Origin of the sequence: Paenibacillus turicensis, from assembly GCF_050461185.1 — a bacterium.
GTDB classification, from domain to species: Bacteria; Bacillota; Bacilli; order Paenibacillales; family Paenibacillaceae; genus Fontibacillus; species Fontibacillus turicensis_A.
This window is the reverse complement of record NZ_JBCMOR010000011.1, coordinates 1-55,283: the sequence shown is the minus strand read 5'-3', so window position 1 is coordinate 55,283 and position 55,283 is coordinate 1. Positions and strand designations below refer to the sequence as shown.

At 40.2% G+C, this 55,283-nt stretch carries 71 protein-coding genes, 1 rRNA gene and 1 other annotated feature (1 of these 73 running past the window's edge); of the genes, 69 read left to right on the top strand and 3 right to left on the bottom strand.

Annotation, left to right across the window (positions count from 1 at the left end):
* Positions 1–325, top strand: the 3' end of a protein-coding gene (pssA, locus tag ABE099_RS16125) for a CDP-diacylglycerol--serine O-phosphatidyltransferase (RefSeq protein ID WP_430032109.1). It extends 404 nt beyond the left edge of the window; the window shows 325 of its 729 coding nt (coding positions 405–729); its start codon lies beyond the left edge, outside the window; its stop codon occupies positions 323–325.
* 87 nt (positions 326–412) lie between these two features.
* On the opposite strand, the gene ABE099_RS16120 is transcribed toward pssA, so the two are convergent.
* The gene (locus ABE099_RS16120; RefSeq protein ID WP_210091041.1) at positions 413–808 is read right to left on the bottom strand and encodes a DUF1573 domain-containing protein; all 396 of its coding nucleotides are present in this window, start codon (positions 806–808) and stop codon (positions 413–415) included.
* 173 nt (positions 809–981) lie between these two features.
* Here ABE099_RS16120 and ABE099_RS16115 point away from each other — a divergent pair, with 173 nt between their 5' ends.
* The 65 genes from ABE099_RS16115 to ABE099_RS15795 all read left to right on the top strand — a co-directional run bounded on the left by ABE099_RS16115 (position 982) and on the right by ABE099_RS15795 (position 51,523).
* Positions 982–2,064, top strand: a complete 1,083-nt coding sequence (locus ABE099_RS16115) for a PIN/TRAM domain-containing protein (RefSeq protein WP_430032108.1) — start codon at positions 982–984, stop codon at positions 2,062–2,064.
* A 96-nt stretch (positions 2,065–2,160) separates the two neighbouring features.
* Positions 2,161–2,883 (top strand): 2-C-methyl-D-erythritol 4-phosphate cytidylyltransferase, encoded by a 723-nt coding sequence (ispD, locus tag ABE099_RS16110; protein ID WP_430032107.1) that lies wholly within the window; start codon positions 2,161–2,163, stop codon positions 2,881–2,883.
* A complete protein-coding gene (ispF, locus tag ABE099_RS16105; RefSeq protein ID WP_430032106.1) occupies positions 2,876–3,349 on the top strand; it encodes a 2-C-methyl-D-erythritol 2,4-cyclodiphosphate synthase in 474 nt (157 codons plus the stop codon). The genes ispD and ispF overlap by 8 nt, the downstream gene beginning before the upstream one ends.
* Before the next feature lie 122 nt (positions 3,350–3,471).
* On the top strand, positions 3,472–4,932 hold the full coding sequence (gene gltX, locus ABE099_RS16100; RefSeq protein WP_430032105.1) for a glutamate--tRNA ligase: 1,461 nt from the start codon (positions 3,472–3,474) through the stop codon (positions 4,930–4,932).
* 477 nt (positions 4,933–5,409) lie between these two features.
* Positions 5,410–6,069 carry a serine O-acetyltransferase gene (cysE, locus tag ABE099_RS16095; RefSeq protein ID WP_430032104.1) on the top strand — a complete coding sequence of 220 codons (660 nt, stop codon included), beginning with the start codon at positions 5,410–5,412 and terminating at the stop codon, positions 6,067–6,069.
* Between the two features lie 61 nt (positions 6,070–6,130).
* Complete coding sequence (gene cysS / locus ABE099_RS16090) at positions 6,131–7,534, top strand: cysteine--tRNA ligase (protein ID WP_430032119.1); 1,404 nt, start codon at positions 6,131–6,133, stop codon at positions 7,532–7,534.
* 26 nt (positions 7,535–7,560) lie between these two features.
* Positions 7,561–8,022, top strand: coding sequence for a Mini-ribonuclease 3 (locus tag ABE099_RS16085; protein WP_430032118.1), 462 nt, complete (start codon positions 7,561–7,563; stop codon positions 8,020–8,022).
* Positions 8,023–8,096: 74 nt separating this feature from the next.
* Positions 8,097–8,852, top strand: a complete 756-nt coding sequence (rlmB, locus tag ABE099_RS16080) for a 23S rRNA (guanosine(2251)-2'-O)-methyltransferase RlmB (protein ID WP_430032117.1) — start codon at positions 8,097–8,099, stop codon at positions 8,850–8,852.
* A gap of 4 nt (positions 8,853–8,856) precedes the next feature.
* A complete protein-coding gene (locus tag ABE099_RS16075) occupies positions 8,857–9,378 on the top strand; it encodes an NYN domain-containing protein (RefSeq protein ID WP_430032103.1) in 522 nt (173 codons plus the stop codon).
* 166 nt (positions 9,379–9,544) lie between these two features.
* Positions 9,545–10,195 (top strand): RNA polymerase sporulation sigma factor SigH, encoded by a 651-nt coding sequence (sigH, locus tag ABE099_RS16070; RefSeq protein ID WP_210091032.1) that lies wholly within the window; start codon positions 9,545–9,547, stop codon positions 10,193–10,195.
* Between the two features lie 277 nt (positions 10,196–10,472).
* Positions 10,473–10,622: a 50S ribosomal protein L33 gene (gene rpmG / locus ABE099_RS16065; RefSeq protein WP_071784256.1), complete on the top strand. Its 150-nt coding sequence runs from the start codon at positions 10,473–10,475 to the stop codon at positions 10,620–10,622.
* Positions 10,623–10,643: 21 nt separating this feature from the next.
* Positions 10,644–10,835, top strand: a complete 192-nt coding sequence (secE, locus tag ABE099_RS16060; protein ID WP_210091031.1) for a preprotein translocase subunit SecE — start codon at positions 10,644–10,646, stop codon at positions 10,833–10,835.
* A 23-nt stretch (positions 10,836–10,858) separates the two neighbouring features.
* Entirely contained in the window at positions 10,859–11,392 is a 534-nt protein-coding gene (gene nusG / locus ABE099_RS16055; protein ID WP_210091030.1) for a transcription termination/antitermination protein NusG, read from the top strand.
* 68 nt (positions 11,393–11,460) lie between these two features.
* Positions 11,461–11,886, top strand: a complete 426-nt coding sequence (gene rplK, locus ABE099_RS16050) for a 50S ribosomal protein L11 (RefSeq protein WP_210091029.1) — start codon at positions 11,461–11,463, stop codon at positions 11,884–11,886.
* Positions 11,887–11,983: 97 nt separating this feature from the next.
* Positions 11,984–12,676: a 50S ribosomal protein L1 gene (rplA, locus tag ABE099_RS16045; protein WP_430032102.1), complete on the top strand. Its 693-nt coding sequence runs from the start codon at positions 11,984–11,986 to the stop codon at positions 12,674–12,676.
* Between the two features lie 81 nt (positions 12,677–12,757).
* Positions 12,758–12,907 (top strand) — a sequence feature (ribosomal protein L10 leader region).
* Between the two features lie 32 nt (positions 12,908–12,939).
* Positions 12,940–13,443, top strand: coding sequence for a 50S ribosomal protein L10 (gene rplJ, locus ABE099_RS16040; protein WP_210091027.1), 504 nt, complete (start codon positions 12,940–12,942; stop codon positions 13,441–13,443).
* A gap of 54 nt (positions 13,444–13,497) precedes the next feature.
* Positions 13,498–13,860: a 50S ribosomal protein L7/L12 gene (gene rplL / locus ABE099_RS16035; protein WP_210091026.1), complete on the top strand. Its 363-nt coding sequence runs from the start codon at positions 13,498–13,500 to the stop codon at positions 13,858–13,860.
* Positions 13,861–13,950: 90 nt separating this feature from the next.
* Positions 13,951–14,550: a class I SAM-dependent methyltransferase gene (locus ABE099_RS16030; RefSeq protein WP_430032101.1), complete on the top strand. Its 600-nt coding sequence runs from the start codon at positions 13,951–13,953 to the stop codon at positions 14,548–14,550.
* A 374-nt stretch (positions 14,551–14,924) separates the two neighbouring features.
* Positions 14,925–18,470 carry a DNA-directed RNA polymerase subunit beta gene (gene rpoB / locus ABE099_RS16025; protein ID WP_430032100.1) on the top strand — a complete coding sequence of 1,182 codons (3,546 nt, stop codon included), beginning with the start codon at positions 14,925–14,927 and terminating at the stop codon, positions 18,468–18,470.
* Between the two features lie 118 nt (positions 18,471–18,588).
* Positions 18,589–22,203 (top strand): DNA-directed RNA polymerase subunit beta', encoded by a 3,615-nt coding sequence (gene rpoC, locus ABE099_RS16020; protein WP_430032099.1) that lies wholly within the window; start codon positions 18,589–18,591, stop codon positions 22,201–22,203.
* 234 nt (positions 22,204–22,437) lie between these two features.
* The gene (locus ABE099_RS16015; RefSeq protein ID WP_210091022.1) at positions 22,438–22,689 is read left to right on the top strand and encodes a ribosomal L7Ae/L30e/S12e/Gadd45 family protein; all 252 of its coding nucleotides are present in this window, start codon (positions 22,438–22,440) and stop codon (positions 22,687–22,689) included.
* A gap of 136 nt (positions 22,690–22,825) precedes the next feature.
* Complete coding sequence (gene rpsL / locus ABE099_RS16010) at positions 22,826–23,248, top strand: 30S ribosomal protein S12 (RefSeq protein WP_210091021.1); 423 nt, start codon at positions 22,826–22,828, stop codon at positions 23,246–23,248.
* Positions 23,249–23,295: 47 nt separating this feature from the next.
* The gene (gene rpsG, locus ABE099_RS16005) at positions 23,296–23,766 is read left to right on the top strand and encodes a 30S ribosomal protein S7 (RefSeq protein ID WP_210091020.1); all 471 of its coding nucleotides are present in this window, start codon (positions 23,296–23,298) and stop codon (positions 23,764–23,766) included.
* Positions 23,767–23,813: 47 nt separating this feature from the next.
* Entirely contained in the window at positions 23,814–25,889 is a 2,076-nt protein-coding gene (gene fusA / locus ABE099_RS16000) for an elongation factor G (protein ID WP_430032098.1), read from the top strand.
* Positions 25,890–25,996: 107 nt separating this feature from the next.
* Positions 25,997–27,187, top strand: coding sequence for an elongation factor Tu (gene tuf, locus ABE099_RS15995; protein ID WP_210091018.1), 1,191 nt, complete (start codon positions 25,997–25,999; stop codon positions 27,185–27,187).
* A 271-nt stretch (positions 27,188–27,458) separates the two neighbouring features.
* A complete protein-coding gene (gene rpsJ / locus ABE099_RS15990; RefSeq protein WP_017692074.1) occupies positions 27,459–27,767 on the top strand; it encodes a 30S ribosomal protein S10 in 309 nt (102 codons plus the stop codon).
* A 42-nt stretch (positions 27,768–27,809) separates the two neighbouring features.
* Positions 27,810–28,430 carry a 50S ribosomal protein L3 gene (gene rplC, locus ABE099_RS15985; protein ID WP_430032097.1) on the top strand — a complete coding sequence of 207 codons (621 nt, stop codon included), beginning with the start codon at positions 27,810–27,812 and terminating at the stop codon, positions 28,428–28,430.
* A 29-nt stretch (positions 28,431–28,459) separates the two neighbouring features.
* Positions 28,460–29,083 (top strand): 50S ribosomal protein L4, encoded by a 624-nt coding sequence (rplD, locus tag ABE099_RS15980; RefSeq protein ID WP_210091016.1) that lies wholly within the window; start codon positions 28,460–28,462, stop codon positions 29,081–29,083.
* Complete coding sequence (gene rplW / locus ABE099_RS15975) at positions 29,083–29,373, top strand: 50S ribosomal protein L23 (RefSeq protein ID WP_210091015.1); 291 nt, start codon at positions 29,083–29,085, stop codon at positions 29,371–29,373. The genes rplD and rplW overlap by 1 nt, the downstream gene beginning before the upstream one ends.
* A gap of 26 nt (positions 29,374–29,399) precedes the next feature.
* Entirely contained in the window at positions 29,400–30,230 is an 831-nt protein-coding gene (gene rplB, locus ABE099_RS15970) for a 50S ribosomal protein L2 (protein ID WP_430032096.1), read from the top strand.
* A 74-nt stretch (positions 30,231–30,304) separates the two neighbouring features.
* Positions 30,305–30,583 (top strand): 30S ribosomal protein S19, encoded by a 279-nt coding sequence (rpsS, locus tag ABE099_RS15965; protein WP_210091013.1) that lies wholly within the window; start codon positions 30,305–30,307, stop codon positions 30,581–30,583.
* A 35-nt stretch (positions 30,584–30,618) separates the two neighbouring features.
* Positions 30,619–30,951 carry a 50S ribosomal protein L22 gene (gene rplV, locus ABE099_RS15960; protein ID WP_430032095.1) on the top strand — a complete coding sequence of 111 codons (333 nt, stop codon included), beginning with the start codon at positions 30,619–30,621 and terminating at the stop codon, positions 30,949–30,951.
* A gap of 13 nt (positions 30,952–30,964) precedes the next feature.
* Positions 30,965–31,633, top strand: coding sequence for a 30S ribosomal protein S3 (gene rpsC, locus ABE099_RS15955; RefSeq protein WP_430032094.1), 669 nt, complete (start codon positions 30,965–30,967; stop codon positions 31,631–31,633).
* Between the two features lie 2 nt (positions 31,634–31,635).
* Positions 31,636–32,070 carry a 50S ribosomal protein L16 gene (rplP, locus tag ABE099_RS15950; protein ID WP_210091010.1) on the top strand — a complete coding sequence of 145 codons (435 nt, stop codon included), beginning with the start codon at positions 31,636–31,638 and terminating at the stop codon, positions 32,068–32,070.
* The gene (gene rpmC, locus ABE099_RS15945; RefSeq protein WP_210091009.1) at positions 32,060–32,260 is read left to right on the top strand and encodes a 50S ribosomal protein L29; all 201 of its coding nucleotides are present in this window, start codon (positions 32,060–32,062) and stop codon (positions 32,258–32,260) included. The genes rplP and rpmC overlap by 11 nt, the downstream gene beginning before the upstream one ends.
* Before the next feature lie 60 nt (positions 32,261–32,320).
* Positions 32,321–32,584, top strand: a complete 264-nt coding sequence (rpsQ, locus tag ABE099_RS15940; protein WP_430032093.1) for a 30S ribosomal protein S17 — start codon at positions 32,321–32,323, stop codon at positions 32,582–32,584.
* Positions 32,585–32,623: 39 nt separating this feature from the next.
* Complete coding sequence (rplN, locus tag ABE099_RS15935) at positions 32,624–32,992, top strand: 50S ribosomal protein L14 (RefSeq protein ID WP_210091007.1); 369 nt, start codon at positions 32,624–32,626, stop codon at positions 32,990–32,992.
* Positions 32,993–33,051: 59 nt separating this feature from the next.
* Entirely contained in the window at positions 33,052–33,405 is a 354-nt protein-coding gene (gene rplX / locus ABE099_RS15930) for a 50S ribosomal protein L24 (protein WP_210091006.1), read from the top strand.
* A gap of 33 nt (positions 33,406–33,438) precedes the next feature.
* Positions 33,439–33,981 carry a 50S ribosomal protein L5 gene (rplE, locus tag ABE099_RS15925; protein WP_210091005.1) on the top strand — a complete coding sequence of 181 codons (543 nt, stop codon included), beginning with the start codon at positions 33,439–33,441 and terminating at the stop codon, positions 33,979–33,981.
* 46 nt (positions 33,982–34,027) lie between these two features.
* A complete protein-coding gene (locus ABE099_RS15920) occupies positions 34,028–34,213 on the top strand; it encodes a type Z 30S ribosomal protein S14 (RefSeq protein WP_013312154.1) in 186 nt (61 codons plus the stop codon).
* 33 nt (positions 34,214–34,246) lie between these two features.
* On the top strand, positions 34,247–34,645 hold the full coding sequence (gene rpsH, locus ABE099_RS15915) for a 30S ribosomal protein S8 (protein ID WP_430032092.1): 399 nt from the start codon (positions 34,247–34,249) through the stop codon (positions 34,643–34,645).
* Between the two features lie 29 nt (positions 34,646–34,674).
* On the top strand, positions 34,675–35,217 hold the full coding sequence (gene rplF, locus ABE099_RS15910) for a 50S ribosomal protein L6 (protein ID WP_430032091.1): 543 nt from the start codon (positions 34,675–34,677) through the stop codon (positions 35,215–35,217).
* A 77-nt stretch (positions 35,218–35,294) separates the two neighbouring features.
* Positions 35,295–35,660: a 50S ribosomal protein L18 gene (gene rplR / locus ABE099_RS15905; RefSeq protein ID WP_210091002.1), complete on the top strand. Its 366-nt coding sequence runs from the start codon at positions 35,295–35,297 to the stop codon at positions 35,658–35,660.
* 27 nt (positions 35,661–35,687) lie between these two features.
* Entirely contained in the window at positions 35,688–36,185 is a 498-nt protein-coding gene (gene rpsE, locus ABE099_RS15900; RefSeq protein ID WP_210091001.1) for a 30S ribosomal protein S5, read from the top strand.
* A gap of 12 nt (positions 36,186–36,197) precedes the next feature.
* Positions 36,198–36,383: a 50S ribosomal protein L30 gene (gene rpmD, locus ABE099_RS15895; RefSeq protein ID WP_210091000.1), complete on the top strand. Its 186-nt coding sequence runs from the start codon at positions 36,198–36,200 to the stop codon at positions 36,381–36,383.
* A 48-nt stretch (positions 36,384–36,431) separates the two neighbouring features.
* Positions 36,432–36,872 (top strand): 50S ribosomal protein L15, encoded by a 441-nt coding sequence (gene rplO / locus ABE099_RS15890; protein ID WP_210090999.1) that lies wholly within the window; start codon positions 36,432–36,434, stop codon positions 36,870–36,872.
* Positions 36,872–38,170, top strand: coding sequence for a preprotein translocase subunit SecY (gene secY, locus ABE099_RS15885; protein WP_430032090.1), 1,299 nt, complete (start codon positions 36,872–36,874; stop codon positions 38,168–38,170). Before rplO ends, secY begins: the two co-directional genes overlap by 1 nt.
* A 98-nt stretch (positions 38,171–38,268) precedes the next feature.
* Positions 38,269–38,913, top strand: coding sequence for an adenylate kinase (locus ABE099_RS15880; RefSeq protein ID WP_430032089.1), 645 nt, complete (start codon positions 38,269–38,271; stop codon positions 38,911–38,913).
* A gap of 5 nt (positions 38,914–38,918) precedes the next feature.
* Positions 38,919–39,665: a type I methionyl aminopeptidase gene (gene map / locus ABE099_RS15875; protein ID WP_210090996.1), complete on the top strand. Its 747-nt coding sequence runs from the start codon at positions 38,919–38,921 to the stop codon at positions 39,663–39,665.
* 16 nt (positions 39,666–39,681) lie between these two features.
* On the top strand, positions 39,682–40,002 hold the full coding sequence (locus tag ABE099_RS15870; RefSeq protein WP_430032116.1) for a hypothetical protein: 321 nt from the start codon (positions 39,682–39,684) through the stop codon (positions 40,000–40,002).
* Positions 39,995–40,210, top strand: coding sequence for a translation initiation factor IF-1 (gene infA / locus ABE099_RS15865; RefSeq protein WP_017692098.1), 216 nt, complete (start codon positions 39,995–39,997; stop codon positions 40,208–40,210). Before ABE099_RS15870 ends, infA begins: the two co-directional genes overlap by 8 nt.
* A 134-nt stretch (positions 40,211–40,344) precedes the next feature.
* On the top strand, positions 40,345–40,458 hold the full coding sequence (gene rpmJ / locus ABE099_RS15860; protein ID WP_003333770.1) for a 50S ribosomal protein L36: 114 nt from the start codon (positions 40,345–40,347) through the stop codon (positions 40,456–40,458).
* Between the two features lie 20 nt (positions 40,459–40,478).
* Positions 40,479–40,847, top strand: coding sequence for a 30S ribosomal protein S13 (gene rpsM / locus ABE099_RS15855; protein WP_210090994.1), 369 nt, complete (start codon positions 40,479–40,481; stop codon positions 40,845–40,847).
* Positions 40,848–40,866: 19 nt separating this feature from the next.
* Positions 40,867–41,262, top strand: coding sequence for a 30S ribosomal protein S11 (gene rpsK, locus ABE099_RS15850; RefSeq protein ID WP_210090993.1), 396 nt, complete (start codon positions 40,867–40,869; stop codon positions 41,260–41,262).
* Between the two features lie 130 nt (positions 41,263–41,392).
* Entirely contained in the window at positions 41,393–42,337 is a 945-nt protein-coding gene (locus ABE099_RS15845; RefSeq protein WP_210090992.1) for a DNA-directed RNA polymerase subunit alpha, read from the top strand.
* A 36-nt stretch (positions 42,338–42,373) separates the two neighbouring features.
* Positions 42,374–42,739 carry a 50S ribosomal protein L17 gene (gene rplQ, locus ABE099_RS15840; protein ID WP_210090991.1) on the top strand — a complete coding sequence of 122 codons (366 nt, stop codon included), beginning with the start codon at positions 42,374–42,376 and terminating at the stop codon, positions 42,737–42,739.
* Positions 42,740–42,925: 186 nt separating this feature from the next.
* Positions 42,926–43,702: a tRNA pseudouridine(38-40) synthase TruA gene (truA, locus tag ABE099_RS15835; RefSeq protein ID WP_430032088.1), complete on the top strand. Its 777-nt coding sequence runs from the start codon at positions 42,926–42,928 to the stop codon at positions 43,700–43,702.
* A gap of 160 nt (positions 43,703–43,862) precedes the next feature.
* On the top strand, positions 43,863–44,228 hold the full coding sequence (locus ABE099_RS15830; protein ID WP_430032087.1) for a zf-TFIIB domain-containing protein: 366 nt from the start codon (positions 43,863–43,865) through the stop codon (positions 44,226–44,228).
* A 342-nt stretch (positions 44,229–44,570) separates the two neighbouring features.
* The gene (gene rplM, locus ABE099_RS15825) at positions 44,571–45,005 is read left to right on the top strand and encodes a 50S ribosomal protein L13 (protein WP_430032086.1); all 435 of its coding nucleotides are present in this window, start codon (positions 44,571–44,573) and stop codon (positions 45,003–45,005) included.
* A 20-nt stretch (positions 45,006–45,025) separates the two neighbouring features.
* On the top strand, positions 45,026–45,418 hold the full coding sequence (rpsI, locus tag ABE099_RS15820) for a 30S ribosomal protein S9 (RefSeq protein ID WP_210090987.1): 393 nt from the start codon (positions 45,026–45,028) through the stop codon (positions 45,416–45,418).
* Positions 45,419–45,655: 237 nt separating this feature from the next.
* Positions 45,656–46,522 (top strand): BglG family transcription antiterminator LicT, encoded by an 867-nt coding sequence (gene licT / locus ABE099_RS15815; protein ID WP_430032115.1) that lies wholly within the window; start codon positions 45,656–45,658, stop codon positions 46,520–46,522.
* Positions 46,523–46,526: 4 nt separating this feature from the next.
* On the top strand, positions 46,527–47,891 hold the full coding sequence (locus tag ABE099_RS15810) for a PTS transporter subunit EIIC (RefSeq protein WP_430032085.1): 1,365 nt from the start codon (positions 46,527–46,529) through the stop codon (positions 47,889–47,891).
* A gap of 46 nt (positions 47,892–47,937) precedes the next feature.
* Positions 47,938–49,374: a glycoside hydrolase family 1 protein gene (locus ABE099_RS15805; RefSeq protein WP_430032084.1), complete on the top strand. Its 1,437-nt coding sequence runs from the start codon at positions 47,938–47,940 to the stop codon at positions 49,372–49,374.
* A gap of 157 nt (positions 49,375–49,531) precedes the next feature.
* Positions 49,532–50,335 carry an N-acetylmuramoyl-L-alanine amidase CwlD gene (cwlD, locus tag ABE099_RS15800; protein ID WP_430032083.1) on the top strand — a complete coding sequence of 268 codons (804 nt, stop codon included), beginning with the start codon at positions 49,532–49,534 and terminating at the stop codon, positions 50,333–50,335.
* 99 nt (positions 50,336–50,434) lie between these two features.
* The gene (locus ABE099_RS15795) at positions 50,435–51,523 is read left to right on the top strand and encodes a P-loop NTPase (protein ID WP_430032082.1); all 1,089 of its coding nucleotides are present in this window, start codon (positions 50,435–50,437) and stop codon (positions 51,521–51,523) included.
* Between the two features lie 122 nt (positions 51,524–51,645).
* Here ABE099_RS15795 and gerD read toward each other — a convergent pair whose 3' ends face one another.
* Together gerD and pdaB are read right to left on the bottom strand one after the other, a co-directional pair.
* Positions 51,646–52,422, bottom strand: coding sequence for a spore germination lipoprotein GerD (gerD, locus tag ABE099_RS15790; protein WP_430032081.1), 777 nt, complete (start codon positions 52,420–52,422; stop codon positions 51,646–51,648).
* Between the two features lie 188 nt (positions 52,423–52,610).
* Entirely contained in the window at positions 52,611–53,417 is an 807-nt protein-coding gene (gene pdaB, locus ABE099_RS15785) for a polysaccharide deacetylase family sporulation protein PdaB (RefSeq protein WP_430032080.1), read from the bottom strand.
* A 191-nt stretch (positions 53,418–53,608) separates the two neighbouring features.
* Between pdaB and ABE099_RS15780 the strand changes: the two genes are divergently transcribed.
* The 3 genes from ABE099_RS15780 to ABE099_RS15770 form a co-directional block, all read left to right on the top strand.
* Positions 53,609–54,172 (top strand): stage II sporulation protein M, encoded by a 564-nt coding sequence (locus tag ABE099_RS15780; RefSeq protein WP_430032114.1) that lies wholly within the window; start codon positions 53,609–53,611, stop codon positions 54,170–54,172.
* 241 nt (positions 54,173–54,413) lie between these two features.
* Positions 54,414–54,644, top strand: coding sequence for a hypothetical protein (locus tag ABE099_RS15775; protein WP_430032079.1), 231 nt, complete (start codon positions 54,414–54,416; stop codon positions 54,642–54,644).
* A gap of 387 nt (positions 54,645–55,031) precedes the next feature.
* Positions 55,032–55,283 (top strand): 16S ribosomal RNA (locus ABE099_RS15770); the annotation flags it as partial.

Genomic DNA, 55,283 nt, shown 5'->3' with positions numbered 1-55,283 from the left:
TACGTTATCCTTATTTCATAAAGATATTAGTTTTCCGTATTTTATGATTGCAATGCTATTATTGTCCTATCTTATGGTTAGCTCAGTGAAATATCCTAATTTTAAGAAGCATGGCTTACCTAAAAAGGCTTTAGTTTATGCTCCTTTTGTCATTATTTTTGCGATTGCAATTGCGGTAATGTTTCCAGATCAGCTCTCAAAATTGATTTTTATTCCGCTTGTTATTTATGCTTTATATGGCTTAAAGCAAAACGTTGATAAGCTTCTTCGCCGCAACAAAGGCCATGATGAGGATTCCGAGGAAAGCTTTGGATCAAGACATTAATTTTGATTGTATAAAAAAGTAAATGCACTGCACTCTTTGAATTATTCAAGAGGCAGTGCATTTTTTATTTCATAAGGTAAACCTGCATTAAGATAAATTGAATAATCCTAATGTTGAACACTTTTGCGACTCATGCTCGACAACCTTGTCCATATCAATGCCAAGTGAGTTACATAATGCAGACAAATAAAATAAATTGCGGCCAAGCTGATTCGTGATTGCATCTAAGCAATTTTCACATAACTCACCTTGGATGTGCTGAAGTGTAATTTCCTTCGCCTGCTGTAAATCGATTTCAGCATCAAAATGTTGCTTAGTGGCGTGTAGTTCTATACATCCACACTCCGTGACGGCTTTAGTGACAGAGCGAACGACAGCAGCATTAGTTTGACTTGTTTTGGATAATATATCCAATATGCTGCGGTGACGGAGCAATAATTCAGATACTTGTTCTTGAAAAGATTGAAGACTTGATGTACTCATTTTTCCATCCACCTCAATATTAGAATTGCATTCATTATATGCCAGTTATTGTCTATGAATCAACTTGGAATTTTACCGATTTTAAATAAAAACTTTATTTGACCCGATTATATAGCCAAAAACTGGACAATACTGGATAAAGAATAAATGTAAATTAGGAGGTGAAATGAGATATGAAAAGAAATATGTTCTTTTTTATTGGTTTGTGTGGTGCTTGGTTTGGCTATAGTATGGGTGGTGTTTTAACCTCTTTTCCTAATCTCCTTTCAACATGGATGGATGGGATGAGCGGGCTGCTGCAAAGTATTGTATTTGCCGTTGTGGGAGCATTGGCATTTTTATTTTTGTTCTCAATTAGTGCAGAAGCGTGCAACAAGGTTATTTCAAAATGGGTAAACATGCTCAGTTCAATCCCAATGAATGTGATGGTATTGGGGGGGATAGGACTAGCAAGTGGGATTTTAATGTCATTTATTTTTTATCCTGCATTAAGCTGGTTGGGAGAGATGTCCAGTTTCGTTAAAATGGCCACATCGTTATTGTTTGGTTATTTAGGGTTAAAAGTGTGCTTGGAGAAAAAGGAAGAGATCGCATCGTTATGGAAGTCTGGAAAATGGAACAGCGATGTCTCTGAGGAGCGCCTACTAGAGGAGCATAAAATTTTGGACACAAGTGTAATTATTGATGGTAGAATCGCAGACATTTGTAAAACTGGCTTTATTGAAGGCACAATTGTAATCCCTCAATTTGTATTAGAGGAATTACAGCATATTGCTGACTCCTCTGATCTGCTTAAGCGCAATCGTGGGCGTAGAGGTCTAGACATATTAAATCGGATTCAGAAGGAATTGGATATTCAAGTTTTAATCTATGAAGGGGATTTCGAAGAAATCTCTGAGGTGGACAGCAAGCTAGTGAAGTTAGCAAAATTACTACAAGGTAAAGTTGTCACCAATGACTTTAATCTTAATAAAGTATGTGAGCTTCAAGGTGTTTCTGTGCTCAATATTAATGATTTAGCTAATGCAGTTAAACCAGTAGTACTGCCTGGAGAAGAAATTTTAGTTCAGGTCATCAAGGATGGGAAAGAAAATGGACAAGGTGTAGCCTATTTAGATGATGGGACTATGATTGTTGTTGAAGGTGGCAGAGATTACATCGGTATGTTTACTGAAGTATTAGTGACAAGTGTATTACAGACTTCTGCAGGTAGAATGATCTTTGCCAAACCAAAACTGTTGGAAAAAGCCCAGTAAATTAGGTATGATGAATATAACTCGTACCTTGATCACACTAAATATTATGTAGGAGCTAAGATCAAGGAACTAATTTTACGTAGGCAAGGCAGGGATATGAAAGTGACGGATGGAAATCAAGAGGTTGGTGTCATTATCGTTGCAGCTGGACGAGGGACTCGTATGGGAACTAAGGAAAGCAAGCAATATTTGATGCTTAAATCTAAGCCAATCATTGTGCATACGTTAGAAAAATTTCATCAGCATCCTTTAATTTCACAAATCGTGTTAGTGACAGGTAAGGCAGATATAGCGCGATGTGAAAGCTGGATTAAACAATATGGATTACAGGACAACGTTCAAGTTGTTGAGGGCGGTAATGAACGTCAGCATTCGGTATACCAAGGCTTGCGAGCAATTAGCACGCCTTGGGTATTAGTGCATGATGGAGTCCGCCCTTTTGTTGCGGATGAACATATAACATCCTGTTTCGTCACTGCGAAGGAATATGGTGCGGCTGTGCTTGCTGTTCCAGTTAAAGATACGATTAAACAAGTGAACGAGCACGGCGAGGTCATTGGCACACCTAAGCGAGAGAGCTTATGGGCGATTCAGACCCCTCAGGCATTTAGAGCTAGTGATTTAGCCAGGGCACATGAGAAAGCAAGCTTAGAAGGCTTTGTAGGCACGGATGATGCGATGCTGATTGAGAGGTTAGGGATGCAGGTGAAGGTGGTGGAGGGTGATTATAGTAATGTGAAGATCACGACACCAGATGATTTGATTTATGCGGAGTTTATCACATCGAGAAATAATAAGGGGGAGCTTACGAATGATTAGAGTGGGACAAGGTTTTGATGTCCATCAGCTTGTGGAAGATAGGCCATGTATTGTTGGGGGAGTAACCATTCCATTTGAAAAAGGTTTACTTGGACATTCGGATGCAGATGTTTTGTTACATACGATTTCAGATGCGATTTTAGGTGCACTAGGTCTGGGGGATATTGGTCGTCATTTTCCAGATACCGATCCTGAATTTAAGGATGCAGACAGCCTGGAACTGCTTAAGCAGGTGTGGAATATGGCGAAGGCGAAAGAGATGTCTTTAGGGAATTTAGATGCAACAATTATTGCACAGCGTCCAAAGATGGCGCCCTACATTCCACAAATGGTTACGATTATAGCGACTGCATTAGAGGCAGAGGAATCCCAAATTAATATCAAAGCTACCACAACTGAGAAGCTAGGTTTTACAGGTAGAGAAGAAGGTATTGCAGCTCAATGTGTCGTATTGCTTCAAAGTTAATTACTTTATTTCGTGTTATTAATTACGGTTATCTTGAAATTTTAATATGAATTTACGCATGGATTTGTAATGGCACTTGTTTTAATATATAAGAATATAACCTTTTTTGGGAGGCAATCGTTATGTCAGAAGTCAGAGTTCGTTACGCTCCGAGTCCAACAGGACATTTACATATCGGTAACGCAAGAACTGCTTTATTTAACTATTTATTTGCAAAACATCATGGTGGAAAATTTATCGTCCGTATTGAAGATACAGATGTGAAGCGTAATGTTGCTGGCGGGGAAGAAAGTCAATTCAAATATATGAAATGGCTAGGTATTGAATGGGATGAGAGTGTGGATGTGGGTGGAGACTATGGACCTTATCGCCAGACAGAACGTCTAGATATTTACAAGGAATATTGGCAGGATTTATTGGATCGAGGCTTAGCCTACCGTTGTTATTGTACAGAGCAGGAATTGGAACAGGAGCGCGAGGAGCAGATGGCTCGTGGTGAAACGCCACGTTATTCTGGCAAGCATCGTGACCTTACGCCAGAGCAATGTGCTGCTTTTGAAGCAGAAGGACGTGTACCAAGTATTCGATTCCGCGTACCTGATTCACGTACCTACACCTTTGATGATCTTGTAAAGGGACAAATTTCTTTTGAATCCGAAGTCAGTGGCGATTTTGTTATCGTTAAAAAGGATGGAATTCCAACGTATAACTTCGCTGTAGCCTTGGATGACCATTTGATGAAAATTTCTCATGTGCTTCGTGGAGAAGATCACATTTCCAATACGCCACGTCAGCTAATGATTTATGAAGCCTTTGGCTGGGAGCCGCCAATTTTTGGACATATGACCTTGATTGTAGGCGAAAATCACAAAAAGTTAAGTAAACGTGATGAGACGGTAATTCAGTTTATCGAGCAATATGACGAACTGGGTTATTTACCAGAAGCATTATTTAACTTTATTGCATTGCTAGGTTGGTCTCCTACTGGTGAAGAGGAGTTCTTTACGAAAGAGGAGCTAATTTCTATTTTTGATGCAAATCGTTTGTCAAAAAGCCCAGCATTATTTGATAAAAATAAGCTTGCTCATATTAACAATCATTATATTAAATCAGCGGATACAGAACGGGTGGCAAAGCTGGCTGTTCCTCATTTACAAAAAGCAGGGAAAATTTCATCAGAGCTTACAGAGACTCAATTTGCTTGGGTTAAAGAATTAGTAGCTTTATATCAAGAGCAATTAACGGCTGCCTCCGATATTGTAGCTTTATCAGAAAGCTTTTTCCAGACAGAGGTAACTGTAGATGAAGAGGGAGCGGCAGTGCTTGCTGAGCCACAAGTGGCAACAGTACTAGAAGCCTTTTTAAACAAGCTAGTCGCGCTTGAATCATTCACACCTGAGCTTATTGCAGCAGCAATTAAAGAAGTGCAAAAAGAAACGGGTGTAAAAGGAAAAGGCTTATTTATGCCAATTCGTGTAGCGATTACAGGTGAAATGCATGGACGTGATTTGAATCGTACAATTTATTTGATTGGACAAGAAGCTGTAATTGCAAGATTAAAAGAACGAATCGCTGCGAATTAATCAGCCACAGAATTGACATTTAACCTTGTCAGTATAGCGTCATTCGGTTAAGATTAGATCACGATTATTACACGTTAAATATAGCTAGAAATATATTATTCAAAATGCAGGGATCGAAAGAAGTAAGCTTTAACTTTTCATAAACCAGAGAGGATAAACGAAAGCAAAATAATTTGCTTGGGGTGGAAGTTATCCATATGGAAGCAGGCTGAAATGCATTCGGGAGCAGCGGGATTGAGCGTATGTTATAAATACGGGTAGATCTCGACGTAGAATGTCCACGTTACGGCATGTAAGATGGGATGATGGGTACGGTATTAGATGATTAGATCTAATGATCGTCATTATCCAAGCAGAGTGGAACCGCGTAACTACGTCTCTGCAGCCAAAAGCTGCAGGGGCGTTTTTTTATACTCATCACTATAGATAGTTAAAGGTTGACAACAACGAAATGGCAAGCGATGGAGGAGGGGCAATATGTTTGATACAATCAAATCGGACGTTAGGGCGGTGTTTGACAATGATCCTGCGGCAAGAAGTCGGTTTGAGGTTATCTTTACTTATTCAGGCCTACATGCCATATGGAGTCACCGTATCGCTCATACTTTTTATAATCGAGGCTGGTTTACACTAGCACGTATCATTTCGCAAATGAACCGTTTTTTTACGGGAATTGAAATTCATCCTGGGGCGCGAATCGGAAAGAGGCTCTTTATCGATCACGGTATGGGGGTTGTTATCGGGGAAACCTGTGAAATTGGTGACGATGTCGTTATTTATCAAGGGGTTACATTAGGCGGAAGTGGCAAAGAAAAAGGAAAACGTCACCCGACAATTGGTAATAATGTAGTTATCGGCTCTGGTGCAAAAATTTTAGGCTCCTTCAAGGTGGGGGATCAATGTAATATTGGTGCTAATTCAGTAGTGCTTAGAGAAGTTCCAGATGGAAGTACAGTGGTTGGCATTCCAGGCAAGGTAGTACGTTTAGGTGGAAAACGGTTAGATCGCTTAAACCATCAGCTCCCTGACCCTGTTGTTGATGTGATGCAAATGATGGAGCAGGAAATTAAGGAGTTAAAGCAAGAGGTCTCTACCCTAAAAGAAAAGCTAGATACTGAAAATAAATCTGATGAGTAAGCTTGAGTTGAGAAAATTCAACACTGGATTTAATGATTTAATTCAAGAAAGGATTGTGGATATGAGTATATCTATTTATAACACATTAACAAGGAAAAAAGAGGAGTTTGTGAGTCAACAGCCAGGTAAGGTGAAAATGTACGTTTGCGGACCTACCGTTTATGGTTATTTGCATATTGGGAATGCAAGACCAATGATTTTCTTTGATATCGTTCGTAACTATTTGGAGAACCAAAATTATGAGGTTAATTATGTTGTAAATTTTACAGATGTAGACGACAAGCTAATTCGTAAAGCAAATGAGATGGGAACAACCGTGAATGAAGTGGCTGAAACGTTTATTCAAGCTTACTTTGACGATTTAGCTGGTCTAGGCATCCCGATGGCGTCATCTAATCCGCGTGTTACACAGTACATGCCGCTTATTATTGACTTTATTGCTGAGCTAGAACAAAAGGGATATGCCTATGAAAACGGTGGCGATGTATTTTTTAGAACAAGCAAATATGAGCAATACGGACAGTTGTCAGGTCAAAAGATGGATGAACTTCAATTTGGTATTCGAGTAGAAGTAGATGAGCGCAAGGAAAACCCAGAGGATTTTGTATTATGGAAAGCAGCGAAGCCGGAAGAAATTGCTTGGGAAAGTCCATGGGGAGCAGGTCGCCCTGGCTGGCATATTGAATGCTCTGCTATGTCTAGACACTTATTAGGTGATACGATTGATATTCATGGAGGAGGCCAGGATTTAAAGTTCCCACACCATGAATGTGAATGCGCCCAATCTACCGCTTTAACCAACAAGCCATTAGCGAACTATTGGATGCACAATGGATTTATAAACTTTGATGGCGAAAAAATGTCGAAATCACTCGGAAACGGGGTATTAATTAAAAATTTAAGAGCGAATTATTCGCGTGAAGCAATACGTTATTTTATGTTATCTACCTATTATCGCAATGCCTCTAACTTCTCCGATGAGGTGATGGAGCAAGCAGAACGTAGTGTAGAACGTTTAAATCTAGCGATCACTAACCTACGTCACCGTATTGGTATGACGGAGTCAAATGTAGCTGAGGTTACACCTAGCTGGCAAGAGAAGTTGAATGCGATTCACCATAACTTTCATGAGAAAATGCAGGATGATTTCAACACTCCAGATGCAATCACAGTGATGTTTGAATGGGTTGGCGAGGTTAATGTATTGCTACAGCAAAACGAAGTAAGCTTGGCTGATTTACAGGCAGCGGAGACATTGTTTAATGAAATGAACAGTGTACTACGTATTGCTGATGCTAAGGAGCAAGGGATTTTAGATGAGGAAATTGAGGCGCTTATTGCTGAACGAGTAGAAGCTAGAACATCTAAAAACTGGGCACGAGCAGATGAAATCCGTGACTTATTGGCAGCACAAGGAATTGTGCTCGAGGATACAGCCCAAGGAATGAGATGGCGCAGGAAATGAGTAATGAACAGGGTGAAAATGTAGATATGCCACAAAATCAAGAAACGCAAGGTGAGCAGACTTCTGAGAAGAGTAAGCTCTGGTTCCCTCAGTTGCCTGCTAAAAAACCTAATCTTATGCCGCCATTAGCTTTGGCGTATATTGGAGATGCTGTGTATGAGGTGGCAGTTCGACAATATGTGTTGTCTAAGCCGAACCTACGTCCACATCATATGCATTTGCAATCCACTAAGTATGTGTCAGCCAAGGCACAAGCGCAGGTGTTAGTTAGCATTGAACAAGATTTAGTTGATGATGAAAAAAATATCGTTAGACAGGGGCGTAATGCGAAGTCGGGTACAATCCCCAAAAATGCGAATGTTTCTGATTACCGCTATGCCACTGCGTTAGAAAGCTTAATAGGGTATTTGTATTTTATGGGCCGGCATGATCGCATGAGAGCATTGATAGCGCTTGGCCTTGAACGGATAGATCAAAAGGAAAACTAAAGACAATTAGCGTTACAACTAAAAAGTAGGAGAGGAACATCGTAAGCGTAGGTTACGGTGAATAGGTGAACGTGATGGATGAACAAGAATGGATTGGTGGCAAGCATTCAGTGCTTGAAGCGTTAAGAGCAGGGCGAACGATTAATAAAATTTGGGTAGCTGAGGGAGCACAAAAGCATTTAACAGCCCCTATTTTGGCGGAGTCTAAAAAACAAGGCATTGTCATACAGACAGTAGACAAACGTAAACTTGATCAACTTGTACCTGGTCTTCAGCATCAAGGTATTGTTGCCCAAGCGGCACCCTATGCGTATGTGGAGGTGGATGAGTTACTCGGCAGAGCCAAGGAAAAAAATGAACCGCCTTTTCTCCTTATTTTAGATGAGATCGAGGATCCTCATAATTTAGGTTCTATTCTTCGAACCGCAGAATGTACAGGTGTTCATGGAGTAATTATTCCCAAGCGTAGGTCTGCAAGTATTACTGCAACAGTGTCCAAAACCTCTGCAGGTGCGGTAGAATATGTTCCCGTGGCTAGAGTGACAAATTTGGCTCAGTGTATCGATGACCTGAAGGAAGCGGGGGTATGGATTGTAGGTACAGACGTTGCAGCTAAAGGGGAAATCTACGATCGTGAGGCTGACGTTTTAAATGGAGCAGTGGGGATCGTTATTGGTAATGAAAATAAAGGCATGGGTCGTTTGATTTCGCAAAAATGTGATGTGCTGCTTAAGTTACCAATGGCGGGGAAACTCAATTCGTTAAATGCTTCTGTTGCGGCTGGTGTAGTGATGTATGAAGTGCTTCGCAGACGCAGTATAGAAGGATAATTACATGCGCCAGAAGCGCGATGTGCTGCTCGTAGATGGCTACAATATGATCGGTGGTTGGGCTGAGCTATCCGAATTATCAAAAATTAGCCTGCAGGAAGCACGTGATAAGCTCCTAGAACGTTTAGCAGATTATCAGGCCTATGCAGGTCTGCGAATTATTGTGGTGTTTGATGCTTACCGTGTCCCTGGATTAGGAAAAGCATTTTTGCAAAATCAAGTTGAGGTATACTTTACAAAAGAGAAAGAAACCGCAGATGAATGCATTGAACGTTTAGTAGGTGATCTAGCTGTAAGAGGTAGACAAATCTATGTTGCAACGAGTGATTTGGTAGAGCAACATGTCATATTTGGCCAAGGCGCCTTAAGATTGTCCGCGCGAGAATTGCTAATAAATGTCGAGAACAGTGAGAAAGAAGTGCAAAAAAAAATTACTAATCGAAGCTTGGAATCTAAGCGTAATACACTTGATAATAAGCTTAGTCCTGAAGTTAGAGAACGCTTTGAGCGTTGGAGAAGGGAATAAAAGTATAAACCGTCGATATCCTCCCAATTGCCCTTGACAAAGTTCGACTTTACATCTTTTGGTACTTTTGTTGTTGACGCTAGTATGCCTAGTCATATATACTGTTCGTATTACTTTACTTGATCTAGGTGACGGGCACTGTGCGTTGCAACCGGAGGGATTTGTAGTGAGTGTCAACCTCGAAAAATGGATATGTTATGATTATGAGGTTCGAAGTGATGAAGAGATTGTCGAAGCGGTTCGAGCTGGGGATAGCGAGGCTTTAGAATACTTAATTAATAAGTATCGAAGTTTTGTGCGTGCCAAGGCTAGATCTTATTTCCTAATTGGTGCTGATCGTGAAGATATTATCCAAGAAGGAATGATTGGGCTATATAAATCGATTCGTGACTTTCGTGGAGACAAGTTTTCTTCATTTAAAGGGTTTGCGGAACTATGTATAACACGTCAGATCATCACTGCGATTAAAACCGCAACAAGACAAAAACATATTCCTCTGAATTCTTATGTGTCTCTTGATAAACCAATTTATGATGAAGATTCAGATCGCACGTTGTTAGATATCATTTGTGGCTCTCAAGTATGTGATCCTGAAGAGTTGATCATTAATCAGGAAGAGTTCTCAGGATTAGAATATAAAATGACTGAGATTTTAAGTGATCTAGAACGTAAGGTGTTAATGTTATATCTGGACGGTCGTTCCTATCAAGAAATCGCTGTAGATCTCAAACGTCATGTGAAGTCAATCGATAATGCTCTACAACGAGTAAAACGGAAATTAGAGCGTTACTTAGAAGTGCGCGATATGGGAATTTAAGTAAAATATTATTATGAAACCGAAGGAGCTATTTTCCTTCGGTTTTGTTATTCCCTAGAGGCTGTAAGAGGAAGCATACTCGAAGGATGAAAGAATAAGGTTTATCCTGTAATTAAATGTGTTATACTGATGTATAGCGAATCTGGCAAAGCATCAAGTCTCGTTGACACAATGTATGCCGTTATGATAAAGTGTTTTAGGTAGGCCTAATTTATAGTTAATTAGGTCAATATAGAGACATCTCTAATGTGTAGAATGTCTTCGGGAGGTGCACATCATGCGGGTAATCATTACGTTGGCTTGTACGAACTGCAAACAAAGAAACTACACGACAACTAAAAACAAGCGTAACCACCCCGACCGCATGGAGATGAAGAAATTTTGCAAGTTCTGTAACGAGCAAGTTCCTCATCGCGAAACCAGATAGTCTTTGGAGGTGTAAGTGCGCATGAAACGAGGTTTCAAGTCGTTGTTTTCTTTTTTCTCCGAAAGCTGGGCTGAGCTTAAAAAGGTTCGCTGGCCTAATCGTAAAGAATTGACGAATTACACTTTAGTTGTAGTTGGTACTATTCTGGTTGTTACCATTTACTTTTGGGTTCTTGACATCGGTATTTCCGCTGTAATCGAACGGATAATTTAAGAAGGGTCCTTAGGTGGCTTGATATGGAAAAAAGATGGTACGTCGTTCATACCTACTCAGGGTATGAGAACAAGGTCAAAGCCAATTTGGAGAAACGCGTTGAGTCTATGGGCATGGAAGACAAGATATTCCGCGTTCTTGTTCCTATGGAAGAAGAAGTGGTAAACAAAGACGGCAAGAAGAAAACTGTTATGCGCAAAGTTTACCCTGGATATGTCTTGGTGGAAATGGTTCAGACTGATGATTCTTGGTATGTTGTACGCAATACACCAGGAGTTACGGGTTTTGTTGGCTCTACAGGGGCAGGTTCTAAACCTACTGCATTGTTGCCAGAAGAAGTGGAACAAATTCTTCAGCACATGGGTATGGATGAGCCGAAGCCGGTTGTTGAGTTTGAAATTAACGAATCCGTGCGTATCAAAGTTGGTCCGTTTGCTAATTTTGTAGGCGCAATAGAAGAAATATTGGTCGACAAAAGTAAGCTAAGAGTTATCGTTAATATGTTTGGACGAGAAACCCCAGTTGAGTTGGATTACAACCAAGTGGAGAAAATTTAGGTTTCTTGGGTTTTAAAGTGGGAGGATTTCGGTCCGTTAACCACTACTAGTGCAAGGAGGTGTCTTACATGGCGAAGAAAGTAATTAAAGTTGTTAAATTGCAAATTCCTGCAGGTAAAGCAAACCCTGCGCCTCCGGTAGGTCCAGCATTGGGTCAAGCAGGTGTCAACATCATGGCATTCTGTAAAGAGTTTAATGCGCGTACTGCCGATCAGGCTGGTTTAATCATTCCGGTTGAAATTTCAGTATTTGAAGATCGTTCTTTTACCTTCATTACTAAAACTCCTCCGGCTGCCGTTCTCCTTCGTGTTGCTGCGAAGATCGAGAAAGGATCTGGTGAACCAAACAAGAAAAAAGTTGCTACAGTTAATCGCGACGTTGTTCGTCAAATCGCTGAGCAAAAAATGCCTGACCTAAACGCAGCTTCTGTTGAAGCAGCTATGCGTATGGTTGAAGGTACTGCTCGTAGCATGGGCATTACAATCCAAGACTAATCTTGGGACTGGCTGGTTGGAACTTGCTGGTTGTCAGTTAAACAATCAGGCCTTAGGTGGGAGGATTTTCCGCTAAGACCACACAGGAGGAAATAACATGGCTAAACATGGTAAAAAATATCTTGAAGCTTCTAAGCTGATTGATAGCGAAGCAACATATGAGCCTTCAGAAGCTGTTGAGCTTGTGAAGAAAGCTGCGACTGCAAAGTTCGACGAAACCGTTGAAGCTGCAGTTCGTTTGGGTGTAGACCCTCGTAAACAAGACCAAGCTGTTCGTGGCGTAGTAGTATTGCCACACGGTACTGGTAAAACACAACGTGTATTGGTATTTGCTAAAGGTGAGAAGATCAAAGAAGCGGAAGCTGCTGGTGCAGATTACGTTGGCGACCAAGACATGATTAACAAAATCCAACAAGGCTGGTTCGAATTCGATGTCTGCGTAGCAACACCGGATATGATGAGCGAAGTTGGTAAATTGGGACGTTTGCTTGGTGGTAAAGGTTTAATGCCTAACCCTAAAGCAGGCACAGTAACGTTTGACGTTGCTAAAGCTGTCCAAGAAATTAAAGCGGGTAAAATTGAGTACCGTCTTGACAAAGCTGGTCAAATTCATGCGCCAATCGGTAAAGTTTCCTTTACTGCTGAGCAATTGAACGATAACCTTAAAGCTCTTATTGATGCTTTAAATCGTGCTAAACCAGCTGCTGCTAAGGGTGTTTACTTGAAAAACATCGCAATTTCTTCGACGATGGGACCAAGTGCTCGTGTTAACACTGCTTCTTACAGATAATTAATCTTTTATATATAATAGATTGCTTGACAATAATATTGTTTATTGTTATTCTGTAATAGTTGTTTTTAACGTGGGATATAAATTTGAATATGCTTACCGTAGACAGTAGGTGCCATCATAGGCTTAATTTCCTGCCGAGGTGTTATGATAGAATCTTTCATGCAGGACTTCTGCACATGATGATCATCAAGCCTTCGTACATTCTGCGGAGGCTTTTTTAATGGAAATGGCCCGGAAAATCTATCAGGAGGTGTACAAGTTTGGCAAACGCAAAAGTAATTCAAGCGAAACAAGAAGCGGTTGATGTAGTTACAGCTAAATTACGCGAAAGTGTAACCACTGTTGTTGCTGATTATCGTGGACTTAACGTTGCTCAAGTAACGGAATTGCGTAAACAGCTTCGTGAAGCTGGAATCGAATTCCAAGTATTGAAAAACTCACTCGTTCGTCGTGCTACAGCGGCTGCAGAACTTTCTGAATTGGATTCAGTTTTAACTGGTCCTACAGCAATTGCATTCAGTAAAGAAGATGCAGTAGCACCTGCTAAAATTCTTAGTGACTTCGCTAAGAAAAACGACGCACTTGAAATTAAAGGTGGCGTGGTTGAAGGCCAAGTAGTTGGCGTAGACCAAATCAATGCACTTGCTGCATTGCCATCACGCGAAGGTTTGCTATCCATGCTACTCAGCGTACTTCAAGCTCCAGTTCGCAACTTCGCTTTGGCAGTCAAAGCTGTTGCAGACAAAGAAGAAGCAAGCGCGTAAAACTTTACGCAGTGTAATTTAAACTAATAAACTAATATATATGGAGGTTCAACCATGAGTAAAGAATCTATCTTAGAAGAAATTAAAGGCATGACAGTTCTTGAATTAAACGATCTTGTAAAAGCAATCGAAGAGGAATTTGGCGTTACTGCAGCAGCTCCAGTAGTTGTAGCAGGTGGCGGTGCTGGTGAAGCAGCTGCTGAGCAATCCGAATTCGACGTAATCTTGACTAACGCTGGTGCTTCCAAAATCAACGTTATCAAAGTGGTTCGCGAAATCACTGGTCTTGGCTTGAAAGAAGCAAAAGACTTGGTAGACAACGCTCCAAAACCATTGAAAGAAAAAGTAAGCAAAGAAGATGCAGAAGCTGTAAAAGCAAAATTAGAAGAAGCAGGCGCAACTGTAGAAGTGAAGTAATTTCACTTTCTAATTTTTCAGATAAACCCCTTGAACTTGTTTCAAGGGGTTTGTTGTATAATGATGCTTTTTAGGAGAAAGGAGAGGAAAATGTCAGATCATTATTATACTTCTAATCCCAGTACGCCTCATCAGCGTAAATCATTAGCTGTTACCATAGGTGGTCATACTTTAACTTTAAATAGTGATGCAGGAGTTTTTTCAAAAAATGGTGTGGACTATGGTAGTAAGGTTTTAATTGAAGCTATGCAAATTCAAGATCAGGATGAAGTGCTTGATGTTGGCTGTGGATATGGTCCCATTGGATTGATTGCTGCGAAGAAGGCTACCAACGGACATGTGACGATGATTGATGTAAACGGTAGAGCGATTGAACTAGCCAAGGAAAATGCTATTGCTAATGGAATAAGTAATGTAACTATTTTGGAAAGTGATTTATTTGCTGCTTTAACAGAGGGGCCAAAATTTGATGTGGTATTAACTAATCCACCTATACGTGCAGGAAAAGCAGTTGTACATGCTATATTTGAAGGAGCATATGATAGATTAAAGCAAGGTGGGGCATTGTGGATTGTTATCCAGAAGAAACAAGGTGCACCATCAGCAAAAGCAAAGCTTGAGGAATTGTTTGGGGTTGTTGAAGAAATTACGAAGGACAAAGGGTATCGAATTTTTAAAGCAATAAAATAAAGTGTTAGTTATACAAGATGTAATTGATTATAAATAATAGAAATAAATATTGACTATTGTTAATGAATATGATATTCTTATAAAATGTCAGTATTAGGATGGCCTTCGTAGCTTTAGTTGACTGAAATGTCAAGAGTTTACGTAGATGATGGATAAAATTGTATCGTTTGACGTATAATAAAAACATTTTGGGTAAATCTAGTGAATACGAAGACATCAGGCAGGAAAACACAGATAATGGTGCTCTTTTTTCGATCGTATTCGATAAGGGCTTTTCTTTATTTGTGGAAGCAACCGTCTTGAACCTATTATATAGGTACAAACACGAGTTCGCAATAAATTTTTAGTGAGTAGACATGAGGGGTGAGTTAAAGTTGGCAGGACATCTTGTTCAATATGGTCGACGCACTCGGCGAAGTTATGCGCGAATTAACGAGGTACTCGAAATTCCAAACCTGATTGAAATCCAACAGAAATCATATGAGTGGTTTTTGGATGAAGGACTTCGGGAGATGTTTCAGGACATTTCGCCGATTCAGGACTTTACAGGTAACTTAATTTTGGAATTTATCGATTACAGCCTAGGCGAACCAAAGTATACAGTGGACGACGCGAAAGAACGCGACGTAACTTATGCAGCACCGCTTCGGGTCAAAGTCCGGCTCATTAATAAAGAAACCGGCGAAGTTAAAGAGCAAGAAGTATTTATGGGAGATTTCCCGTTGATGACGGAAACCGGCACCTTCATTATTAATGGTGCGGAGCGAGTTATTGTCAGCCAGTTGGTGCGCTCTCCTAGCGTCTATTTCAGTACCAAGGTCGATAAGAATGCTAAAAAAACGTACACTGCTACTGTAATTCCAAACCGTGGAGCATGGTTGGAGCTTGAAACTGATGCGAAGGACATTGTATATGTTCGTATTGATCGCACTCGTAAAATTCCAGTAACTGTGTTGCTGCGTGCACTTGGATTTGGTACAGATGCAGAAATTCTGGACTTGCTCGGAAACGATGAATATATTCGCAACACCTTAGATAAGGATAACACGGATTCAACAGAGAAGGCTTTGATTGAAATCTATGAACGTCTTCGTCCTGGTGAGCCGCCAACACTTGATAATGCGAAGAGCTTGCTAGTTGCAAGATTCTTTGATCCTAAGCGTTATGACTTAGCGAATGTTGGACGTTACAAAGTAAACAAAAAGCTTCATATTAAAAATCGTTTGTTCAATCAACGTCTTGCAGAAAGCTTGATTGATACAACGACAGGTGAAATTATTGCTGAAGCAGGCCAAATGGTAGACCGTCGTTTGTTGGATGAGATTTTACCTTATTTGGAAAATGGCGTAGGCTTTAAAAACTATCACGTTGCTAACGGTGTATTGGATGTTGCTGATGTGCCTTTGCAAACTGTTGATGTGTTCTCACCAATTGAGGATGGTAAAGTAGTTAAGGTCATTGCAAACTGCAACATTGATAAAGCGGTGAAGCATATTACCCCTGCTGATATCATTTCCTCGATCAGTTACTTCTTGAACTTGCTACATGGTATTGGTAGCACAGACGATATTGACCACTTAGGTAACCGTCGTTTGCGTTCAGTTGGTGAATTGCTACAAAACCAATTTAGAATTGGTTTGTCTCGTATGGAACGTGTTGTTCGTGAAAGAATGTCAATTCAAGATGCTAATATTATTACGCCACAAGCGTTGATTAATATTCGTCCTGTAATTGCATCCATTAAAGAGTTCTTTGGTAGCTCTCAGTTGTCTCAGTTTATGGATCAGACAAACCCTCTTGCAGAGCTTACGCACAAACGTCGTTTATCTGCATTGGGACCTGGTGGTTTGACGCGGGAGCGTGCGGGCTTTGAAGTTCGTGACGTTCACCACTCTCACTATGGTCGTATGTGTCCAATCGAGACGCCGGAAGGTCCGAACATCGGTTTGATTAACTCCTTGTCTACATTTGCTCGTATTAACGAATATGGATTTATTGAAGCGCCATATCGTTGGGTAGATCCGAAGACAGCGAAAGTAACTGACCAAATCTCTTATGTAACTGCGGATGAAGAAGATAACTACATCATCGCTCAGGCGAACGCAATTCTTAATGAAGATGGTTCTTTCCAAGACGAGAACGTTATCGTTCGTTACAACAAACAATCTGATAACATTTTGACGATGCCTAGTGATCGTGTGGATTATATGGACGTATCGCCAAAACAGGTTGTGTCTGTTGCAACAGCGCTTATCCCGTTCTTGGAAAACGATGACTCTAACCGTGCGCTCATGGGATCCAACATGCAACGTCAGGCTGTTCCATTGCTTATTCCGAAGGCACCACTTGTTGGTACTGGGATGGAGCATAAAGCAGCAAAAGACTCAGGTGTATGTATTGTATCCAAATATGATGGAATTATTGAACGTTCAGCAGCTAATGAAATTTGGTTGCGTCGTGTAGAAGTTATTGATGGCAAGGAAGTTAAAGGCGACCTTGTTAAACATAAATTGCATAAATTCATGCGTTCTAACCAAGGAACATGCATCAACCAACGCCCAATTGTTAAACGTGGTCAAGTCATTAAAAAAGGTGATATTTTGGCTGACGGTCCTTCCACTGAAATGGGAGAATTAGCACTTGGACGTAACGTGGTTGTAGCCTTTATGACTTGGGAAGGTTATAACTATGAGGATGCGATTCTTCTTAGTGAAAAGCTAGTGAAGGAAGATGTGTATACATCTATTCACATTGAAGAATATGAATCCGAAGCTCGTGACACGAAGCTTGGACCTGAGGAAATTACTCGTGATATTCCTAACGTTGGTGAAGAGGCGCTTCGCAACTTGGATGAGCGTGGTATTATCCGTATCGGTGCTGAGATTGCGGCTGGTGACATCTTAGTAGGTAAAGTAACACCTAAGGGTGTAACTGAATTAACTGCTGAAGAACGTCTACTTCATGCGATTTTTGGTGAAAAAGCTCGTGAAGTACGTGATACTTCATTACGTGTGCCACATGGTACAGATGGTATCGTTGTTGATGTTAAGGTATTTACACGTGAAAATGGCGATGAACTGCCACCAGGCGTTAACCAATTGGTACGTGTATATATCGCTCAAAAACGTAAAATCTCCGAAGGGGATAAAATGGCAGGACGTCACGGTAATAAAGGGGTAGTTGCTCGTATTTTACCTGAAGAAGACATGCCATTTATGCCAGATGGTACACCTGTACAGGTTGTACTTAACCCACTAGGGGTTCCATCACGTATGAACATCGGTCAGGTATTGGAAGTCCACCTTGGTATGGCTGCTCTTCGTCTTGGTATTCATGTAGCAACACCTGTATTTGATGGTGCGAATGAATACGACGTATTTGACACGATGGAAGAAGCAGGTATGCAACGTAACGGTAAAACGATTCTTTACGATGGCCGTACAGGTGATGCGTTTGAACGTGAAGTTACCGTTGGTGTCATGCACATGATCAAGTTGGCGCACATGGTTGATGATAAAATCCATGCTCGTTCCACTGGTCCTTACTCACTCGTTACGCAACAGCCACTTGGAGGTAAAGCTCAATTTGGTGGTCAGCGCTTTGGGGAGATGGAAGTGTGGGCACTTGAAGCTTATGGTGCAGCTTATACTCTACAAGAAATCCTTACTGTTAAATCCGATGACGTTGTTGGTCGGGTGAAAACGTATGAATCGATTGTGAAGGGTGAAAATGTACCAGAGCCTGGTGTGCCTGAATCCTTTAAGGTATTAATCAAAGAACTTCAAAGCTTAGGACTTGATGTTAAAATCTTGAGCGAAGATGAGCAAGAGATCGAGATGAAGGAAATTGATGATGAGGATGACGTGGCTGGAGATAAGCTTAGTCTAAACCTTGAAGGTGCAGAGGTTGGCGCGGAATAACATATTTAGGAAGCTTTCTATCGTATAGAAGGCTTCCTGATATTGTTCATAGATTAGAGTTTTTTAATGCTTTGTATAAATGTTTTAATATCAGGACTTGGTTAAGGAGGGGTGCTCCTTGTTGGACGTCAACAACTTCGAGTTTATGAAAATTGGGCTTGCTTCCCCAGATAAGATTCGTTCGTGGTCCCGCGGAGAGGTTAAAAAGCCAGAAACGATTAACTATCGTACGCTTAAACCCGAAAAAGAAGGTTTATTCTGCGAGAAAATTTTTGGACCAACAAAAGACTGGGAATGTCATTGCGGTAAATACAAACGTGTTCGTTACAAAGGTGTAGTCTGTGACCGATGCGGAGTAGAAGTTACAAGAGCAAAAGTTCGTCGTGAACGTATGGGGCATATTGAGCTTGCAGCTCCTGTGTCACATATTTGGTATTTCAAAGGTATTCCTAGCCGGATGGGGTTGGCACTTGACATGTCACCACGTTCGCTCGAAGAGATCATTTACTTTGCTTCTTATGTAGTAACTGATCCAGGTGAAACTCCGCTTGAGAAGAAGCAACTTCTTTCTGAGAAAGAATACCGTAGCTACCGTGAAAAATATGGTTATGGATTCCAAGCAGGCATGGGTGCGGAAGCAGTGAAAAAATTGCTTCAAGATATCGATGTTGAAAAAGAATTGGAATTCTTAAAGGAAGAACTGCGCACAGCTCAAGGGCAACGTCGTAATCGCGCAATTAAGAGATTGGAAGTTATTGAGGCATTCCGCAACTCAGGTAATGAGCCTGAATGGATGATTCTTGATGTACTCCCAGTCATTCCGCCAGAGCTTCGTCCGATGGTTCAATTGGATGGTGGTCGTTTTGCAACCTCTGACTTAAATGATCTATACCGTCGTGTTATTAACCGTAATAACCGTCTGAAAAGATTGCTTGATCTAGGTGCACCTGACATTATCGTTCAAAACGAAAAACGTATGCTTCAAGAAGCAGTGGATGCTTTGATTGATAACGGTCGTCGTGGTCGTCCTGTAACAGGGCCGGGTAACCGTCCGTTAAAATCACTTAGCCACATGCTAAAAGGTAAACAAGGTCGTTTCCGTCAGAACTTACTAGGTAAACGTGTTGACTATTCTGGTCGTTCCGTTATCGTTGTAGGTCCTTACTTGAAAATGTACCAATGTGGTTTGCCAAAGGATATGGCACTAGAATTGTTTAAGCCTTTCGTTATGAAAGAGCTTGTAAATAAAGGTTTAGCACACAACATTAAGAGTGCAAAACGTAAAGTTGAACGTGTTAGCCCAGAAGTATGGGATGTACTGGAAGAAGTAATTAAGGAACACCCAGTATTGCTTAACCGTGCACCTACACTTCACCGTTTGGGTATTCAAGCGTTCGAACCTATTCTTGTTGAAGGAAAAGCGATTCGTCTTCACCCATTAGTATGTACAGCGTATAACGCTGACTTTGATGGTGACCAAATGGCGGTTCACGTACCTTTATCTGCGGAAGCACAAGCTGAAGCACGTATTTTGATGTTGGCATCAGGTAACATTCTTAACCCTAAGGATGGTAAACCGGTTGTTACGCCTTCACAGGATATGGTCCTTGGTTCTTACTACTTGACGATGGACAATAAAGAAGCTAAAGGTTCTGGTTTGATTTTGCGTACAGTTCATGAAGCATTTTCTGCATACCAACGTGGCGTAGCATCTCTTCATGCACGTGTAGCAATTCCTGCTAAAGCTGTGAACAAAACAGGCTTTACACCTGAACAACAAGAATCAATGTTAGTAACAACAATCGGTAAATTGATCTTTAATGATATTTTCCCTGAAACATTCCCATACATTAATGAACCTACAAGAGCAAACTTGTTCTATGGTACACCAGATCATTATTTCATCCATGAAAAGGGTGCGAATATTGCTGAACGTATGGACGCTGTTCCACAAATGGGCGGTGTAGGGAAAGAGTATTTAGGTGAAATTATCGGACGTTGCTTTGAAATTTATCATACAACTGAAACTTCAGTTATCCTTGATAGAATCAAACAAACCGGCTTCACTTATTCCACACGTGCTGGTGTAAGTATTGCGGTATCTGATGTTATCGTACCAGACGAAAAACAAGGTATTCTTCATGAGTCTGATGAGAAGGTTAGAGTGGTTACGAACCAATATCGTCGTGGTTTGATTACTAATGAAGAACGTTATGACCGTGTTATCGCAATCTGGTCTAAGACAAAGGATCAAATTACTGATGTTTTGATGAAATCCATGGATCGCTACAACTCCATCATGCTGATGGTAGACTCCAAAGCACGGGGTAACAAATCTCAGATTACTCAGCTTGGTGGTATGCGTGGATTGATGGCGAACCCATCAGGTCGTATCATTGAGTTGCCGATCAAGTCTAACTTCCGTGAAGGTCTGACTGTATTGGAATACTTCTTATCTACGCACGGTGCGCGTAAAGGTTTGGCGGATACTGCACTTCGTACCGCTGACTCAGGTTACTTGACTCGTCGTCTCGTAGACGTAGCGCAAGATGTAATTGTGCGTGAAGAGGATTGCGGAACAGATAAAGGCTTTACAGTTGAGGTTATTCAAGACGGTAAGGAAGTAATCGAGGGCTTGTACGATCGTATTGAAGGACGTTATTCATTCGAAAGAGTGAAGCATCCTGAAACAGGTGAAATTATCGTTCAACGTAATGAGCTGATTGATTCTGATAAGGCTCATGCTATCGTGAATGCTGGCGTAGCCAAATTGCAAATTCGTTCCGTACTTAGCTGCCGTGCTCGTCATGGTGTCTGCAAAAAATGTTACGGTCGTAACCTTGCAACAGGTAAACATGTTGAGATTGGGGAAGCAGTTGGGATTATCGCTGCACAATCTATCGGTGAACCAGGAACACAGCTTACAATGCGTACGTTCCATACCGGTGGTGTTGCGGGTGACGATATTACCCAAGGTTTGCCGCGTATCGTCGAAATGTTTGAAGCTCGTAACCCGAAAGGTCAAGCGACTATCTCTGAAATCGATGGTGTCGTAAAAGAAATTCGCGAAGCAAAAGATCGTCGTGAGGTTGAAGTACAAGGTGAAGCTGAAACTAAGGTTTACTCTGTTACTTATGGTTCACGTCTACGTGTTAGCGAAGGCCAAGAGATTGAAGCTGGGGACGAACTAACAGACGGTTCAATTGATCCAAAAGAAATTTTGCGTATCAAAGGGATTCGTGGAGTACAAAACTATATTCTTCAAGAGGTTCAACGTGTATATCGTAACCAAGGTGTAGAAATTAATGATAAACACATTGAAGTTATGGTAAGACAAATGTTGCGTAAAATCCGTATTGTTGATGCGGGCGATACTACTCTCTTGCCAGGTTCATTTGTTGACCTATACGAATATGAAAGAGCAAATAAAGAAGCAATTCTTTCAGATCGCGAACCAGCAGTTGCTAAACCTGTATTGCTTGGTATTACGAAAGCTTCCTTGGAAACAGACTCATTCTTGTCTGCAGCATCATTCCAAGAAACAACTCGTGTCCTTACAGATGCAGCAATTAAAGGTAAAGTCGATAAGTTGCTCGGCTTGAAAGAAAATGTTATTATCGGTAAGCTGATTCCTGCCGGAACAGGTATGAATCGTTATCGTAGCATTCAGTTTGAAGAGCCAGAACAAGATGAGACAACTGAAGAAGGTTTAGAGCCAGTTTCAGTTGATTAATAGATAATAATGCGGCAGCATCCTCCTTGGAATAGGGAAATGCTGCCGTTTATTATTACTTATTGTGGCTTGTTCCCTCACTCCTTTTAAAGAGCATATTACAGCTTGGGTATTTTTCGGAAAATTTGTTCCTTTATAAAGGAAAATTTGCTTGACATGCCTAAGTTAAAAGTGATACTATGTCATAGTGCGTGAGAAGGTAGAGAAATCCCTGTACTTTGGAGGACGTATCGTATGTCTAATGAAAAAGCTTTACAGGATGCTCATGTCAAAGTCGGTGCTAAACAAACGCTACGTGCGATTGCTTTAGGACAGGCGAAAGAAGTTTATATAGCTGAAGATGCAGATCCGCGAATTACATCCAAGATCATTGCACTGTGTCATGAGAAATCGATAAAGATTACTTATGTAGATACAATGGCTAATCTCGGTAAAGCTTGCGGGATACAAGTAGGCGCTGCGATGGTTAGTATTGTAACACCGTAGAGAAAAATGTTTTTATTAAAGGTGAGCCTTTGATAAAGACTTTTCATTTGTTCTTTTATGAACCGCCTGGGTCTGTGGGCTTGAAGTAAAGAACGTAAAATAAGTTTTAACTATTGAGGAAGGGGGTGGCAACAACATGCCAACTATTAACCAATTAGTGCGCAAGGGACGCCAGGATAAAGTGTACAAATCCAAATCACCAGCTTTGCAAAGAGGGTTTAACGCTCTTAAACGTGAAGCAACTGAATTGAAATCTCCGCAAAAACGTGGAGTATGTACACGTGTAGGTACTATGACTCCTAAGAAACCGAACTCAGCACTTCGTAAATATGCTCGTGTTCGTTTGACGAACCGTGTAGAGGTGACTGCTTACATTCCAGGTATCGGTCATAACCTTCAAGAGCACAGTGTTGTATTGATTCGCGGAGGTCGTGTAAAGGACCTTCCAGGGGTACGTTACCATATCGTACGCGGAGCTTTAGATACTGCTGGAGTTAACAACCGTATGCAAGCTCGTTCTAAATACGGTGCTAAACGTCCAAAAGCTAAAAAATCATAAGATATAAAATCTTAACAAAATGAACTATTACTGAAAGGGGGATAACAATGCCACGCAAAGGTCCTGTTACAAAAAGAGACGTATTGCCTGATCCGGTGTATAACAGCAAACTTGTTACTCGCTTGATCAACCGCATTATGCTTGATGGTAAACGCGGTGTTGCACAAAGCATCCTTTATAATGCATTTAAATTGATTCAAGAACGTACGGGTAATGATCCGATGGAAGTGTTTGAAACTGCAATCAAGAACATTATGCCTGTATTGGAAGTTAAAGCACGTCGTGTTGGTGGTGCGAACTACCAAGTGCCGATCGAAGTTAAACCTGAAAGACGTACAGCACTAGGCTTACGTTGGTTGGTTAACTATTCACGTTCTCGTGGAGAGAAAACAATGGAAGAACGTTTGGCTGCTGAGATTATCGATGCATCCAATAACACTGGTGCTTCTGTTAAGAAACGTGAAGATACGCACAAAATGGCTGAAGCAAACAAAGCGTTTGCACACTATCGTTGGTAGGATTCAGCTTAATTCCATAAGAATTATTTCGAAGGGAGACTTTATTTATGGCTAGAGAGTTTTCCTTGAATAATACACGTAACATCGGTATCATGGCGCACATTGATGCTGGTAAGACTACTACCACAGAACGTATTTTGTTCTATACAGGTCGTACGCACAAAATCGGTGAGGTTCACGAGGGTGCTGCTACAATGGACTGGATGGAGCAAGAGCAAGAGCGCGGAATCACAATTACATCCGCTGCTACTACGGCTGCTTGGAAGGGTCACCGCGTTAATATCATTGATACCCCAGGGCACGTTGACTTCACTGTTGAAGTTGAACGTTCCTTGCGTGTGTTGGACGGGGCAGTAGGCGTATTTAGTGCAAAAGAGGGCGTTGAACCTCAGTCTGAAACTGTATGGAGACAGGCTGATAAGTATCATGTACCTCGTATTGCATACGTCAACAAAATGGATATTATCGGTGCTGACTACCTAAACGTTGTAAAAGATATGCGTGAGCGTCTACAAGCAAATGCTGTAGCGATTCAATTGCCAATCGGTGCTGAAAATGATTTCTTAGGAATCATTGACATCGTTGAACAAAAAGCATATATGTACAAAGATGATTTAGGACAAAACATCGAAGAAACAGAAGTGCCTGCTGAATTTGCTGCGCAAGTTGAAGAACTTCGTAATGAATTAGTAGAAAAGGTTGCAGAACTTGATGAAGAATTGACAATGAAATATCTCGAAGGAGAAGAAATCACTGTCGCTGAACTAAAAGCAGCACTTCGTAAAGGTGTTGTTGAAGTTAAGATCTTCCCTGTAATCTGTGGATCTTCTTACCGTAACAAAGGGGTTCAACTTATGTTGGACGCGGTTATTGATTACTTGCCAGCTCCTACAGACGTAGCAAGCATCCAAGGTCACTTGGAAGATGGTACTGAAGTAGAGAAGCACTCTTCTGATGAAGAGCCATTCGCTGCTTTGGCATTTAAAATCATGACAGACCCTTATGTTGGTAAACTAACATTCTTCCGCGTATATTCCGGTGTTCTTCAATCCGGTTCTTACGTATTGAATGCTACAAAAAACAAACGCGAACGTATCGGTCGTATCCTTCAAATGCATGCGAACAGCCGTCAAGAAATCACTGAAGTTTACGCTGGTGATATTGCGGCAGCAGTAGGTTTGAAAGATACAGGAACAGGTGATACACTATGTGATGAGAAGGCTCCAGTTATTCTTGAATCCATGAACTTCCCTGATCCAGTTATCGAGATCGCTGTTGAACCTAAAACTAAAGCGGACCAAGACAAAATGTCTGTTGCGCTTGGTAAATTAACAGAAGAAGACCCTACACTTCGTGCTCATACTGACGAAGAAACTGGACAAACTATTTTGGCTGGTATGGGTGAACTTCACCTTGATATCATCATCGACCGTATGCGTCGTGAATTCAAGGTAGACACTAACGTGGGTAAACCACAAGTTGCTTACCGTGAAACATTCAAGGTGCCTGCACGCGTTGAAGGTAAATTTGTTCGCCAATCTGGTGGTCGTGGTCAATATGGTCACGTTTGGGTTGAATTTGAACCTCTTGAACCAGGTACTGGTAACCAATTCGATAGCAAAATTGTCGGTGGTTCTGTTCCTAGAGAATATATTGGGCCAGCACAACAAGGTATCGAAGAAGCAATGAAAAATGGTGTTCTTGCAGGATTCCCACTCGTGGACGTTAAAGCTACCATCGTTGATGGTTCTTACCATGATGTTGACTCCAGTGAAATGGCGTTTAAAATTGCTGGTTCCATGGCGCTCAAAGCTGCTAAGGACAAATGTGGAGCTTGCCTTCTTGAGCCAATCATGAAGGTAGAAGTTACTGCACCTGAAGAGTACATGGGTGATATCATGGGTATGTTGAACTCCCGTCGTGGACGTATTGAAGGTATGGATTCTCGTGGTGGTGCTCAAATCATCCGTGCTAAAGTACCTCTCTCTGAAATGTTCGGTTATTCAACTACACTTCGTTCTGGTACACAAGGTCGCGGTGTGTTCTCAATGGAACTTTCTCATTATGAAGAAGTACCAAGAAGCATCTCCGAAGAAATTGTTTCCAAAATCAAAGGTGAGTAATTAATTAAGTAAGTGTTTAATTGCTAGTTAGAAGACTTCTATATATTATAGTTGCTCTTCTAATTGGCTTAAATATTATTTCCTAATTTAAGGAGGAATTGTTTAAAATGGCAAAGGCTAAATACGAACGTACAAAACCGCATGTTAACATCGGTACAATCGGTCACGTTGACCATGGTAAAACTACATTGACTGCAGCAATCACTACTGTATTGTCTAAAACTTATGGCGGTGCTGCTATCGCATTCGATCAAATCGATAAAGCGCCAGAAGAAAGAGAACGTGGTATCACTATCTCTACTTCTCACGTAGAATATGAAACTCCTAACCGTCACTATGCACACGTTGACTGCCCAGGACACGCCGACTATGTTAAAAACATGATCACTGGTGCTGCTCAAATGGACGGAGCTATCTTGGTAGTATCCGCTGCTGACGGCCCAATGCCACAAACTCGTGAGCACATCTTGTTGTCTCGTAACGTAGGTGTTCCTTACATCGTAGTATTCTTGAACAAATGTGATATGGTTGAAGACGAAGAGTTGTTGGAATTGGTTGAAATGGAAGTTCGCGACCTTCTTAACGAATATGAATTCCCTGGTGATGACACTCCAATCACTCGTGGTTCTGCTCGTGAAGCTCTTCAAAACCCTGATGGCGAATGGGCTAAGAGAATCGTTGAAATGTTCGAAACTATCGACGAGTACATCCCTCTTCCAGAACGTCCAACTGACAAACCTTTCTTGATGCCAGTTGAGGATGTATTCTCAATCACTGGTCGTGGTACAGTTGCTACTGGTCGTGTAGAGCGTGGTACAGTTAAAGTCGGAGACGAAGTTGAAATCGTGGGTATCCATGAAGAAACTAAGAAATCCGTTGTAACTGGCGTTGAAATGTTCCGTAAGTTGTTGGATTCCGCTGAAGCTGGAGACAACATTGGTGCATTGCTTCGTGGTGTTGACCGTACTCAAATTGAACGTGGTCAAGTATTGGCTAAACCAGCTTCTGTTAATCCGCACACTGAGTTCACTGCTCAAGTATACGTATTGACTAAAGAAGAAGGCGGACGTCACAAACCTTTCTTCACTGGTTACCGTCCACAATTCTATTTCCGTACAACTGACGTTACTGGTATCATTAACTTGCCAGAAGGTACTGAAATGGTTATGCCTGGTGATAACATCGCAGTTACAATTCAATTGATTGCTCCAATCGCGATCGAAGAGGGAACTCGTTTCTCTATTCGTGAAGGTGGACGTACAGTTGGATCAGGTGCGGTTGTTAGCATCGAAAAATAAGATAAGACTTCTCTTAAGTCTTCTTATAATAAGAAGCGGATTAGCTCCATTTGGAGCAATATCCGCTTCTTTTCATTTATTTCAAAAATATTTTCATATTTTAGTTGCAATTATTCCGCCTATTCATTATAATAATTAATGTTGTTCTGTGACGTTGCGATGATGTGAGAGGTTACCGACACACCCGGCCCCTTTGCCATGGGAGAGTGGTTGGAAAATTTTCACGGAGTATGTCCGATAATAAATTGGGCGATAGAAGGAGGGAATAAAAATGGCAAAGCAAAAAATTCGTATTCGTTTGAAAGCTTACGACCACAGAATTCTTGATCAATCCGCAGAGAAAATTGTTGAAACGGCAAAACGTTCTGGTGCAGGTGTATCCGGACCAATTCCGTTACCAACTGAGAAACAAATTATTACAATTCTTCGTGCGGTACACAAGTACAAGGACTCTCGGGAACAATTCGAACAACGGACGCACAAACGTCTAATCGACATTGTTAATCCGACTCCACAAACTGTGGATGCCTTGATGCGCTTGGACCTACCGTCCGGTGTAGATATTGAAATTAAACTGTAATATTTTAAATGCAAGTATCAGCAAAGGAAAAGAGGTGTCAACATGAAAGGTATCTTAGGGAAAAAACTAGGAATGACTCAAGTCTTCACTCCAGAAGGCATTGTAATTCCTGTTACTGTAATTGAAGCTGGTTCCAACGTTGTTCTTCAAAAGAAAGATGTCGAAAACGATGGTTACGAAGCGATTCAAATTGGTTACTCTGAGAAGAAAGAAAAAAGAGCAACTAAAGCTGAAGTTGGTCATGCTAAAAAAGCTAACACCACACCTAAGCGCTACGTTCGCGAAATTCGTGGTATTGATTTGGCAGGATATGAAGTTGGCCAAGAGGTCAAAGTAGATGTTTTTGCTGAAGGCGAATTTGTTGACGTAACTGGAGTTTCTAAAGGTAAAGGGTTCCAAGGTAATATTAAACGTTGGGGTCAAAGTCGTGGACCAATGTCTCATGGTTCTCGTTATCACCGTAGACCTGGTTCAATGGGTTCTATCCAAGCGAACCGTGTACCAAAAGGTAAACACCTTCCAGGACACATGGGTCATGAAACGGTAACTGTACAACGTCTTGAAGTTATCCGTGTAGATGCTGAACGTAATGTTTTATTAGTTAAAGGTGCAATTCCTGGACCTAAAAACAGCTTCGTTACAGTAAAAGAAACGGTAAAATAATTATTTCTTAAAGAAAGGAGGAACAATAAATGCCAAAAGTAGCACTTTTTAATGTTAGCGGTAGCCAAGTAGGTGAAGTAGAATTGAATGATGCGGTATTCGGTATCGAACCTAATACTCACGTTCTACATGATGCAGTATTATTACAACGCGCTTCATTGCGTGCTGGTACCCATAAAGTAAAAGGACGCTCCGAAGTTCGTGGTGGTGGACGTAAACCTTGGAAACAAAAAGGCACAGGTCGTGCTCGTCAAGGTTCCATTCGTTCTCCGCAATGGGTAGGTGGCGGTACAGTATTTGGACCGACTCCTCGTAGCTATTCTTTCAAATTGCCTAAAAAAGTTCGTCGTTTAGCAATCAAATCAGCGCTTTCTGCTAAAGTGATCGATCAAGACATCATCGTTCTTGATGCTTTGACTTTGAATGCGCCTAAGACGAAAGAATTTGCAGCAGTATTGAATAACTTGAAAGCAGATCGCAAGGCTTTGATCGTAGCTTCTAGCTATGATGACAACATTGCATTGTCTGCTCGTAATATTCCAGGTGTGACGTTTGTAGCGGCTGAAGGCATCAATGTTCTTGACGTGCTATCACACGACAAACTGATCATTACGAAAGAAGCAGTTCAGAAGGTAGAGGAGGTGCTCGCGTAATGAAGGATCCTCGTGATATTATCAAACGCCCGGTGATTACGGAACGTACAGCTGAATATATGAACGAACTTAAGTATGTGTTCGAAGTAGAAATTCGTGCTAACAAAACCGAAATCAAACAAGCTATAGAAGCGATCTTCAACGTGAAAGTGAGCAATGTGAATACACTACGTGTTCCTGGAAAACCAAAACGTTACGGACGCCACTTCGGATATACGCCGGAATGGAAAAAAGCATTCGTTACTTTGACTCCAGATAGCAAGCCACTTGAATTTTTTGAATCAGTATAAATTTTTAAAGTAAGGAGGGAAACATAGTGCCAATTAAAAAGTATAAACCGACTTCCCCAGCTAGACGTAATATGTCAGTATCTACTTTTGAAGAAATCACCACTGACACACCAGAGAAATCTTTGCTTGCTCCTTTAAGCAAAACTGCTGGTCGTAACAACCAAGGTAAAATTACGGTTCGTCACCATGGTGGTGGACACAAACGTAAATATCGTATTATCGACTTCAAACGCAACAAAGATGGAATTCCAGGCCGCGTTGCTACAATCGAGTATGATCCGAACCGTACTTCTAACATTGCGTTAATTCATTACGCAGATGGAGAAAAACGTTACATCATTGCTCCTAAAGGACTTAAAGTTAATGATGTTATCGAATCTGGTGTAGGTTCTGATATCAAAATCGGAAACTGCTTGCCAATGGAAAACATTCCAGTTGGTACAGTTATCCACAACATTGAACTTCAACCAGGTAAAGGTGGACAACTTGTTCGCGCTGCGGGTACTGAAGCTCAATTGCTTGGTAAAGAAGAAAAATACGTAACTGTTCGTTTGTCTTCAGGCGAAGTTCGTAAAATGTTGAAAGTTTGCCGTGCAACAATTGGTTCCGTAGGTAACGGAGACCACGAGTTGATCAAAATCGGTAAAGCAGGTCGTAACCGTTGGTTAGGCCAACGTCCTGAAGTTCGTGGTGTTGTTATGAACCCTAACGATCACCCTCACGGTGGTGGTGAAGGTAAAGCTCCAATCGGACGTAAATCTCCATTGTCTCCTTGGGGTAAACCAACCCTTGGTTACAAAACTCGTAAAAAAGGTAAAGCATCTGATAAATATATCGTTCGTGGCCGCACGAAGTAATCCGCCTAGCGGATCACTTCTTGGCTGTGAAGATGGTTATCTAATCGCAGTGTAATGAAGGGAGGATATCAGAAATGAGTCGTAGTCTTAAAAAAGGGCCATTTATTGACGCCTATTTGCTCAAGAAAGTGGAAGAAGTTAGCGCTTCGAACAAAAAAGTTGTAATTAAAACTTGGTCTCGTCGCTCTACTATTTTCCCACAATTCATTGGTCAAACGTTTGGTGTGTATGACGGACGTAAACATGTACCTGTGTATGTAACAGAGGACATGGTCGGACACAAACTAGGCGAATTTGCTCCAACCCGTACGTACAAAGGTCATACGGATGATGATAAGAAAACAAGACGTTAATTTACAGTTCTTTGTCTGAAAGGAGGTAACATCACATGGAAGCTAAAGCACATGCTAGATCGATCCGAATTGCTCCTCGTAAAGCGAAATTGGTTGTTGATTTGATCCGTGGTAAGCAAGTTGGAGATGCAATTGCAATCCTTCGCCACACTCCTAAAGCAGCTTCCCCAATCGTTGAGAAGTTGTTGAATTCTGCGATTGCTAACGCTGAACATAACTATTCTTTGGATGTAAATAAATTAGTGGTTACTGAGGTTTTCGTAAACCAAGGTCCTACTATGAAACGTTTCCGTCCACGTGCTATGGGACGTGCAAGCCGGATTAATAAGCGCACTAGCCACATTACTTTAGTGGTATCTGAAAAATAAGGAGGGATAACGTGTGGGTCAAAAGGTAAATCCAATCGGATTACGTGTAGGTATTATCCGTGATTGGGAATCTAAATGGTACGCAGGTAAAGATTTTGGAGATCTTTTGCTAGAAGACGTTAAAATTCGTGAATACCTAAAGAAAAAACTTAAAGATTCTGCTGTATCTCGCATTGAGATCGAACGTGCAGCTAATCGTGTGAATGTAACTATCCACACCAACAAACCAGGTATGGTTATTGGTAAAGGTGGTTCTGAGGTTGAAAACCTGCGCAATCAAATTACTAAAATTGCAGGTGGCAAGAAAGTACACATCAACATTGCCGAAATTAAACATCCTGACTTGGATGCAATTCTTGTAGCAGAGAGCATTGCTCAACAATTGGAACGTCGTGTTTCTTTCCGTCGTGCGTTGAAACAAGCGATTCAAAGAACTATGCGTTCTGGTGCTAAAGGAATTAAAACACAAGTTAGCGGACGTGTCGGTGGTGCTGAAATTGCTCGTACAGAAGGCTATAGCGAAGGAACTGTTCCGCTTCATACACTTCGTGCTGATATTGACTATGGTACAGCTGAAGCTCATACTACCTATGGTATTATCGGTATAAAAGTATGGATTTATCGTGGAGAGATTCTTCCGACGGCTAAGAAACAACAAGCTGCTAAGGAAGGAGGCAACTAATCATGTTGGTACCAAAACGTGTAAAACACCGTAAGCAACAACGCGGTAGTTTGAGAGGTCAAGCTAAAGGCGGCACTGAACTAAACTTCGGTGAATATGGTCTTCAAGCGCTTGAACCAACTTGGATTACTAACCGCCAAATTGAGGCAGCGCGTATTGCAATGACGCGTTACATCAAACGTGGTGGTAAAGTATGGATTAAGATTTTCCCTGACAAACCAATTACTCAAAAGCCTCTTGAAGTTCGGATGGGTAGTGGTAAAGGTAACGTAGAAAAATGGGTTGCAGTTGTGAAGCCTGGTAAGATTATGTTTGAACTCGCTGGTGTTCCTGAAGAGATCGCTCGCGAAGCAATGCGTCTTGCAGCTCACAAATTGCCAATCAAAACTAAGTTTGTGAAACGTGAAGGATTGGGTGGTGAAGCAAATGAAAGCTAATGAACTTCGCAACTTGACCACTGCTGAAATTGAGCAAAAAGTGGCAGGATTCAAAGAAGAACTCTTTAACCTTCGTTTTCAATTGGCTACTGGTCAGCTTGATAACCCGACTCGAATCCGTAATGTGCGGAAGGATATAGCTCGTGCTAAAACCATTTTACATGAGAGAGAACTTGGGATTACTAGCTAATTAGTGATAAAGTATATGGCATCTAGATGATGCTTTCTAACTTGAGGAAGGAGGCTAACCATGAGCGAACGTAATAGCCGTAAAGTGCAAATTGGTAAAGTCGTCAGTGACAAAATGGATAAAACCATCGTAGTTGCTGTTGAAACCTACAAAAAGCATGACTTGTATCACAAGCGTATTAAATACACTAAGAAATTTAAAGCGCATGATGAAAACAACACTGCAAAAATTGGTGACGTCGTGAAAATTGCTGAAACTCGTCCTTTGTCTAAAGACAAACGTTGGAGACTTGTTGAAGTGGTAGAAAAAGCGGTAGTTATCTAATATTGCTTCGTAAGCTTAGCTTGAAAGGAGGAAATTTCCATGATTCAACCATTTACACGTTTGCATGTAGCTGACAACTCTGGCGCGAAGGAATTGATGTGTATCCGCGTTTTGGGTGGCACTGGTCGTCGTACAGCTCAAATCGGTGATTTAATCGTATGTTCTGTTAAACAAGCAACACCAGGCGGCGTTGTCAAAAAAGGTGATGTAGTTAAAGCAGTTGTGGTTCGTACGAAACGCTCTGTACGTCGTAAAGACGGTTCTTATATCGCATTTGATGAAAATGCAGCAGTTGTTGTTAAAGAAGACAAGAGTCCACGTGGTACACGTATTTTCGGACCTGTTGCTCGCGAACTTCGCGACAAGGACTTCATGAAAATCGTTTCCTTGGCTCCGGAAGTTATCTAATCTATGACTAGTCCTAAATGATAGGACGTCAAGCATCGTTGAAACAGGAGGTGTAAAGAATGCCAAGATTAAAAAAGATTCTTGAATCCCACAGCAATAAGCTGCACGTGAAAAAAGATGATACAGTAATCGTGATCTCCGGTAAGGACAAAGGTAAAAAGGGTCGCGTAATTGCTGCTTATCCTCGAGAAAATCGTGTGCTTGTGGAAGGTGTTAACATGATTAAAAAGCACCAAAAGCCTAATCAGCTTAACCCACAAGGCGGCATTATTGAAAAGGAAGCTCCGATTCATGTCTCGAACGTAATGCATGTTGATCCTAAGAGCGGAAAAGTAACCCGTATCGGTTACAAAGTATTGGACAACGGTAAAAAGGTTCGTGTTGCTAAAAAATCCGGAGAAATTATCGACTAATTAAGAACCGTTGAGAAAGGAGGTCCATGATTCATGGCAGCAAGAATGAAAGAACGTTATTTGAACGAAGTAACACCTGCTTTGATTCAAAAATTCAATTACACAACTGTGATGCAAGTTCCTAAACTTGAAAAAGTTGTTATCAATATGGGTGTTGGTGACGCTGTTGCTAACTCCAAAGTACTTGATTCAGCTGTAAACGACATGCAGTTAATCGCAGGTCAAAAACCAGTGATTACTCGTGCTAAAAAATCTATCGCGGGCTTTAAGCTTCGTGAAAATATGCCAATCGGTGTGAAGGTGACATTACGTGGTGAGCGTATGTACCACTTCCTTGACAAGTTGTTAAACGTAACACTTCCACGTGTACGTGACTTCCAAGGTGTATCCACTAAATCTTTTGATGGCCGTGGTAACTATACTTTGGGTCTTAAAGATCAATTGATCTTCCCTGAAATTGAGTACGATAAAGTAGAAAAAACTCGTGGTATGGATATCGTATTGGTAACTACTGCGAAAACAGATGAAGAGTCTCGCGAATTGCTTGCAGGACTTGGAATGCCTTTTGCAAAGTAATATGAGTTCATTATTCTCCGAAACTATTTAGGAGGTGTCAGGCTAAGTGGCAAAAACTTCGATGAAGGTTAAACAACAACGTACACCAAAGTTTAAAGTGCGGGCATATACTCGCTGTGAACGTTGTGGTCGTCCACATTCGGTACTGCAAAAATTTAAAATATGCAGAATTTGTTTCCGTGAATTAGCTTATAAAGGTCAGATTCCTGGCGTTAAAAAAGCAAGCTGGTAATTAATCAACAACGGGAAGGAGGGTATACAAAACATGACTATGTCAGATCCAATTGCAGATATGCTTACACGCATTCGTAATGCGAACACTGTTCGTCACGAAACTGTAGAGCTACCTGCTTCTACGATTAAAAAACAAATCGCAGAAATCTTGAAGCGTGAAGGTTTTATCCGCGATGCAGAATATATCGAAGATAACAAACAAGGGATCATTCGTATTTTCTTGAAATACGGTGCGAACAATGAACGTGTTATCACAGGTTTGAAAAGAATCAGTAAACCAGGCCTTCGCGTCTACACAAAGAGCAATGAGGTTCCTCGTGTTCTAGGCGGTTTGGGTATTGCGATTATCTCCACATCTAAAGGAGTTATGACCGATAAAGAAGCTCGTCAAGCGAAAGCTGGCGGCGAAGTAGTTTGCTACATCTGGTAATAATGTCACAAAACAAGGAGGTGCACTAAATGTCTCGTATTGGTCGTAAACCAATTGAAATACCAAGCGGTGTTGATGTAACACTTAATAACAGCGAAATTACAGTTAAAGGACCTAAAGGAACTTTGACTCGTGAACTTCATAAAGAGATGAAGGTTACTGTTGATGGGAATACAATTCTTGTTGAACGTCCTTCTGATCACAAAACACACCGTTCACTTCATGGTACTACTCGTACTGTTGTTAGTAACATGGTGGATGGCGTAACTAATGGTTATTCCAAAACGCTCGAATTGGTTGGGGTTGGATACCGCGCAAGCAAATCCGGCGAAAAACTCGTACTTAATGTAGGGTACTCCCATCCAGTGGAAATCACTCCAGAGCCAGGCATCGTTTTTGAAGTGCCTTCAAATACAAAGATCATCGTTAACGGAATTAACAAAGAGCGTGTTGGTGAATATGCTGCTAAAATTCGTTCCGTTCGTGAACCTGAACCGTACAAAGGTAAAGGGATTAAGTATGAAGGCGAACGTATTATTCGTAAAGAAGGTAAAGCAGGGAAGAAGAAATAAACCTCTTCTTCATAAGCTTGTCCTTTTGGCGTCTTAAAAGACGTGTATGGTAAACCGAAAGGAGTGAAAATTAAATCATGATTACTAAACCGGATAAAAATAAAGCTCGTCTGAAAAGACACTTGCGTGTACGTAAAAAAATCGAAGGTACGGCTGCTCGTCCAAGATTGAACGTATATCGTTCGGCTAAACATATCTATGCACAATTGATTGATGATGTTGCTGGTGTAACATTGGCATCTGCATCAACAGTTGATAAGGAACTTAGCGAAATTACTAACGGAAGTAACGTTGAAGCTGCTCGTAAAGTTGGCGAATTAATCGCTAAACGTGCTGAGAGCAAAGGCGTGAAAAATGTTGTATTTGACCGCGGAGGATACCTTTATCATGGTCGAGTTCAGGCACTTGCTGATGCTGCTCGCGAAGCAGGTCTTGAATTTTAAAAATATTGTTAAAAGGAGGTAAACGACTTGCGTATAGATCCTAACACTCTTGAACTAACTGAAAGAGTTGTAAATATTAACCGCGTTGCTAAAGTAGTAAAAGGCGGACGCCGTTTCAGCTTTAGTGCTCTTGTTGTTGTCGGAGACGGCAAAGGCTGGGTTGGCGCTGGAATCGGTAAAGCAGGCGAAGTTCCTGATGCAATTCGCAAAGGAATTGACGATGCTAAGAAAAATCTTGTGTACGTGCCTCTTGTTGGAACTACAATTCCTCACCAAGTGGTAGGACATTTTGGCGCTGGACGTGTTCTTTTGAAACCAGCATCAGAAGGTACTGGAGTTATCGCTGGCGGCCCAGTTCGTGCTGTACTTGAATTGGCTGGTGTCGGCGACATCTTGACAAAATCTTTAGGTTCTTCGAATTCCATCAACATGGTCAACGCAACTTTAGAGGGCTTATCCCGTCTAAAACGTGCTGAAGATGTTGCGAAATTACGCGGTAAATCCGTCGAAGAACTTCTCGGTTAAGGAGGGAATCTCATGGCAAAATTACAAATTACCCTCAAACGTAGTTTGATTGGCCGTCCGGAGAACCAACGCGCTACCGTGAAGAGTTTGGGACTTCGCAAAATTAATCAATCTGTAGTTCAAAGCGACAACGCAGCGATCCGTGGAATGATTAACACTGTAAGTCATTTGGTTTCGGTTCAAGAAATCCAAGAATAATCTAACTTCTCTGTAAGTCAAACAACAAATAAGGAGGTGCAACGAACGATGAAATTACATGAGCTTTCTCCAGCACCTGGTTCACGCAAAGAACGCAAACGCGTAGGTCGTGGTACAGGTAGTGGAACTGGTAAAACATCTGGTCGAGGCCATAAAGGTCAAAACGCTCGTTCCGGTGGTGGTGTTCGTCCGGGATTTGAGGGTGGACAAAACCCATTGTATCGTCGCTTGCCAAAACGCGGATTTACAAATCCTACGCGTAAAGAGTATGCGATTGTCAACATTGAGGAACTTAACAGCTTTGCGGCGGATACGGAAGTAACTCCTGAACTGTTGTCAGCACAAGGAATCATCAAAAATGCTAAAAGCGGCATCAAGATTCTCGGCAATGGCGATGTGACTGTCAAATTGACAGTGAAAGCAAATAAGTTCTCCCAATCCGCGGTAGAGAAAATCGAGGCTGCCGGCGGTAAAACCGAGGTGATCTAATGTTTAAAACCATTAAGAACATATGGCATGTCCAAGATTTAAGAAACCGTATAATGTTCACATTGTTTATCTTTATTATTTACCGGATCGGTTCATTTGTACCGGTTCCGGGCGTTAATAAAGATGTATTTACGCTTTCAAACAATGCTGGCAATGACTTGCTAGGATTTTTGAATACTTTCTCGGGCGGCGCATTGAAGAACTTCTCAATCTTCGCCCTAAGTATTTTTCCTTATATTACAGCTTCCATTATAGTGCAGTTGTTGTCGATGGATGTAATTCCGAAGTTTGCGGAATGGGCAAAACAAGGTGAGTATGGTAAGAAAAAAATGGCTCAAATTACTCGTTATGGAACAGTGATTTTAGCTATTGTTCAAGCTTTTGCTACATCTATTGGTTTTAACCGTCTGTATGGTACGGAAATGGTTCCGAATGCAACCTTTGCTGATTATGCATTAATCGCACTTGTGTTGACTGCGGGTACTTCATTCTTGATGTGGCTTGGTGAGCAAATTACCGATAAAGGTATTGGTAACGGGATCTCTCTCATTATCTTTGCAGGTATCGTAGCTGCGATTCCAGGTCATATTCAAACAATCACAACATCTGAGTTTATGGTGGAAGGCCAAACCTTCATGAACGTAATGAAATGGTTAGCCATTGTTGTTGTCGTAGTTCTTATTGTTGTTGGTGTTATCTATGTTCAGCAAGCGATTCGGAAAATTCCGGTTCAATATGCGAAACGTGTTGTAGGTAACAAAATGTATGGTGGACAAAATACACATATTCCGCTCAAAATTAATGCGGCAGGTGTTATTCCAGTCATCTTTGCAGTTTCCCTTTTACAATTCCCAATCGTGCTTGCGAACTTCTGGTCCACACATGACTGGGCGAAATGGGTTACGAAAAATTTAGCACATGATCAGCCACTTGGTATGGTACTTTATATTTTAATGATCATCGGTTTTACATTCTTCTATACTTTCGTACAGATGAATCCACAACAGATGGCAGACAATATGAAGAAAAATGGCGGCTATATTCCGGGCATTCGTCCAGGTAAAGCTACTCAAACCTACCTAACTCGGGTATTAACTCGTTTAACAATGACAGGTGCAATTTTCCTTGCTTTCATTTCGATTTTACCTATTGGTCTGGGTGCGTTGGCTAAATTGCCAAACAGTGTTCAAATCGGTGGTACATCTATCCTGATTGTAATTGGGGTTGCCCTTGATACAATGAAGACGATCGAAGGACAATTAATTAAACGCCACTATAAAGGCTTTATTAATAAGTAATGCATAAGTTCCAGGTTGGAGACTATTTTAAGTCTGCACCTGGTGCTTATTGTTATCCTAGAGTTTGGCAGCTAGTCATCTTGAAGGGAGAGATATTCATGAACATTTTATTCATGGGACCTCCCGGAGCAGGAAAAGGAACACAAGCTGAGGTCATCGTCAATGAATTTGGCATTCCCCATATTTCTACTGGAGATGCTTTTCGTTTGGCGATTAAAGAAGGAACTCCAGTTGGAATTAAAGCCAAGGAGTTTATAGATCAAGGCAAACTGGTGCCTGATGATGTTACGATCGGCATCGTTCGTGAGCGCCTACAGCAGTCCGATTGCGAAAAAGGTTTTCTGTTGGATGGTTTTCCAAGAACTCTTTCGCAAGCGGAAGCGCTGGAGGAACTGCTTAGCGGAATGAACCGCAAGTTGGAGCATGTCATAAACCTGAAGGTGGATCGCGACAGATTACTTGCTCGTCTTACGGGACGTCGTATTTGTAAATCTTGTGGTGCCACTTATCATGTGATCTTTAATCCTCCGGGTCAAGAAGGTGTCTGTGATAAATGCGGCGGTGAATTATATCAACGTTCTGATGATAATGAAGAGAGCGTTGGCATTCGCTTAGACGAATATATCAACAAAACAGCACCACTTCTCAAGTTCTACGAAGAAAAACAACTGTTGCGTCAGGTAGATGGCGAACAGGAAATCGGTACGGTATCCAAAGAAATCGTATCCTTACTGCGAGGTTAGATGTAATGATCATTTGTAAATCCGAAACGGAACTAGGCTTTATGAGAGAAGCAGGGCGGATTGTAGCGGAAACGCACAGGCTCATGGCACAATCCATTGAGCCCGGAATTACGACGGGTGAGCTGGATCGCATCGCCGATAAATACATCCGTAGTCAAGGGGCAATTCCTTCTTTTAAAGACTACAACGGTTTTCCTTACAGCATTTGTGCTTCAGTTAATGAAGAATTGGTACATGGATTCCCAAGTAAACGCAAACTGAATGAAGGCGATATTATTAGCCTTGATATTGGTGCTCAATATCGTGGGTTTCATGGTGATTCCGCTTGGACGTACCCTGTTGGTGAAATCTCTGAGGAAGCGAAGAAGCTACTAGAGGTGACTGAAGGCTCGTTGTTTGCAGGATTAGAACTTGTAAAACCCGATGTTCGTTTGTATACGATCTCGCACGCTATTCAGCAACACATTGAAAATGCAGGGTTCTCTGTTGTACGTGAATATGTTGGTCATGGTGTAGGGGCCGATCTACATGAGGAACCACAAATTCCTAATTACGGTACACCAGATCGTGGACCACGTTTAAAACCGGGCATGGTGCTTGCCATCGAGCCAATGGTTAATGTAGGGAAGCGGTACGTTAGAACACTTGAGGATAATTGGACTGTTGTTACGGTGGATGGCTCACTTTGTGCTCATTTTGAGCATACTGTAGCTGTGACACCGGATGGCATGGAAATACTCACAAAACTTTGATGCGTAGGTGAGAAATTTGAAACACCGATCCAAAGCGCAGCTTGGTCAAATTGTGAAGGTTTTAAAAGGTCGAGATGCAGATACGTATTGCGTTGTCACAGAATTAATTGATGATCGTTATGTACTTGTTGCTGATGGTCAGAAGCATAAATTCGACGCACCTAAACGTAAAAATGTACAGCATCTTGAGTTTATTCCTTTTATCAGCAATGAAGTTGTGCATAGCTTGCAAGATAGTGGCCGTGTAACTAACGCTAAGCTGCGATATGCAGTAGAGGCTTATGTTAAATCCATAAATATAAATGCTGAAGAGAAAGGAGACTGCACTAGTGGCTAAAGAGGATGTCATTGAGGTAGAAGGTACGGTTCTTGAACCATTGCCAAATGCAACATTTAAGGTTGAGCTTGAGAATGGTCACCAAATTTTGGCTCACGTATCAGGTAAATTACGGATGCACTTTATTCGTATCCTGACTGGAGACAAAGTGGTTGTCCAACTATCCCCTTACGATTTAACTAAGGGTCGTATTACTTACCGTAAATAGGAGTTGTACCATTTTAAAAATATGTGGTATGATATTCAGGTTGAGTAAATTGCAAGATATTTGTCACTGTTGTAAAGTTTAGTTTTCCTTATGAAGTGAGTTTTGCTTGGCAAAACTTTAAGGAGGTAATCAGCATGAAGGTAAGACCTTCTGTAAAGCCAATTTGCGAGAAATGCAAAGTCATTCGTCGTAAAGGCAATGTCATGGTGATTTGTGAAAATCCGAAACACAAACAAAAACAAGGTTAAAGAAGGGGGTGTAGCGTAAAATGGCACGTATAGCTGGTGTGGATTTGCCACGTGATAAACGCGTTGAGATCGCCTTAACTTACATTTTCGGAATCGGTAAAACGACTTCCCAGAAAATCCTGAGCACTACAGGCATCAGTCCGAACACTCGTGTTCGTGATTTGACGGAAGATGAGGTTAGCAAATTACGCGAAACGATCGATAAAGAGGTTAAGGTAGAAGGTGACCTTCGTCGTGAAATTTCTTTAAATATTAAACGTTTGATTGAGATTGGCTGTTACCGTGGTGTTCGTCACCGTCGCGGTTTGCCTGTTCGTGGACAACGTACTAAAACGAATGCCCGTACTCGTAAGGGTCCTCGTCGTACTGTAGCGAACAAGAAGAAATAAGAAGGGGGGATAAACGACAATGGCTAAACCGAAAAAAGTCGTACGTACTAAACGTCGCGACCGTAAAAATATTGAGTCGGGTGTGGCACATATTCGCTCCACCTTCAACAACACAATTGTTACAATTACCGATCCACATGGTAATGCTATTTCTTGGGCAAGCTCTGGCGGTCAAGGATTTAAGGGTTCCCGTAAATCCACTCCATACGCAGCACAAATGGCAGCAGAAACTGCAGCTAAAGCAGCAATGGAGCATGGCATGAAAACCGTAGAAGTTATGGTTAAAGGTCCAGGCGCTGGCCGCGAAGCGGCTATCCGCTCTTTGCAAGCAGCTGGTCTTGAAGTTAACGTAATTAAAGACGTAACTCCAATTCCTCATAACGGCTGCCGTCCTCCAAAACGCCGTCGTGTGTAATGAATCTGCTTTTAGAGTGTGGTATAACAACAATGTAAATGGTAATAATGGTTGTTTAGGCATACTTATGGATAGACTTCAGTAAACATGACAGTTTCGAAGGAAAGACGTTTTGAAGGAGGGGTACTTCGTGATAGAAATCGAAAAGCCAAAAATTGAGACCGTAGAAGTTAACGAAAATGGCACCTATGGGAAATTTGTAGTAGAACCACTTGAGCGTGGATATGGCACCACTCTGGGCAACTCGCTTCGCCGGATTTTGCTCTCTTCTCTGCCTGGTGCAGCGGTAACCTCGGTCCAAATCGATGGTGTTTTGCATGAATTCGCAACCATCCCGGGCGTAATGGAAGATGTTACGGAGATTATTCTAAACCTCAAAGCGCTCTCGCTAAAAATCCACTCCGATGAAGAGAAAACTCTTGAAATCGATGCGGAAGGCGAAGGAAAAATTACGGCTGGTGATATTCGCGCTGATAGCGATGTAGAGATTTTGAATCCTGACTTGCATATTGCAACGTTAGAACCAGGTTCTAGACTCCACATGAGAATTTTCTCAGGTCGTGGTCGTGGTTATGTTCAGGCAGATAAGAATAAACGGGATGATCAACCAATTGGTGTAATTCCTGTTGATTCCATCTATACCCCAATTACGCGTGTAAACTACGTAGTAGAAAATACGCGTGTTGGTCAAGTGACTAACTACGATAAACTTACGCTTGAAGTATGGACTGATGGTAGCATCAGACCAGAAGAGGCAGTTAGTCTCGGTGCTAAGATTTTGACAGAGCATCTCTTCTTATTCGTGGGTCTTACGGATGAAGCGAAAGACGCTGAGATTATGGTTGAGAAGGAAGAAGACAAGAAAGAGAAAGTGCTTGAAATGACGATTGAAGAGCTGGACCTTTCAGTTCGTTCCTATAACTGTCTCAAACGTGCTGGTATTAACACAGTACAAGAGCTTACTACGAAAACGGAAGAAGATATGATGAAGGTGCGTAACCTTGGTCGTAAATCTTTGGAAGAAGTACAAGAAAAGCTTGAAGAGCTTGGTTTAGGATTACGTACAGAAGAATAGAAGTCTTGAATCGTTTTAGCAGAGGAGGGAAAACTCATGGCATATCAAAAGTTGGGACGCGATTCTAGTGCACGTAAAGCTTTGTTTCGTGATCTTGTAACGGATTTGTTCTTGTATGAACGTATCCAAACAACTGAAGCTAAAGCGAAGGAAGTTCGCTCTATCGCTGAAAAGTTGATCACAAAAGCAAAACGTGGAGATTTGCACGCTCGTCGTCAGGTAGCAGCATATGTTCGTCGTGAATCTATCGACGGTCAAACAGATGCAATCCAGAAGCTATTCTCGGATATCGCACCTCGTTACAACGAACGTCCAGGTGGATACACTCGTATCTTGAAACTAGGTCCTCGCCGCGGTGACGCAGCACCTATGGTTTACTTGGAATTGGTAGATCGTGCTTAATGAATAAATAACCTTATGGTTGTTCGGAATTTAAACTCTCTGTTAGCGAACCTTAATGGCTACGCTCGGGGAGTTTTTCCATGTTGTTTACTTTAACTCTAACATTGTAATGTTATTTAATTATTTTGTTACACGCTTTATTCATCGTTGCTTTAGATTGACATCGTGATTGGAGGAGAGCTCGTTTTGCGTAATTTACTTATGACGGTTTGTTATGAAGGCACAGCTTATTATGGCTTTCAGACTCAGCCGAATGGGAATACGATTCAAGACCACCTTGAGGCGGCGATTTATACCATTACTCGTGAGGAAGATGTTAAAATTCATGCTTCTGGACGTACAGATGCTGGCGTCCACGCACGAGCTCAGCCCTTTCACTATGTCACAGCAACAGATATTCCAATAGAACGATGGGCTTATGCCATTAATGGTCGGCTTCCTAAAGATATTAGAATTACAAATGTGCAGGAAGTTCCACTTAGTTTTCACTCTCGACGCTCTGCTAAACGTAAGACCTATCGTTATTCCATTAATGCCAATCGTGTTCCTGATGTTTTTCAGCGCAACTTTCAATTTCATCATCCAGGAAAACTGAATATCAATGATATGATAGAGGCTTGTCCTTATCTCATTGGAACTTATGACTTTACTTCCTTTGCTTCTCGTTATTCAACAAAAGCAAATCATGTTCGTACCATATATGATGCACATATTGTACATGATACAACCAGTGAATTTTTGGGAACACGAGAGCAAGGAATCATTCATTTTTATATTACTGGAAACGGATTTCTTCAGCATATGGTGAGAATCATCGTGGGAACCTTGCTAGAAATTGGGGAAGGTAAAAGATCACCCGATTCATTGAAAATCGCATTAGATGCTAAAGACCGTGCTGCAGCTGGTCCAACAGCAGAGAGCCACGGCTTAATGTTGTGGAGTGTAGAATACGATGAAGTTTAGTTGATAAATGAGGCTTATGTGTAATGGATTCATTTTCTGAAACCTAGTGTTAATATATACGTAATAACTTAAAAATTAAGTAATCAAATTTAATGTCTTACTAGTGAATGAGGATTAAAGTTGATTGAATTCGTATTTTTAACTTTAGGAGGAATGGAATATGAGATGTCCAGTATGTAATGACGTGAAAATGAGAGAAGTAGAAAAAGATGGTGTATTGATTGATATTTGTCCTGAATGTAAAGGGGTCTGGTTAGATCGTGGTGAGCTAGACAAGCTATTACAGGAAGTTCGTGAGATTAGACCTGCTTTTAATGATTGGTATGAGCATCATGAGCAAGACTATTCTAACAAAGACAAGTATCAAGAAAGAAATCATGACAGAAGCCATGAAAGAAACTATGATAAGTCTCATTCACCAAACAATTACGATGATTCCTATTCCAGACATGGAAATGATAAATCCTACTACAAGCGAAAAAAGAAGAAATCAGTCCTAGATGTGTTTGGGGATTTATTTGACTGATTTTTTTCTTTTTAGCTGCTATAACTAAAGGTAGTTTTTATCCTTCTAAATTCTATTTCTTTTCCATTTATTTACCTCTATATTTATGTTATACACAAAGCAAAAAAAGCTTGCTTATTAGCCCTGTTTCCTGTAAAATAAAGTTTGTGTTTTCTTAATGGCTATCCCACAGCCCCCAATTAAGAAAACCATACAGTAACAACTTAAAATAATGTTTTTTCATGTTTTTCATATGCAAATGACAACGATAAGATAAATGTGCTGAATTGCTTTACAATCTCAATTGTTGATCATATTCGGCATGAATGAACAATTTTCAATCGATTGAAGGAGGATCTTTACATGCGTACCTATATGGCAAAGCCAGCAGAAGTTGAACGCAAGTGGCACATCATTGATGCTGAAGGTAAAACTTTAGGCCGCTTGGCTAGTGAAGCTGCTGCATTGATTCGTGGCAAACACAAACCTCAATTTACTCCACACGTTGATGGCGGTGACTTCGTTATCGTAATTAACGCTGAGAAAATTCATTTGACTGGTAAGAAATTAGAAAATAAAAAGTACTACCGTCACTCAATGCACCCAGGTGGTTTGAAAGTAACTGTAGCTCAAGACTTACTTAACACTAAACCTGAACGTGTAATTGAATCTGCCATTCATGGCATGCTTCCTAAAACTCGTCAAGGCGAAAAAATGAAATTAAGATTAAAAGCTTATGCGGGTACTGAGCATCCACATGCAGCACAAAAACCTGAAGTTTACGAACTTCGCGGATAATAAAAAAGGAGGACAGTTTCATGGCACAAGTACAATACTATGGGACAGGTCGTCGTAAACATTCGGTAGCTCGTGTTCGTCTCGTACCGGGTGAAGGACGCATTGTCATTAATAAACGTGATATCAACGAATATTTTGGTTTGGAAACATTGAAATTAATTGTTAAGCAACCACTTAACTTAACTGAAACATTGAATAGCTATGATGTATTAGTTATCGCACATGGTGGTGGTACTTCAGGTCAAGCAGGAGCAATCCGTCACGGTATCTCTCGTGCGTTGCTTAAAGCAGATCCTGAGTTCCGTCCAGCTCTTAAAAAAGCAGGATTCTTGACTCGTGACCCACGTATGAAAGAACGTAAAAAATACGGACTTAAAGCTGCACGTCGTGCACCTCAGTTCTCAAAACGTTAATATCCCTTGTTTATCAAGGATTACAAGCCCTTGGCCATTATTGGTCAGGGGTTTTGTTTTGAAATTTGTAATGGATATATATCCCATCATGGAAACGCTTGCATATATAAAAGTTAAATGATATTATATTGATGTAAAAAATAATATGATTATTGGCCCAGAATGTTAGTTTCGTACGCATGACTAGGCATATTCTAAAACTTTGTTTTTGGATATGTTCTAGTCTTTTTTTATTTTATAAAGGAGGGAGGTTTTATTATCTATAAATTTTATAAAAGATTAAATAATAACACTGTGAGTGCTGTTGATGAAAATGGCAGTGAAGTGATTCTAAAAGGCAAGGGTATTGCATTTCTTGATGACAATGGGAATATTGATGACTCAAAAATTGAAAAAATCTTTGAATTTAAGAATAAAAAGGACTTTCACTATTTCTATTCCCTAATAGATAAAATTCCTTATGAATATATGGAAACGGCGGAGTTGATTATTTCTTTCTCGCAAAAAATGCTCAATAGACCATTAAATGAACACATTTATATTACGATGACAGATCATTTGAATTATGCATTACAAAGAATGAAAGAAAATATTTTTATAACAAACCCATTAGTTTGGGAGATCAAAAGGTTTTACCCGACTGAGTATCAAATTGGACTAGCCTCATTAGACATTATAGAAGAAAAGTTAGGAGTAAGATTTGATAATAGTGAAGCAGCATCAATTGCATTACATATTATTGATGCTGAATTGAATGTAGATATTAACCAATCGATGAAGATGACACAACTTATGCAAGATATATTAGATATTATTAAAAATAATTTTGATTTTACTTTTGATGAAAATAGTATAGTTTACAATCGTTTAACTACTCATTTGAAGTACTTTGTAGAAAGAGCAATGAAATCAGATTATGTTGGAGAGAGTGATATTGAAATATTTGAGTTTATTAGAAATAAATATCCGGAAGTTTATCATTGTACTCTAAAGATTGCGCATTATGTAGAAGATGAACTTAGATATAAAGTAAGTGACAGCGAAAAAATGTATCTTACCGTTCACATAGAAACGCTATTAAAAGAAGTCAGAAAAAAGGGGTAACATTATGGATTTCAAAAAATTTGCTAAAGATATTATTGATAATGTTGGTGGAGTTGAAAACATTCAAAGTTTGACACATTGTATAACTAGATTAAGATTTCAATTGAAGGATGAAAAAAAAGCCAATGATAATATAATAAAAAACATGGAGGGAGTTGCTACTGTTGTTCATAGTGCTGGACAATACCAAGTAGTTATTGGGAAAAATGTAATCAAGGTTTATGATACCATTGTCGAAAATTATAATATCGGAGAAACTGAACCTTCTGAAGCAACAAGTGATAATGAAAATAAAGGTTCTTTCATGAAGCAGTTTATTAAACTTGTAACAGGTATTATGATGCCTTCGTTGTCTATTTTATGTGCTTGCGGGATGTTAAAAGGACTGAATTCTGTTGCTACATTTTTTGGCTTATATTCTAATGATTCAGGTATTTATACCTTATTAAATGCAATCGGTGATTCAATCTTCTTTTTCTTCCCTATTGTGATTGGCTACAATATGGCTAAGACCATTAATATAAAAAATCCTTACTTAGGTTTAATTATTGGTGCGGCAATATGTTATCCCACTATTAACGGGGTTGATGTCGAGTTATTTGGGAACGTAATTAATGCTACGTATACTTCTACTATATTCCCTGTTATTTTAATGGTTGCTTTAGCAAAACCGCTAGAAAAATTGTTTAATAAGATGATTCCTAGTATAGTAAGTAACTTCCTTACTCCGATGTTTGTCATGATGATTACAGTGACATTAGGATATATCATTCTAGGTCCAATTGCGAATGCAGTAAGTTTAGGCTTATCTAACAGTATTTTAGCTATAAATGACTTTAGTCCGATCCTTACCGGTTTTATTGCAGGAGCTTTGTGGCAAGTAATGGTTGTTTTTGGAGTACAGATTTTATTAGTAGTTGTTGCTATAAATAATATAACAGCAGGTATCCCCGATCCTATATTACCTTTTACAACATTTGTGGCTTTTTCTACAACGGGATCAATTATTGCAATTTGGTTGAAGACCAGAAATAAGCAATTGAGAAGTGCAGCTTTACCTGCTTGGATCTCAGGTCTTTTTGGAATTACAGAACCAGCTATTTATGGAATCTTAGTTCAGCGACCTAGACAATTTGTCTTAACTTGCATTAATGGAGGGATTACCGGCATATTAGTTGCATATTTTGGTATGAAATATTACACCATGGCGGGTATGGGGATTTTTGAAATTCCAGCAATTCTAAATCCTAGTGATCCCAAAGGCTCATTTATACATGCTGTTATTACTACAGCAGTTTCATTTACATTAGGATTTGTTTTATCGTATCTAACTTTTAAAGATGAAAAGCAAGATGGAGCAAAAATTTAAAAAGGTATACTAAAAAATATCGTGTTGGGGAGAAAGGTAGATAAATATGTTTCCAGATGGTTTTTTATGGGGAGGCGCTACTGCTGCTAACCAAATTGAAGGTGGGTATAAGGAAGGTAATAAAGGGGATTGTATATCAGATCATATTACTGGAGGTTCTTTAGATACAAAAAGAAAATTCACTCCAGTAATTGATGAAAATAATTATTATCCAAGCAAAGTTGGAGTGGACTTTTACCATCACTTTAAAGATGATATCAAATTATTCGCACAGATGGGTTTTAAGGTATTTAGAATGTCAATGAACTGGGCTCGTATTTATCCTACTGGACTTGAAGACATACCTAATGAAGCCGGCTTACAATTTTATGATGATGTATTTGATGAATGTATCAAGTACGGGATAGAGCCATTAGTTACTTTGCATCATTTTGATATGCCTTACACCTTAGTAGAAAAATATCAAGGGTTTCTAAGTAGAGAAGTAGTTGATTTATTTGTTAAATATGCTTCAACCGTATTTAAAAGGTACAAAAATAAAGTAAAATACTGGTTAACCTTTAATGAAATAAATTTTGCAACAATCCCTATGGGGTCTTTAGAGTTATTAGGAATCTATAACAAACAAACTACAGATTATACTGAACCAGATGATGATGTAAATCAAAGATATCAAGCTCTACATCATGTCTTTGTTGCTAGTGCAATGGCAGTTATTGAAGGACATAAGGTCAATCCGGATAGTAAGATTGGATGTATGGTAGCGCATGTACCCATGTATCCGTTCAGTTGTCACCCTCAGGATATGCTTTTAGTTCAAGCAACAGACCATAGCTTTAATGATTTTTGCGGAGATGTCCAGGTTAAAGGTGAATACCCATATTACATTCATAAATTTTTAAAAGATCATAATATCAATATTATAAAAGAGATTAACGATGATCAGTTATTAAAATTAGGTGTAGTTGATTATTATTCATTTTCTTACTACATGTCTAACTGTGTAAATTCACAAGAAAGCGAAGATATTAATACTACGAGTGGCAACTTAGTAGGAGGGGTCAAAAATCCTTACCTGAGATCCAGTGACTGGGGTTGGCAAATAGATCCAGAAGGATTAAGATTTACTCTTCATAAACTATACGATCGATATCATATCCCATTAATGATAGTTGAAAATGGCCTTGGTGCTGTAGATATTAAGGAACCAGATAACACGATTCATGATGATTATCGAATTGATTTTATGAAACAACATATTGTTCAAATTGGACAAGCTATAGAAGAAGGTGTAGATGTTTTAGGCTACACGATGTGGTCTGCAATTGATAGTATTTCTTCTAGTACAGGAGAAATGAAAAAGCGCTATGGTTTGATTTATGTTGATCGAGATGATGATGGAAACGGGGATTTCGCAAGGTACCCAAAAGATTCATTCCATTGGTACAAAAATGTTATTAAATCTAATGGTGAAATTATCTAAAAATGGATGCCCTTGGTCATTATTGGTCAGGGGTTTTATTTTTATGATTCGAAGTGTGTCAGTCTACAAGTTGCCTCCTCTATTTCTGTTTTAGTAATATTTGTTTGCCTTGTCCCATATGATGAGTAATGTCATTAGGGGATGGAGGTAGATTAATATGCTTTTCAAAAATACTATCAATCGTGACCGTTTGAAATATCCGCAAGCCAAACAGGGACCATTTGTATGGATTCATTTAAAATGGATCAAGTGGTCTGGGATCTTTTTGGTTTTTTTAACTGTGCTAAGCTTGCTAATGCTGTACAACCCTTCAGTCTCAACAGTTTGGAATTATTGGAGTTTGCCATTGTCGGGAGTTACCGTTGCGTTAGATGCAGGACATGGTGGTCCTGATGGTGGTGCAGTGAGCAAGGAGGGAATCATTGAAAAGGATATTAATTTAGCTGTAAGCCTTTATTTACGTGATTATCTTCAGCAAGCAGGTGCGATTGTGGTGATGACACGTGAGGATGATCGTGATTTAGCTAATCCTGAGACAAAGGGATATAAAAAGCGGAAAACAGAAGATCTTCATTATAGAGCCAGATTTATTGAAGAGAAACAAGCAGATTTATTTGTAAGTATTCATATGAATAGTATTCCTTCATCGCGCTGGAATGGGGCACAAACCTTTTATGGTGTAAAGAATCAGGATAGTGTAAAGTTAGCTAACTATGTCCAAAAGATGCTTGTGCATCAGTTAGAGAATACAAATCGTGTTGCTAAAACCTCTGATAAAACAGTTTATTTATTAGACACCGTAGATACCCCGGCTATTTTAGTGGAGGTAGGTTTTTTATCCAACCCCAAAGAGGCACTACAATTAGGAAATCCTGAATATCAAAGAAAAGTAGCTGCTTCTATTTATGAAGGGATACTACAATTTAAAGCAGAGAAGCAAACGAACAGCTCAGCAGATTAAAAGTAAAAATGCTATAATAGATATCATACTTAGCTAAATATATTTAACTAAACATACTTAGCTAAGTTGTTGATCACATAGAAGTAGAGGTGCTGTTCATTGCTATCTCAGGAAAATATACTTGCAATTTTAAGACCAATCGCTGAACCGATTACAGGACAAAGCCTAGTGGATTTAAAATGGATTCGTGATGTTATGCTCAGAGATCAGAAGATTGCTCTTACTGTAGTTTTATTACATAAAGATGATGTTTTACAGGAAGAGCTTGGGGATGAAATTCGCTTCCGTCTGTTAGAAGCTGGAATAGAGGATGTTCATCTTAGATTTCGACAAGCATCAATGCACGAACAACAGCAGGCAGGAATTACAGTAAATCAAGATGAAGAGACAGAACAAAATGACTCTAAACGGACTTTAAAGGGGCATGGAATTGGATTAGAAGCTTCATCCATTCTAGATGAGTCAGCTGGAGTCAAGTTTATTGCTGTTGCAAGTGGAAAAGGTGGCGTAGGCAAATCTACGGTTACAGTACAACTGGCTAAGGCGTTGTCTAGATTAGGCTACCAAGTTGGTATCGTTGACGCTGATATCTATGGATTTAGTATTCCTACCATTATGGAAATTGATGAGTTGCCGATTATTGAGGATGGACTAATATTGCCTGTAGAACATAACGGTGTAAAAGTGATGTCTATGAGCTTTTTTATTAAGGACAATAATCCGGTTATTTGGCGTGGACCGATGTTGGGGAAAATGCTAAGACAATTTATAGAGGAAGTCCAGTGGGGAGAGGTTGACTATGTGTTAATTGATATGCCTCCTGGAACAGGAGATGTTGCACTAGATGTTCACCAGATGTTTCCGCAATGTCGAGAAATCATTGTCACTACTCCACACACAGCTGCCTCTCATGTTGCAGTACGTGCTGGCATAATGGCCTTACAGACAGATCAACAAGTTATTGGCGTTATCGAAAATATGTCCTATTATCAATGTGTAGGCTGTGAAGATAAAGTATATCTGTTTGGTAAAGGCGGGGGACAAGCTTTAGCTGACAAATTAAGTACAACCTTGTTAGCACAAATACCAATCGTACCTGATGAGCCTCATGTAGATAATCGTCATAAAGTAGAGTTGGAAATAGAAAAAATCTATAATCAACTTGCAGAAAGTATTACAGCAACTTAGTGACTTTAATGTAAGTAAAAAATAAAAAATATATAAAAAATGGCTGCCCACAGAGGACATGCCATTTTTTTGTTTACTGTTCAATTTAATTATTAATTCATTCTTCTCATTTACTTATTTTTTTATTGTCCGCCTTCTCCACCAGAGTCTTTGCTTTCACCGCCACCACCTTCTCCCCCGCCTTTGCCACCTTCACCAGATCCAGGTGCTTTCTCGATGGTGGGTTGAAGTTGCTGCTGTACAACTGTTTTTAACAACTCCATGACTTGTAGCTTAAATAAGGGGCTTTGCATAGCTTCTTGCATCACTGTCATCGATTGCTTACGATAATCTGGCGTCTTTGTAAGCTCAAGGAACATTTTCATGACATCGGGGGATTTCATAATATCCCCAACCGATTTCTGATACGTAGGATCTTTAATAAGCTGTAAATGCATTTCCTTACTTTGCGCACTTATTGCTTTAGCAAAGTCTCCTGCAAACTGAGGGTCAGTCATGATTTTCTCAATTTCTTTTTTATATTCTGGAGAGGTAATTGTTTCTTTTACTGCCATACGAACATCTTCAGAGGTTTGGGAAGGTAATAACATCTTAATCCCCATTGAGCCACCTCCGCCGCCATTCCCTCCGCCACTACCGCCACCTTGTCCACCTTCAGATTCTGAATCTCCAGATTGTGAGCTGCTTGATGGGCTACTGCTTTGAGATGGGCCCGCTGTTAACGCCTCATAAATTGCCTTTTTACCTTCATCACTTTTTAATACGTCAATAATCATTGATTTTGATTCTTTATATCCACCAGTGCTTTGGGCCGATGATGAGCCTTGATCGGAGCCACAGGCAGTTAGCAGAGAAGTGAGCATACAAATGACTAACCATGCACACATCTGTTTTTTCATATTAGATATCCTCCTTACTAAAATTAGTGCTGTACTTATTATGGTGTATAGAAAAGGGAATTATCCAAATGAAATAACAGATTATAAAATTATTCAGTTAAATAAACATATAAAAAACGGGGAACATTCAGGACGTATGCCTTCAAGAAATTTGAAGTACAATTACCCTATATTCCACCGTCTTTATTTTAATTTGCTGCGTGGTCCATCTTTTGTTCTGTCCAAGTTTGATCATGAACTTCTTTACCTTCTGTATTTGCTTGCTGAACTAGATCCGTGACTGTAACAAACTCAAAGCCTTTTTGTCTAAGCTGTTCAATAATTTGTGGAAGCGCTTCGTGGGTTTGATTAACAGAATCGCTAGCATGAAGGAGGATGATGTCCCCTGCATGTGCTTTACTAACTACACGATCTACAATGGTTTGTACCCCTTTGTTCATCCAATCCTGTGAATCCGTATCCCACTGAATAACCTTATAACCTTGGTTTTGCGCAATATTTAAAACACGTTTGTCGAAATCCCCATTAGGAAGGCGGATTAATTTTGGCTCTGCACCAGTAACTTCTGTTAAAATAGTATGAGCAGTTTTAATTTGTTCTGTAATCTCCTCATCACTTAATGAGCTGTAGTTTACATGCTTATGACCATGACTGCCAATTTCAAATCCTTGCTGTTGTATTTTTTTTACAATGTCTGGGTGTGTTTTGCTCCAAGGAGAGGAGAGGAAGAAGGTAGCCTTTTGTACGTTTTTGTCCTTTAACACTTGAAGTATGGGCTCGGCACGTTTATCTCCCCAACTAATATCAAAAGTAAGTGCAACGATTTTCTTATCTGTGGATACGCTATAAATAGCTGAGGGACTACTCTCATCTGAAAATACCGTAACATTTCCCTGCTCCACATAAATGATACCTGCTGTAAACAATGCCGCCGCAAAAATTAGAAAATACCTTTTGATTTTTCTCCCATTCAGGACATAGAAGAAATTATTCATGGAATATAAGCCCCTCTCAATAGAAAATGATTTGTCCACTGCTATAATGTATGCTCGTACATTTGATTTATAACTTTTTAGGGATAAGCTTTTCGCTAGAAGGTAAGCATTGTATAGTTAAAACATAGAAAGGTTGTGTTACTGTGTCGTTATTTCAATTTTTTAAGGATATTCATAGTTTTAAGAAGGCAATGCTGGTTGCTGTTTCACTTTTTATAGTGGGAATTATACTAGGAACGGTGAACTCACAATTTATCGATCAAATCATTCAGCCTAGTATCGCGCAGCTCCAATCAATTAGTTCAGATTTATCTTCTTCAAATAATCCGGAATGGAGCTTCTTCAAATTTATTTTCATTAATAATGTTACAAAAAGTTTAGCTGTGTTGGCGTTGGGAGGGTTTTTTGGATTAATTCCTGCCTTTTTTCTAGTTATGAATGGAATGATGTTGGGCTATATTCTTGCTGTTGCTGCTGCAAGTGGCCAGGCATGGGGGGTTATTTTGCTTCGCGGAATTTTACCTCATGGTATTATCGAACTGCCAGTAATTATTATTGCGGCGGCTTATGGGTTACAATTTGGTTACTTCGTACTTAGATCATTAGGTGAAATGGGTGGAGCAGGTAAAGGCGAAAAAAGTGTGAATTGGCGTAATTTCTTTCAAAAGGTAATGCGAGCAGTGGTATGGATCACATTATTACTGTGTATTGCAGCCGTCATTGAAAGTACGATTACATTTTATCTGGTGAAATAAAAATTTGTTTCAAAGAGGTATCATAATTTTCTCCAAATGTGTGCATAACAGTAAAGCAAACCAAAATTAGAGTTTACATTACGATAAAAAGGGTTAATCCTCATTAAAGGGTTGGTGCTTATGTACCAATCCAATTTTATAATAACTCGACAACATCATTGAGTATAAAGACATAGGTTGATCTGTCAGTTTATTAGATAGCGGGGGTTTTACTGCACTGTAGACAAAGGAGAGATGCATGATGTTAGGAATGTTATTTAGTGAAAAGGAATGTTGTGAGCTTGATTATGTGCTTCGTAAAGAGTTAGATGAAATGTTATTTGATTTAAGCGACCATCGACTTGATTTAGATATTAGACAAGCGATTGCAAAAAGATATAAGACCGTGTTTCGTATGTATGCTAGATTTGCACCTTCAAAGGAATTATCTAAGTATGCTCGTAAAGCGAAAATCCCACAAATGAAGCAATGATATTACTATTGGTTGGTGATTAACAAAAAGGTTTGAAAAAAGTGTTGACTCTTATTTGAAATATGTGATATAGTATTAATCGTTCCGCTTTTGAGGAAAAAAGTTGAACAAGCAAGAAAAAATTAAAAGCTGAAAAAAGTTTTTAAAAAAACTCTTGCAAAGAAGATATCAAATATGTTATATTATAAGAGTTGCTGCTGAGAACGCAGTTAACACTGAAACAAAGCTTTTAACTAAGCAAATCAACAAAAAGTAACAAAGTTGATCTTTGAAAACTAAACAACGAGTGAGTGAATTTCACGAAAGTGGAATTCAAAAATAAGTAGATTAATTTCAACGAATTAATCTCGTCAGATTCAAAATGAGCTTATCGCTCTTTTCAATACTTTATTGGAGAGTTTGATCCTGGCTCAGGACGAACGCTGGCGGCGTGCCTAATACATGCAAGTCGAGCGGACTTGATGAGAAGCTTGCTTCTCTGAGAGTTAGCGGCGGACGGGTGAGTAACACGTAGGCAACCTGCCTGTAAGACTGGGATAACTACCGGAAACGGTAGCTAATACCGGATAGGTGATTTTCTCGCATGAGGGAATCAAGAAAGACGGAGCAATCTGTCACTTACGGATGGGCCTGCGGCGC

Excerpts from the sequence above, each read along its gene's own strand:
- ABE099_RS16120 (WP_210091041.1), bottom strand. The coding sequence starts at position 808 with ATGAGTACATCAAGTCTTCAATCTTTTCAAGAACAAGTATCTGAATTA.
- ABE099_RS16115 (WP_430032108.1), top strand. The coding sequence starts at position 982 with ATGAAAAGAAATATGTTCTTTTTTATTGGTTTGTGTGGTGCTTGGTTT.
- ispD (WP_430032107.1), top strand. The coding sequence starts at position 2,161 with ATGAAAGTGACGGATGGAAATCAAGAGGTTGGTGTCATTATCGTTGCA.
- ispF (WP_430032106.1), top strand. The coding sequence starts at position 2,876 with ATGATTAGAGTGGGACAAGGTTTTGATGTCCATCAGCTTGTGGAAGAT.
- gltX (WP_430032105.1), top strand. The coding sequence starts at position 3,472 with ATGTCAGAAGTCAGAGTTCGTTACGCTCCGAGTCCAACAGGACATTTA.
- cysE (WP_430032104.1), top strand. The coding sequence starts at position 5,410 with ATGTTTGATACAATCAAATCGGACGTTAGGGCGGTGTTTGACAATGAT.
- cysS (WP_430032119.1), top strand. The coding sequence starts at position 6,131 with ATGAGTATATCTATTTATAACACATTAACAAGGAAAAAAGAGGAGTTT.
- ABE099_RS16085 (WP_430032118.1), top strand. The coding sequence starts at position 7,561 with ATGCCACAAAATCAAGAAACGCAAGGTGAGCAGACTTCTGAGAAGAGT.
- rlmB (WP_430032117.1), top strand. The coding sequence starts at position 8,097 with ATGGATGAACAAGAATGGATTGGTGGCAAGCATTCAGTGCTTGAAGCG.
- ABE099_RS16075 (WP_430032103.1), top strand. The coding sequence starts at position 8,857 with ATGCGCCAGAAGCGCGATGTGCTGCTCGTAGATGGCTACAATATGATC.
- rpmG (WP_071784256.1), top strand. The coding sequence starts at position 10,473 with ATGCGGGTAATCATTACGTTGGCTTGTACGAACTGCAAACAAAGAAAC.
- secE (WP_210091031.1), top strand. The coding sequence starts at position 10,644 with ATGAAACGAGGTTTCAAGTCGTTGTTTTCTTTTTTCTCCGAAAGCTGG.
- nusG (WP_210091030.1), top strand. The coding sequence starts at position 10,859 with ATGGAAAAAAGATGGTACGTCGTTCATACCTACTCAGGGTATGAGAAC.
- rplK (WP_210091029.1), top strand. The coding sequence starts at position 11,461 with ATGGCGAAGAAAGTAATTAAAGTTGTTAAATTGCAAATTCCTGCAGGT.
- rplA (WP_430032102.1), top strand. The coding sequence starts at position 11,984 with ATGGCTAAACATGGTAAAAAATATCTTGAAGCTTCTAAGCTGATTGAT.
- rplL (WP_210091026.1), top strand. The coding sequence starts at position 13,498 with ATGAGTAAAGAATCTATCTTAGAAGAAATTAAAGGCATGACAGTTCTT.
- ABE099_RS16030 (WP_430032101.1), top strand. The coding sequence starts at position 13,951 with ATGTCAGATCATTATTATACTTCTAATCCCAGTACGCCTCATCAGCGT.
- ABE099_RS16015 (WP_210091022.1), top strand. The coding sequence starts at position 22,438 with ATGTCTAATGAAAAAGCTTTACAGGATGCTCATGTCAAAGTCGGTGCT.
- rpsL (WP_210091021.1), top strand. The coding sequence starts at position 22,826 with ATGCCAACTATTAACCAATTAGTGCGCAAGGGACGCCAGGATAAAGTG.
- rpsG (WP_210091020.1), top strand. The coding sequence starts at position 23,296 with ATGCCACGCAAAGGTCCTGTTACAAAAAGAGACGTATTGCCTGATCCG.
- fusA (WP_430032098.1), top strand. The coding sequence starts at position 23,814 with ATGGCTAGAGAGTTTTCCTTGAATAATACACGTAACATCGGTATCATG.
- tuf (WP_210091018.1), top strand. The coding sequence starts at position 25,997 with ATGGCAAAGGCTAAATACGAACGTACAAAACCGCATGTTAACATCGGT.
- rpsJ (WP_017692074.1), top strand. The coding sequence starts at position 27,459 with ATGGCAAAGCAAAAAATTCGTATTCGTTTGAAAGCTTACGACCACAGA.
- rplC (WP_430032097.1), top strand. The coding sequence starts at position 27,810 with ATGAAAGGTATCTTAGGGAAAAAACTAGGAATGACTCAAGTCTTCACT.
- rplD (WP_210091016.1), top strand. The coding sequence starts at position 28,460 with ATGCCAAAAGTAGCACTTTTTAATGTTAGCGGTAGCCAAGTAGGTGAA.
- rplW (WP_210091015.1), top strand. The coding sequence starts at position 29,083 with ATGAAGGATCCTCGTGATATTATCAAACGCCCGGTGATTACGGAACGT.
- rpsS (WP_210091013.1), top strand. The coding sequence starts at position 30,305 with ATGAGTCGTAGTCTTAAAAAAGGGCCATTTATTGACGCCTATTTGCTC.
- rplV (WP_430032095.1), top strand. The coding sequence starts at position 30,619 with ATGGAAGCTAAAGCACATGCTAGATCGATCCGAATTGCTCCTCGTAAA.
- rplP (WP_210091010.1), top strand. The coding sequence starts at position 31,636 with ATGTTGGTACCAAAACGTGTAAAACACCGTAAGCAACAACGCGGTAGT.
- rpmC (WP_210091009.1), top strand. The coding sequence starts at position 32,060 with ATGAAAGCTAATGAACTTCGCAACTTGACCACTGCTGAAATTGAGCAA.
- rpsQ (WP_430032093.1), top strand. The coding sequence starts at position 32,321 with ATGAGCGAACGTAATAGCCGTAAAGTGCAAATTGGTAAAGTCGTCAGT.
- rplN (WP_210091007.1), top strand. The coding sequence starts at position 32,624 with ATGATTCAACCATTTACACGTTTGCATGTAGCTGACAACTCTGGCGCG.
- rplX (WP_210091006.1), top strand. The coding sequence starts at position 33,052 with ATGCCAAGATTAAAAAAGATTCTTGAATCCCACAGCAATAAGCTGCAC.
- rplE (WP_210091005.1), top strand. The coding sequence starts at position 33,439 with ATGGCAGCAAGAATGAAAGAACGTTATTTGAACGAAGTAACACCTGCT.
- rpsH (WP_430032092.1), top strand. The coding sequence starts at position 34,247 with ATGACTATGTCAGATCCAATTGCAGATATGCTTACACGCATTCGTAAT.
- rplF (WP_430032091.1), top strand. The coding sequence starts at position 34,675 with ATGTCTCGTATTGGTCGTAAACCAATTGAAATACCAAGCGGTGTTGAT.
- rplR (WP_210091002.1), top strand. The coding sequence starts at position 35,295 with ATGATTACTAAACCGGATAAAAATAAAGCTCGTCTGAAAAGACACTTG.
- rpmD (WP_210091000.1), top strand. The coding sequence starts at position 36,198 with ATGGCAAAATTACAAATTACCCTCAAACGTAGTTTGATTGGCCGTCCG.
- rplO (WP_210090999.1), top strand. The coding sequence starts at position 36,432 with ATGAAATTACATGAGCTTTCTCCAGCACCTGGTTCACGCAAAGAACGC.
- secY (WP_430032090.1), top strand. The coding sequence starts at position 36,872 with ATGTTTAAAACCATTAAGAACATATGGCATGTCCAAGATTTAAGAAAC.
- ABE099_RS15880 (WP_430032089.1), top strand. The coding sequence starts at position 38,269 with ATGAACATTTTATTCATGGGACCTCCCGGAGCAGGAAAAGGAACACAA.
- map (WP_210090996.1), top strand. The coding sequence starts at position 38,919 with ATGATCATTTGTAAATCCGAAACGGAACTAGGCTTTATGAGAGAAGCA.
- rpmJ (WP_003333770.1), top strand. The coding sequence starts at position 40,345 with ATGAAGGTAAGACCTTCTGTAAAGCCAATTTGCGAGAAATGCAAAGTC.
- rpsM (WP_210090994.1), top strand. The coding sequence starts at position 40,479 with ATGGCACGTATAGCTGGTGTGGATTTGCCACGTGATAAACGCGTTGAG.
- rpsK (WP_210090993.1), top strand. The coding sequence starts at position 40,867 with ATGGCTAAACCGAAAAAAGTCGTACGTACTAAACGTCGCGACCGTAAA.
- rplQ (WP_210090991.1), top strand. The coding sequence starts at position 42,374 with ATGGCATATCAAAAGTTGGGACGCGATTCTAGTGCACGTAAAGCTTTG.
- ABE099_RS15830 (WP_430032087.1), top strand. The coding sequence starts at position 43,863 with ATGAGATGTCCAGTATGTAATGACGTGAAAATGAGAGAAGTAGAAAAA.
- rplM (WP_430032086.1), top strand. The coding sequence starts at position 44,571 with ATGCGTACCTATATGGCAAAGCCAGCAGAAGTTGAACGCAAGTGGCAC.
- rpsI (WP_210090987.1), top strand. The coding sequence starts at position 45,026 with ATGGCACAAGTACAATACTATGGGACAGGTCGTCGTAAACATTCGGTA.
- ABE099_RS15810 (WP_430032085.1), top strand. The coding sequence starts at position 46,527 with ATGGATTTCAAAAAATTTGCTAAAGATATTATTGATAATGTTGGTGGA.
- ABE099_RS15805 (WP_430032084.1), top strand. The coding sequence starts at position 47,938 with ATGTTTCCAGATGGTTTTTTATGGGGAGGCGCTACTGCTGCTAACCAA.
- cwlD (WP_430032083.1), top strand. The coding sequence starts at position 49,532 with ATGCTTTTCAAAAATACTATCAATCGTGACCGTTTGAAATATCCGCAA.
- gerD (WP_430032081.1), bottom strand. The coding sequence starts at position 52,422 with ATGAAAAAACAGATGTGTGCATGGTTAGTCATTTGTATGCTCACTTCT.
- pdaB (WP_430032080.1), bottom strand. The coding sequence starts at position 53,417 with ATGAATAATTTCTTCTATGTCCTGAATGGGAGAAAAATCAAAAGGTAT.
- ABE099_RS15780 (WP_430032114.1), top strand. The coding sequence starts at position 53,609 with ATGCTGGTTGCTGTTTCACTTTTTATAGTGGGAATTATACTAGGAACG.
- ABE099_RS15775 (WP_430032079.1), top strand. The coding sequence starts at position 54,414 with ATGTTAGGAATGTTATTTAGTGAAAAGGAATGTTGTGAGCTTGATTAT.